Origin of the sequence: Methanolobus psychrotolerans (genome assembly GCF_002243045.1) — an archaeon.
Classification (GTDB): domain Archaea; phylum Halobacteriota; class Methanosarcinia; order Methanosarcinales; family Methanosarcinaceae; genus Methanolobus; species Methanolobus psychrotolerans.
Genome location: NZ_MBKP01000012.1, coordinates 1 through 57,671, shown reverse-complemented (window position 1 = coordinate 57,671; position 57,671 = coordinate 1). Strand labels below are relative to the sequence as shown.

Below are 57,671 nucleotides of genomic sequence, written 5' to 3'. Positions count from 1 at the left end.
TTCCCGTGATGAACTTGTAGAGAAAGGCAATTCTATCCTGCATGAAAATGAGCTTGCAGATTCCCGTAAAAGATCGAAGGAATTCAAAAGTGAAATCTTAAAAGGTGGCTTAGCTGTACAGGGTGTGGAAGATGTAAAGTCTGCTCTGGAACAAGCAAGAGTGAACGTCCTTTTGATATTGAAAGGCTCCTCGGTCCCCGGATGGATATGCGAGGGATGCCAGAACCTTCAGGCAAATGCTCAACCTCCAAAGGAATGTGACAAATGCGGAGGATCCACATCGGTTGTAGACGTGGTGGAAGAACTATATGAGCTTGCCAGGCGCACAGGTGCGGAAGTGGAATTCATAGAAAAAGAGGATTTCCTGGATTCCGATGATGTGGTGGGTGCACTGCTGAGATATTAGATATCTTCATCATCCCTGAACATACCCGAATCCGTTTCTCATTGCTATCTCGGCTCTTGTAAGTTCCTGGCCGAGGTATGCGGCATGGTTGAGTGTGCTTGCCCACTCGTGTTTTATAATGGTCCGGTAGATGGATTTTGCATCTCTGCCTTCAATGATCCTTAGCAACTCCTTATCATAGGAATAGTGTTTTGCGAGGATGGTCATTTTCTCTGGTTGGGGCGCTATTACAAAGTATCCGGCCTCATCCAGTTCAAGTTTCCCGGGCTCTTCGGCCAGAATAACAGGAACATCTGCGATCTCAGTATTCTCATTATTTCTGTCTGCCTCTTTTGTCTCATTTTCCACTTTACCACCTTTTTCATTATTTGTCCGGGTGCCAGCATTAGAAGTACCACTCAAAAGACCCACGCGTTCGAAAAAAAGCTATGGTCGCTTATTTTTTTCCAGAAAGATGCTATTTGATATCTTTTTCCCGCTCCCATTAAAATTTGGATTACATGGAATTTAAGATTTCTGGGAAAAAAGAATGTAATTATTTGATGCAATAAAAACCAGCCTGCATGTAAGAGTACCAGAACAATTCTACGGTCCCGAATCCTGTCTCTCTCAGCAGTTTCAGGTGTTCTTCAACGGTTATCGGGAAATATTCAGTGTCAAAACGCTGAAGATGCATTTCTATTTCTTCCTCATTCCTGCCATGGGTAGACTGGAACTCACTCCAATATTTTTTTCCAACATCAACACCTTTTTCTGTAAGTGGTCTGATGTTCTCGAAAGTAATGAAGAGACCATCTTTTTTCAGTAGTTCATGACATATCTTTACGGCTCTGGCCCTGTTCTCATGACTGAGATAATGGTGGCACTGGATGGCAGTGATAACATCCGGTCTTTCGTCGAGTTTCTGTGAGAACTCCTGGGTTGGTGAAGCTCTCAGAAATTCAATTCTTTCAGGCGTGCATGATGATAATTTTTCCCTTGCCTGTTGCAGCATTCCCTCAGATGGATCAAGCATAAGGAATTTTGTATCAGGGAACTGCTCAATGGCCTTTGTTACCAGTGAGCCTGTCCCGCATCCTGTATCCAGCCATATATTTGGGGCCGATGGCAGTGATCTGATGAGGTTGATGGTTTCCTTATGAAAAAATGAGTAGTAGGGAAGAACAGAGGATATTTTAGTATCATAATCCTCGGGGAGATGAGGCTTCTTATTTTCTGAGGCTTCTGTTGAAGACATGTAAAAACTGGACTATTTCCTTCTTTATATTTCCTTTGCAGAACCCTTAAACAATATTACTACCAATTTTCATTATTCAGAGAAAGGAGAAACAGTGATGCTATACAGAAAAATGCCCAAGAACGCAGATGGGCTTTCAATACTTGGCTTCGGTGCCATGCGCCTGCCGGTGAAAGAGGATGGAAGCATCGATGAGAAAAAAGCAACGCAGATGGTTCGACATTCCATAGACAATGGTGTGAACTATGTTGATACTGCATGGCCTTATCATATGGGAGCGAGTGAGCCTTTTCTTGCAGGTGCACTCGCAGATGGATATAGGGAGAAAGTGAAACTTGCTACAAAACAACCACAGTGGATGGTTAACAAGCCTGAGGATATGGATACGTTCCTTAATGCCCAGCTTGAGAAACTGAATACCGATCATATAGATTATTATCTCGTGCATAGTCTGGTGGGTAGCAGCTGGGAAAACATTAGGAATCTCGGAGTTGCCGAGTTCCTTAACAAAGCCAAAGCTGACGGACGCATAATCAATGCAGGTTTCTCATACCATGGAGCCCCTGAGGATTTTGAAGCGATAGTTGACGGATATGACTGGGATTTCTGCCAGATACAGTACAATTTCCTGGATGAGGATATGCAGGCAGGTACAAAGGGACTTGAGTATGCTGCATCCAAAGGCCTTGGTGTTGTGATAATGGAACCACTGCGTGGTGGAAATCTGGCAGATCCTGTTCCTTCTGAGGTAATGTCTATCTGGAACGAGGCGGATGTCAAACGTAGTCCGGTGGAATGGGCATTGCGCTGGGTCTGGAACCATCCGGAGGTGACCGTTGTGCTTTCCGGAATGACCGAGCTATCTCATGTAGAAGAGAACCTGAAGCTTGCAGAAGAAGGTCTTGCCAATTCACTGACCGAAAAAGAGCTGGAACTTGTGAACAGGGTTGCAGAGAAGTACGGTGAACTCATGAAGATCAACTGTACTGGATGTAGATACTGCATGCCATGTCCTGAAGGGGTAGATATCCCGGCCTGTTTTGAAACATATAACAACCTGCATATGTTCGGTGGTGCTGACAGACTGATGATGATGTACGCTGCAAAATTAGGCGGCATCCTCAGAGGTGTTAAGACAAACTTCGCATCACAATGTGTGCAGTGTGGACAGTGTCTTGATGCATGTCCTCAGCATATACCGATACCTGAAATGCTTGAAAAGGTTGAAGAGGAGTTTGAAGGTCCGGGTCTGGAAGAGAGAATAGCGTTTGCTAAACGGTTATTTGCTGATGACAGTTGCTGAAATGCTCTCTTTTTGAAAGTCTCTTGTAATAAACAAGGGTACCATAGTGAATTACACCATCGAAGAAAAACTCCCCTCGGCAGAGGAGTACATAATTCTCAGGGAATCAGTAAGCTGGTCATATCCCAGCAAAACAGCAATAGAGAAGAGCCTGAATAATTCCAACTACTGTGTTTGCGCTGTCAAGGGTGGCAGGGTCACAGGCATGTCCCTTGTGGTGGGAGATGACAGTTTTATCTTTTTCATTGCTGATGTTATTGTCTCCCGGAATATCAGAATCAGGGAATTTACACTGCACTTTTCCTTAGAACTCTTTTGATGCTTCAAGATTGATGACTGCAATTAAAGGGATGTGAATTTCAACTTGATCTCCTTGTATAAAAGAAGAGTAAATCTATTTATCATTTATCTCTGATAAATTTATTATAAACTTCAAAAATCACTTTTCCCCGTATTTATTCTTCAAAAATACAAGGGCTTCCTGTGTGCTATTGCAAACATGCACATGCTGTTGTTCCATGAGCTCAGTGAGCTCTTTGTCGCATTCCATCCTCTTCATGACCTCGGGCTGTATTGAAGTTAGATATACCTTTTGGTGAAACTTTTTGCTCGATTTGATAAAACTCTTCAGGCGCTCAAGACCGGTTGTATCTATGAACGGGACATAACGCATGCGAAGAATAATATGAGGCCTGCTTATGTTTATGTGCTCGTTTATCTTACTCTCAAAAACACTCATGGCTCCGAAGAAGAAGGGACCGTTGATGGTATAGACAGAAACGTTCTTCTCAAGGTAAGGATCAGCAAAGATAGTGGCGTTGATACCTTTAGTCTTGTCGTAGCTCTCCATGGTCTGAACATCGATAACGTTTGTCAGCCTTATAAAGAGCAGGATGATTGAAAGGAACATACCCATCTGGACGGCAAATACCAAGTCTGTGAACACTGTCAACAGGAATGTAGTAACTAGGACCGTAGTATCCATCTTGCTAATATTCCTGATGGTCTTAAACTCGGTTACGTTGATCATTCTCAATGAAACAAGTATCAGCACACCTGCAAGGTAGGCTTTAGGGATGAAAGCAGCAACTGGACCCAGGAAAAGCAGTATGGCAAACAATACAAGGGCATGGATAATGCCTGACATTTGTGTCTTTGCACCTTCCCTTACATTTACAGCACTTCTTGCAATGGCTGCAGTACATGGAATACCTGAGAAGAATGGTAGTGCCATGTTGGCAATTCCCTGACCTATGAGTTCCTTGTTGCTTTCATGTTTTGTGTTTGTCATACCGTCACATACAACGGCACAGAGCAGAGCTTCAATAGCTCCCAGCAGTGCGATGGTAAGAGCGGCCGGCAGGACTGCCATTAGTAATTCAAGATTAAAGTTGAGCATCTGTATCTGCGGAAGCCCTGCAGGGATACTTCCTACGAGGGGGATATTGACCTTGAAAAAAACGATAATCAGGATGGATAGTACCAAAGCAACAATAGAGGCTGGGAGGCTGTTGATGTATTTAATTTTGGACATAAGTCCTGGTAAGTATAAAAGAAGCACTATGGTTGCAGCACATATTACGATTGCAGTTGTGTCAAGTAGATCCAGATTTGAAATGATGGCGAAAAGTGTTTCCCACACATGTTCTTTAGAAGGGATGATAAGTCCCAGGGCATTTGGTATCTGCCCGATAAGGATGATTGCACCGATACCGCTCGTGAATCCTGATATGACGGGTAGGGGGATGTATTTTACAACCTTACCAAGTTTCAGGACCCCGAACAGTATCTGAAATGCACCGGCCAGGAAGCCTGCAAGGAAAAGTCCTTCAAGTCCGAAGCTGTGCAGTGTTGAAAGAATGATGACCGTCATTGCCCCGGTGGGCCCGGTAATCGAGTATCTGGAACCGCCCGTAGCTGAAACCAGCATACCTGCGATGATAGCTGTGTACAGCCCCATCTCCGGCGCAACACCTGAAGCAATGGCAAAAGCAATAGCAAGCGGCAAAGCCACAATAGCCGTGATAAATCCGGCTTTTAAGTCGCTTGTAAACGATTCTTTGAGATATTGTGAAACTCTATTTTGTTTTTCCATATAGAAGCCAGCTGACTTGCGTCAAGAATTGTTCTTATGGGTGGATAGAAGAGGGGTTAAATATATAAAATTGATTGATAATGAAAATAAATTACAAATGTTATGAGAGATTATGATAATTTATGGAATCTAATTCTTTCCTATCTCTCAAATAAATCATAATATTTCTTTTTGATTATTCGAGTTGTGTCCGCACCTTGAGATATATCCCTTATGTCTTGAAGTTCTAGTGGAATAATGATGATTCCTTCTTTCAATTTGTCTCGAATTCTTAACTTTGCATCTGAATCTGGTATCCTGTTAAGCCTTTTTTGCATAAGATGAATCCATATTTAAGCCCAAAATCTCCAATTTTTCCCTCAAAATCTCTATATCTTTTGCAGAAAAAGGACCTTCTCTATTTCTGCATTCAACAATGATGGGCGATCCTAATTTTTCAAAAAAATCCGCCCTCAAATCTATTATCTCTTTTTGATTCATCTCCTTTTGATCAATTCGTTTTATGTACATTTCATTGCTCAGATAGAAAGCATCGTAAATATTATTCCACAAATAAATAACTTTATTTACACCTAGTAGAAAATTATTGTCAAGAACAAATCTATAATTTAAATTGATTTATTTTAATATTTCCCTGCTAACTATTTGAGAGTGTAGCAAAATTTAAAGGTGCAACTTACTTTTCACTTCATCCATAAACATTATCTCCCAGTCCTCCTAATAAAATTCTAATGAACAACATAATTTCTCACATAAGAAAAAACCTTGAACAAAATGCTGATGAAGAGATAAGAGCAAGCTCAAACCGCTTCTTCAAAGAGGAAATAAAGACCTACGGCATGAAGACTCCTGTTATCAGGAAAATGGCAAAGGATTATTTCAAGATTATATCCGGCAAAAGTAAGCCTGAGATATTTGCACTCTGTGAGGAACTCCTCAGTTCTGATTACATGGAGGAAGCGTTCATTGCATTCGAATGGTCATACTACTTGAAAAAGCAGTATGAACCTGAGGATTTTCCCATTTTTGAGAGGTGGGTCGGGGATTATGTCAACAACTGGGCGAAATGCGATACTCTTTGTAATCATACCATAGGTACATTCATTGACATGTATCCTCAGTACATTGATTCACTCAAAAAGTGGACAGCTTCGGGAAATCGCTGGTACAGGCGTGCTGCCGCTGTTACACTTATCTTGCCTGCCCGCAGGGGAGATTTTCTTGATGGTGTGCTGGAAATTGCTGACCTGCTGTTAACGGATGAGGATGATCTTGTTCAGAAAGGATATGGATGGATGCTAAAGGAAGCTGGCAAACAGCATCGGCAGGAGATATTTGATTACGTCATGAGGAACAAGAATGTTATGCCTCGGACTGCGCTGAGATATGCCATCGAGAAATTCCCAGGTGAGCTTAGGAAAAAAGCTATGGAAAAATAATTTCCATACATTCATACTAAATTCATACATCACTTGAAGGACACAATTCATTCACAACACACACCCCACACTTCGGTTTCCTCGCCACACAAACGTTCCTTCCGTGCAGTATTAGCGTCATGGAAAGTATTTCAAGTTCCTCTTTTTTTGCAAGGGCCATGAGATCAAGTTCTATTTTTTTAGGGTCACTGTTTTTTGTAAAGCCAAGTTTCTGTGACAGCCGGGTCACGTGTGTATCCACTGCAATGCCTTCTATGATGCCATATCCTCTGGTAAGGACGATGTTCGCTGTTTTCCTTCCGACTCCCGGCAGTTTCAGCAGATCTTCCATTGTATCCGGAACCCGACCATTGAAATCGGTAAGGATTAGTTGTGCACTTCCTATGATATGCTTTGCTTTCTGGTGGTAGAAACCTGTGGGGTAGATATCCTTTCCAAGTTCTTTCAGGTCTGCGTTGGCAAAATCTTCTACGTTGAGGTACTTTCTGAACAGCACCTGTGTAACCTTGTTAACCTGTTTGTCGGTGCACTGGGCAGAAAGAATAGTTGCGACCAGCAGTTCCAGTGGATTATTGAAATAAAGCATGGGCTCTGCATTGGGATACTCCTCTTGCAGTAGTTCAAAAATATGGTAAAAAATCTTTTTACAGTCACATGTAGGAGATTTCGTTGTCATGGGGAAGAAATATGGTATAATACTTTTTATGTTTATTCGGAACCCCTTGGTTTCGCCTAGAAATAAAAATAATAACGACTATAATATAACAAATAAGAAACAAATAGTAAAAAATAAACGAAATGAGAAAAGGATACGGGTTCAGAGCCCGTAAACTTCAATGTTCTTGTCAGCGATCGCCTGGATCTTTGCAATCTCTCCTGCGCCGCCTTCCATCTTGAAGAGGTGACTGAAACGACGCTGCATTTTGAGGTATTCCTCAACGGGCTTAATGCTCTTTCCAAGTTTCCTAACCTTGGTGACCTCGCCGTTCTCCACTTCATACAACGGCCAGAGACCTGTATGCACGGCCATCCTGGCAACCTCTACAGTCTTGGAAGTGTCAAATCCCCAGCCTGTAGTACATGGTGCATGGCAGTGGATATAGGTCGGGCCTTCAATCTCCGTGGCCTTCTTCACCTTGGCAATCATGTCCTTTGGATATGCGAGGGATGTTGTGGCAACGTATGGTGAACCATGTGCCACCATGATAGCAGGCATGTCCTTCTTTGGCCTTTGGTTACCGTAGGAAACCTTACCAGCCGGACTTGTGGTGGTTGATGCATTGAATGGGGTTGCACCACTTCTCTGCACACCTGTATTCATGTAAGCTTCATTGTCAATACAGACGTAGGTGAAATCATGTCCTCTCTCAAAGGCTCCGGATATGGAACGCATGCCTATGTCCAGTGTGGCACCGTCTCCTCCCATGACAACAACCTTGGTGTTCCCTTTCTTGCCGAGTGCCTTAAGGGCAGCCTCAACACCAGAACCTACGGCAGATGCATTCTCAAAAAGTGAGTGTATCCATGGTACGTCCCATGCAGTCTCAGGGAACGGGGTGGTCATAACCTCAAGACACCCGGTAGGGTTGATAACTATACAGTCCTCACCGGCGCCCATAAGTGTGAACTTTGCAGCCATTGCGTCACAGCAACCTGCACATCCTCTGTGTCCCGGAGCTAATAATGATTTCATAGTAGTTCCTCCTTCACATCTGTAAACTGGCTCTCGATAGTGATACCTGTTTTTATGACTTCCTGTGCCTCGTCGATTATTTTCTCGATCAGGTCTACCTTGATGTCACGTCCACCATGGCCGATCATGTAGCCGACAATAGGCATGTTGAGCTTGGTATTATAAAGGGATGACTTTGTTTCAGTGAAAAGTGCGCCTTCGTTCAGTCCAAGTGAGATGTTCTTGTCAAGTACGACAACAACCTTTGCATCCTTTAGAGCATTCTTAATAGCTGCTGCAGGGAACGGTCTGAATGACCTAACCTTCAGAAGACCGACTTTCACATTCCTGTCCCTGAGTTTATCAATGACATCCTTAATGGTTCCGATAATGGATCCCATTGCCATGATGATGATTTCGGCATCATCTGTTCGATACTCGTCAATAAGTCCTCCGTAGTATCTTCCGTATACATCGTAGAATTCATTTGCTACATCCTCTATTTTCTTCAGTGCTCTCTGCATTGCCTGCTCTTGAAGGTATCTGAATTCAGTGTAATAGTTCGGGTCCGCAAATGCTCCGAAACTCAATGGCCTCTTAGGGTCAAGGACATATTCCGGCTCATATTTAGGCAGGAATTCATCTGTAAGGTCCTGTTCAAGAAGCACCACAGGTTCGTAAACGTGTGACAGTATAAAACCGTCCATACAGACCATTGATGGCATGAGAATATCCTTGTCCTCGGATATCTTGTAGGCCTGCGCGGTCATATCTGATATTTCCTGTGTGTTCTCAGCGTAGAGCTGTAACCATCCGGTGTCTCTCTGTGAGATCGCATCCTGATGATCATTCCATATGCTGATCGGAGCACTGACAGCTCTGTTTACAATGGTCATCACAACAGGCAGTCTCATACCGGATACATTAAACAGTACCTCATGCATGAGTTCAAGACCCTGTGATGTTGTAGCTGAGTAACACCTTGCACCAGCAGCTGAAGCACCGACCAGTGCTGAGAGTGCTGAGAACTCGGATTCTACATTAATGTATTCGCAGTTTGGTATTTCGCCATCTGCCATGAATTGTGATAGATCTTCAACTATGTGGGTCTGTGGTGTGATAGGGTACGCTGAAATTACGTTTGGTCTGCAGACCTTGGCAGCATGTGCAACAGCATATGATCCTTCGACAACGACCATCTTTTTCTTGTCCAGTTTGTTTTCAGGTGCCATTTTATTTCTCCTCCAGAACCATGTCAATTGCGCTCTTTGGACATTCATTCGCACAGATTCCGCAACCCTTGCAGAAATCATAATCGAACTCGAAGAATCCGTCATCTCTTGGGTTAATTGAACTGTCCGGGCATAGGAGTTCACATAACTTACATTTTATGCACTTGTCGTAATTGTAAACCGGCTTGAAAGTTCTCCATCCGCCAGTCTTGTTGACTCTGGTGGTGCCTGCTTCACAGACGCCCCCTGGAAGAATCTTCATTTCTTAGCCTCCTTCATCATGTTGTATGCTTCCTGGATTGCCTCAGCATTCCTTTCTCCAACCTTGCCGGGGAATCTTTCCCTTACAGCTTCTTTGATGGATTCAGCTTCTATTTCGCCTGTTGCACCTGCAAAGGCACCGAGAAGTACAGTGTTAACGATAGGTCTTCCGATAATGTCCAATGCGATCTTTGTTGCGTTCACTGTCATTATCTTTGCCTTTGTGTTGATGTCGAACGTGTCAGCATCGAAGTCACTGTTGATAATAAGTATTCCGTCATCTTTGAGGCCGCTTGCAACATCTACTACCTCAAGAAGGGTCGGATCCTGTACAATAACATAGTCAGGTTCGTAGATCTGGCTTCTAAGCCTGATGAGTTCGTTGTTGATCCTGGTGAATGCCTGGACCGGTGCCCCCCTCCTTTCCACTCCGAATGCAGGGAAGGCCTGGCTGAATTTCCCATCTGCAAAAGCAGCAACAGCCAGAAGTTCAGCGGCTGTGACAGAGCCCTGACCACCACGGCCGTGTATTCGTATTTCTTTCATCTAGAATTCTCCATAAACCATGTGTAATAGTAGTAACAATTCGTTCCAATATTCGGTTAACGTTTTTAATCGGGTAACCTTGCGCGTGTACTGTGTCGAATAATGATGCTGAAAAAGCATCAAATTTTCGTCAACTGACGTTAAATGCAATGGTTAATTGTGTAGAATCTATTAATTACTATTTAGTCTTTCGGTAATTTACAGCGTTAATTTGCTTTATTTTAATATTTTTGCAGAAAATTAAAAAAGAAAAATAACTTATAAAAAAGCATCATTTGGCATGTTTACACATTTTCTCCAGACTTTGGAGAATTTCGTCAATGTTCTTTGCAACGGCAATACTATTCCGTATATGCCTTCCATTTCTCATCCCCCGGGTGAACCACTGTGCTTGCGCCTTTATATTCACCGTATGCATCAGTTTATATTCTTCCATGAGACCATAATACTCCCGGATATCTGCAACTCTCTGGCTGCACTCATTATATTCAAGCAGTTCTCCTGTTCCAAGATAGTGTGCTATCCTTTTGAAAAGGAAAGGATTACCCATTGCAGCCCTTCCAATCATGATACCGTCACATCCGGTATATTCCAGTGTATGTTGCGCTGATGCTTCGTCCAAGATGTCACCGTTGGCAATCACAGGAATACTAAGTTCCTGTTTTATTTTCCGCACGTATTCATGGTTAGCTTTTCCTGAATACTGCTGCTGCCTTGTTCTTCCATGCACTGTTATTGCAGATGCTCCGGCACTTTCTATAAGATGGGCTATCTTCAGCGTATCGTCTATATCTTCAAGAATGCGTATCTTGGCAGTGACAGGTGTGGTGAGATTATCTGAAAGCTCTTTTACAATCTCATAAATAAGGTCCGGTGATCTGAGAAGGGCAGAGCCACAGCCATTTTTTGTCAGGAGATCTGCAGGACAGCCAAAATTCACATCAATTATTTCCGGCTGGTATATTTGTTCAATTCTAAGAGCCGCTTTTGTCATTATTTCAGGGGAATTCCCAAATATCTGTATTCCAAGAGGTCTTTCATCCTCACAGCTTATTCCGCGGTTGATAGACTTAGCACTTTCATATATGACAGCGTTTGAGCTGATCATTTCTGAATATGTGAGAGAGGCTCCGTATTTCCTGCACATCAGGCGAAACGGCAGGTTAGTCACATTGGACATGGGGGCAAGCAGGATATTACCGGGGATTTTCAGGTCTGCAATCTTCATGTTGGTATAGGTTATCGGTGGTTCAGTGCCGGATTGTTATGATAATATGTAATTATGGTAATATGTAATTATGGTAATATGTAATTATGATAATATGTAATAATAGTACAATCAAAAATGTTCTATCGAAGGGTATACTAATATATAATATAAGCAGGATGTATGGAAAAATCTATTGAAACAACACTTATTGAATAAATTTTACAAAATATAACAGGTTCATCTATGACAAAGATCTTAGCTTTTGTAGGAATGCCAGCCTCAGGCAAATCGGAGGCATCATCCGTCCTGCGCCGCAAGGGTATTACAGTCATCAACATGGGGGATGTCATCAGGGAGGAAATTGTTCGCAGGGGACTGGAACCCACAGATGCGAATACCGGCGGTGTCGGTACCGACCTGCGTGAAAAGGAAGGCAGGGATGCTGTTGCAAGACGCTGTATCCCAAAGATAAAAGATGCAAATGAGGATTTCATCGGTATTGACGGTGTGCGCAGTGTTGCCGAAGTCGAATGTTTCAAAAAAGCATTTGGAAATGATTTCACACTTGTATCCATTGAGTCCCCGCTTGATTCCAGATTCGAACGTGTCCTTTCCAGGCAGAGAAGCGATGACATGCAGGATATCAGTGCCCTGAAGACCAGGGATGAGCGTGAACTTGGCTGGGGCATGGGCGAGGCAATGGAAATAGCCGATATCGTTATTGGTAACGAGGGCACCCTTGATGAGTTCAGGGAAAAGATAACAGCGCTTCTGGAGTAGTATTATGATACAGGTTCAAGTTTGCACGGATGTAAATCCCACAGAAAGCAGAGACAAAGTACACTCTGCTCTGGTCAGCATATTCCCGGATCTTGACTTTGAGTTCGAGGAGCTGTCAGAATACAGCGGTCGTTTCTCAGGTGAAGGGGATATCCATATTCTCAAATATATGCACTATCTTATCAGGGAAGAGGAGATCATCGATACCTCTCGCACCCGTCTTAATGTGGGAATGTCAGAAGACATGCTATCCACTTCTTTCATTATCAGTAAACAGGTTGCAACAGTCGGCCGCCTGAATTATCCTGCACAGGAAGAACCTCTCGGTTCCATAAGGATCACTGTCAAGGCAGATTCCGTAGAAGAACTTGAAAGATTCTACGACTGGCTGACCCCTCCTACAGAGGATGGGGTGCCTGATTTTGAGATGGATATAAGGGATGTTTAATATGAATGTCCGCAACCTGAGCTTCTCATCACGTGCATCTGTTGAAGACCCATTCAACTGGGCTTACAGCCTTGAGGATATCGGTTACACTGGCTGGGAAATAGTTCAGGAAGGCTCACAGTGCCTTAATGATGAGAACATCCATCAGGTTCGGGATATACTTGAAACCACCAACCTTACTCTTACAATGCACCTGCCGTTCTCGGATATGAACATCGCAGGTCTCAACACCGGCATACACAACGAGGTGATGCGCCAGATGCAGTATTATCTGGAGATGGCATCCGATCTTGCGGAATTGGCAGTGCTGCACCCGGGTTATCTTTCAGCTTATGGAGGTCAGGTCCCTGATAAAGCCTGGCAGGTAAATATCGAATCTATACAGCAACTCTGCGACTTTGCAGAAGACAGGGGCATTCTCATTGCTGTTGAGAACATGCCGGAATTACCCAAGATATTCGGAAAAATCCCTGATGAGATGCTGGACATGCTAAAAGAGGTGGACAGGAAAAATGTGGGTATGACTCTTGATGTGGGACACGCCAATACCATGGGACTTGTGGATGAGTTCGTGGAGAAATGTCTCAGTAGGATAAAACACATGCATATCCATGACAACCACGGAGTCTACGATGAACACCTTCCTCTCGGACATGGTACTGTCGACTGGAAAAAGCTCATGGGAAGCCTTTCAGGTTATAATGGCAGGCTCGTTACTGAAATGGGCAGCCTTGATGAAGGCAGGCAGTGTCTTGAGTATTTGAAGAAGCTTTAGTTTTTGGACTCTGTAGGAATCCTATATATCAACGAGTTTTGAATCATAACCGCAGATAAACACAGATACACGCAGATAACAGTTATTTACATCTGTGTCTATCTGCGTGCATCTGTGGTTTATAGCAAAGTAGAGGTATTTTAAAGAGCCGGTTTTTGAATACAAAAAAGTGTGGGTAGATAGAGTTATCTCCCTATTTTCTTTTCTTATTCTTCCAGCCTGCCATGCCTGCGGTCTATATCATCCATCTGGTCCAGCAGTTTGCGGATAGCTGCCCTTATAGCATCAGCCTGTGTAATGAATTTCTTGTTGTCTCCGACATGACTGTTAAGGTCATCAAGAAGTTCCTGGGGAATGTCAACACTCACTTTTGGCATGGTTTCACCAATTTTAAAACAGATATAGGTTAATCTAATGAGATTTAACCCTTTAGAGAAAAAGAAGAATTAATGCGAGCCGGAAGGGAGTTGAACCCCTGGCCTACGGATTAAGAGTCCGTCGCTCTGCCTGGCTAAGCTACCGGCCCGCGCTGATTGAGCGAAACATCCATACGTACTAGCGTGATATATACGTTTCGGTTAAAGCTGTCTGAATGCAGGAAATCCTGAGTTTATTCGCTTCACCATGCTAGGCTTTTTTCGAGTTCATGTGCCATATTGCCACTAACAAGAGGGCGATACTCGGTTTCATTGGAACCAATGTTGGCAGATCGTTCCTTGCTATTTTTTGCCAACCATTCACCCTTTTTTACAATCGTAGTTGAAAGAGGATAGAAAGTTCCAAAACCGGTTGTTGGCCATACGCCAATTTCCATCATTTTCTCTTCTGACATACCGTACGTATTTGGAGGTGTTTCTATGATGAATCTCCATCCGTACAACTTTTCAGGTCCGGCAGTGTTACTCCATCCGTCAGCTGTCATATCAATATCAAAAACAATAGTCTGGTTAGTACCACTTCTGACTTCCCATGTATAACACCAGTCGATAGGATAGTCAGCTTTTGACGGCAAGGACATTGTAAGAGTGTTTACTTCCTTTTTTCTCTCATCTTTCCAATACTTTGATGAAATGTTAGTATTGTCAGACAGAATCTCTACATTTCTTCCGGTACTGTCATATGTCAGGTACATATTTTCAGTGTCAGTCATCTTTTTGATCTCTAGTTGATACTTCATTGCAGGTATTTTTGTAGAATCTGAAACACGATTGATGCTCTGATTGCCCTCTACCCTGAATGGGTATAACCAGCGATTACTATATGGCAAGCAAGTTCCAGACCAGACATTTGTTGTCATAGACGAGTCAAAAGATACTCCTTTCTCTTTCTTATGCACATTATTTTTAAGTCTCAGTAACCTGGAACTTTGATTAAAATAGGCGAAGTTCGCATCATCTTCATTAGTGACACTTTTATTGTCCAGATCGACGTAGAATATGTAAACTGTCCCGTTAACAATTCTGGGTTCTCTCGAGTACTTTATCTTTTGAAGATGAAACCCAATGATGTAGATATACTCTACAAGGCTCTCATTGTGGATTATTTCATAGACTCTAAAATTGGTGTTCTCATCCAGAAGATTTTGTACATTCTGATCCTGAGCGAATAGTTTCTCAGATTCCGCTTGCAGACTCTGTATGTACTCCATTTGTTCTCTGGTTTCATTTGCAATGCGTGCATTCTCTTTTGCAATGTCCTGTTCCAGAGCCTCAATTACAAAGAAAGTGCCAGATAATAGAAGCAGTATCAGTGCAAGGACAAAAAGAAATGATCTCTTTTTCATAGTTAATGATAGTCCCACTTTATTCCTTTTCCAAGTTCATAGGACATTTCATCCACAATAATTGGATAATAATCGCTATCCATATCATACAACCTGATGTGGACCTGATTGAAGTTGTTGATTTTTCCCTCGTATGTCCTTACGGTTTCATTATCCAGAGTGACCTCAAACCTGTAATCTGTCCATCGGTTAAATTTGAACCAGAATGTTTTTGGATAAGATTCCCTCCCTCTGGGTCCGATTGAATACTTTTCTTTGATTATGGATTGGTTGAATGCTCCAAATACCTCCACAACAACCTCATGTCGCGTATCGTCTTGATTAGATATATCGTAAAGGGGAAACAGAGACCCAAATAAAATATAAGGGAAGATACTGTAAATATAAAATCCAAAAATGAGCAATACTAAAGCTCCTGCAATCATACCTGATCTTTTTAGTTTCATAATTTTACTTTCCTGTAGCTAATGGAGATCATCTGGATTTGTGGAGTTCATTTTTTAACATTTAACCTTGAATATCTCCACAACTTTCTCCGAAACTGCTCTTGCTTCTTCTTCTTCTCCTCCGCCATATACTGTGATCTCTAAGAAAGCGTTCGAGATTCGGACAAGATAACCATGATGACTGCCATATTTATCAGAAATGACAGTGGCCTCATCTCCGATTCCTGATATTCTTGTTCCGTTGCTTTTCTGATCTCTGTAATCAAAGTAGGTTTTAGCACCATCGACTTCATTGAAGACAAAAACTTCAAGATTAATGAAACTCATTGTAGTTCCATTATCCATTTTTCTCAATAGTAACACATAACCATCTTTCACATCAGATTCTTTAAGCTCAGTTGCCATTTCCAGCAAACGTTCTTTGTCTTGTTCTGCTTCTTCAGGATTGTATGCTACTTCTTCAACTTGATACGCAAATTCCTCAAAAAACCCCACTGGGTCATTCATATAGTAGTAATTTTCCTCTTCCCACCCCTCACTTATTTCGCTTGCGTTTATCTTCAGTTGTCTTGAATCAGTAATTGTTGAATCTCTACTTCCATGATGCGATATATTTTTTAGAGCATTCGTTACAGCCATTTTTATGTCCTCATTTCCATCATTTTGCAGTTGCTTGAGAGGCCCTATTGCTCTTTCATCTCCAATTTTCCCAAGGGCTTCTGCTGTATTGCATGTAAGTTGAATGCGGTCTCCTTATGTCATTGCTATTTTGCCGCCAGCTCCTAATTCCAGGGTTTGCGCTTGTCTATACGCATATTCGTTCTGTAATACAATGATCAACGTTTCAACTGCTCTTTCGTCCCCTATTCTGCCAAGAGTTTTCGCAGCACCCATTCTGGCAATCGTCGCTTCATTTTCATCAGACAGGACTTCAATAAGAGGTTCTACTGCGGGCTCTCCAATTTCAACAAGGCCCTCTTCTGCGGTGGTTCTTGTATTTGCGTCCATGTCATCCAGATCCCGAATGAGGGATTCTACAGTTGGTTCCCCTATGCAGCCAGAGCAAAGGCTCAGGATTACTATAAATAAAAAAACAAACTTGAGTTTATTTGTGTTGTTGAGATTGTTACGTTTCATCATAGCCATTCCTGGTTTAAAACGTTCACAAATTTTCCAGCCATTCCCCTTTTTTGACAATCGTAGTTGAGAGAGGATAGAAACCTCCGAAGCCGTTTGTTGGCCATACTCCAAGTTCCATCATCTCCTCTTCTGACATATCATTTGTATTCGGAGGCGTCTCTATGATAAATCTCCATCCGTACAGCTCTTCAGGTCCGCCAGTGTTACTCCATCCGTCAGCTGTCATATCGATATCAAAAACAATAGTCTGGTTGTTGCCAGCTACAACAAACCATTTGTAAAGGTAGTCCAGAGGGTACTTGATCTTTGCTGGCAAAGATATTGTCAAAGACTCTGTTTCCCTCCCTCTCTCGTCTTTCCAATACCTTGATGAAATGCTAGCATTATCAGACAGAACCTCTACATTTTTTCCGGTACTGTCATACGATAGGTAGAAGCTTTCAGCACTATTCACTTTTCTAATTTTCAGTTGATACTCCATTGCAGGTCTTCGAGTGGAACTGGAAGAAGTACCAATGTTCTGATTTCCCTCTATCCTGTAATCATACACCAATCCGTCATAATGGTGAGCACCCGGCCAGACATTTATTGTCATTGACGATTCAAAAGAGGCTCCTTCCTCTTCTTTATAGACATTGTCTTTAAGTATCAGTAGATTGGAACTTTGATTAAAATAGGCGAAGTTCTCATCATCTCCATTGGTAACATTCTTATTGTCCAGATCTATGTAGAATCTGTAAACAGTCCCGTTGACAATTCTGGGTTCTCTTGCATACTTGAATTTTTGAAGATGGAATCCAACAATGTAAATGTACTCTACAATACTCTCATTGTGGATTATCTCATAAGCTCTAAAACTGGTGTTTTCACTTAGTAAGTCCTGCACATTCTGGTCTTGGACAAATATCATTTCAGACTTTGCTTGCAGGCTCTGTATGTATTCCATCTGTTGCTCTGTCTCATTTGTCATGCGTGCGTTCTCTCTTTCAATGGCCTGTTCTTGTGCTTCATTTATAACATAAATGCCTGCTAGCAGTAGAAGTATCAGAGCAAGAGCTAGAATCCAATGTTTTTGTTTCATACTAATAATATCTCAACTTCATGCATTTTCCAGCCATTCCCCTTTTTTGACAATTGTAGTTGAGAGTGGATAGAAATTCCCAAAACCGTTTGTTGGCCATACCCCAAGTTCCATCATCTCCTCTTCTGACATATCATTAGTATTCGGAGGTGTCTCTATGATGAATCTCCATCCGCACAATTCCTTAGGTTCGGCATTGTTGATCCATCCATCAACTGTCATATCGATATCAAAAACAATGGTCTGGTTAGTGCCACTTCCGACATTCCATCTATAATACCAGTCGATAGGATAGCTAACTTTTCCCGGCAAGGACATTGTCAGAGTATTTACTTCCCTTTTTCTCTCATCTTTCCAATATTTAGCTGAAAGGCTATTGTTACCAGATAGGATGCGTACATTGTCTCCGGTCGTATCAAGTGGAAGATATATACTATCCGTATCATCCATTTTTTTGATTTGTAGTTGATACTCCATTGCGGGTCTTTTAGTGGAACTGGAAGAAGTATCAATGTTCTGATGTCCTACTATCTTGTAATCATACACCAATCTGTCATAATGGTGAACACCCGGCCACACAAATGTGATCATGGACGAATCAAAAGTTATCCCATCCTTTTCTTTATGAAAATCGTTTTTAAGTATCAGTACATGAGAACTTTGGTTAAAAGAAACAAATGTCTCATCATTTTGATTGATGACATTCTTATTGTTCAGATTGATGTAGAATTTGTAAACAGTCCCGTTAACCATTCTGGGTTCTCTTGCATATTTGAATTTTTGAAGATGAAATCCAGTGATGTAAATGTATTCTATCAAACTATCATTGTGGATTATTTCATAGACTCTAAAATTGGTGTTCTCATCCAGAAGATTTTGTACATCCTGATCCTGAGTGAAGATTCTCTCTGATTCCGCTTGCAGGTTCTTTATGTACTCCATCTGTTGCTTTGTTTCATTTGCAATGCGTGCGTTCTCTCTTGCAGTTTCTTGCTCGTAGGCTTCATTTACAAAATGAATACTTGCCAGTAGAAGTAGCATCAATAAAAAAAAGTAAAGAAAATATTTCATGTTGTAAATCCCAAAATCAAACATCACCTAGTTTTTTAGTGTACCTTGCAATTTTACTTGATTCTATTTTTGCTTCAGGATTAGTTATAACATAGAGTGGTTTTCCTGACTTTTTACAGTTATTTATCACTTCAGAAGGCAAGCGGAATTCTTGAGAGCGTTTATCTATTTCATTGACAGGAACTTCTATTAATCCATATATCTCTTTTTCTTTAGCAGTCATAGTCTCACCCGGAGGAGGTGTTGGAATAGTCCATACGGTTGTATCACGAATACCAATCAGTTGTCCTGGATTTGGCGGATTAAGAAATTCATAACCTTCAAAACTATATTTCAATCTAAATCTAATATACTCATTACTCTTAGCTAGCATTGTCCAACAATACCAGCAACTACTTTCTGGAGAAAAAGCACCATTATATGGGTATTCATAGTAATAATACTCTCCCAGTTGCTCCTCTGTTCCAGCATTTAAATCATCAGGTTCTCCTCTTAATTCATTTATAATGTTAGATACAGACATTAAAAAGCCTAGATATTTATTCATTTGACCTATCCCTAATTCAATGAGGTCTTCTAGAATTTCATACACTGATGCATAACTGGGCTGACTGCCACCATATGGGAATGCTCCAAAATTATTATTAACAGGAAGTTGACCGAATTCGAATGCAGAATCACCACTTACTACTTTATCAAGCTCTATTTTACTATAGTAGGAACCCCAATTCATGACATAAGGAGGCATTCCTGATTTTAATGCTACTTTTCCTAGCGATTCAAGTCTGCAGTCATAAAGCCATTTTTGAATGCTTTCATGCCATACGCCACTATATACTTTTACTTCAAGAGCTGCATAAACATCAATACAATCTCCATATGTCGTATTTATCATTATTGTGTCATGATGCGGAGGAACATCGCTCCATTCTCCCCAATCGTTCCAGTTTCCCCAACTAATCCATCCCATATTTATACCTCCATATATCCTTCTTGAATCAGATGTTGTGGTAAAACCCATCCGTTGCAAAATATTATGTTATTGTCTGTAGTGATTGTATCCAGATTCATGAATTCATGCTTGATCCAGTATTTATTGTTGAAAGCTTCATAGCGGCAGCCATCTTTTCCCAAGTGAGTGCCAATATTTGCTGTTTTTACAAGGGAGTAAATTTCATTTTTGTCTGTCGATGCTGATGCCTTTGGGAATCTAACCAAATTGTCAATGTATACTGACGGTTTGTAACAGATAACGGGCTTGTCCGGTCTGAAAGAAAATTTCATCTCGTCGTTGTTACAATCACCGATTATTGCAAAATCATAATCTTCTTCTTTGTAGGCATTGTAGAATTCGGGATAGTCATAATCGTACCATTTCAAATTTGGATACATATTGCAGAACTCAGCAGGAATTGCTCCGACAGCTATGACCTTTTTGTCACTTTTTGGAAGCACCATCTTTGGTTCAACTCCGTCATAGACGAAATCATCAATATTGTGGATCATAAAATTGGAATCTACAGAAGCGCAGTTCATTTTCTCGGGTGATTTGGTTATGACGGGTTTTACGTTTCTGTTCCGGACGACATCTAAAAAAGGGAGATTTTTATATTTTTTAGCAAGATTCCCCTCCCAATCCTCACTCATGTCATAAGGCATTAGTTCATTTATATTATCAAACAGACTAATCCTTGCGGCTGATATCGGAAATACGTAAGCTGAACTTACTTCCAGAATGAATATATCATATCTGTATGGCAGCCACTTTTCAAGTGCTTCTTTACTTCTTGTGGCTTCAATCGGAATGCTGAAATGATCATGCGTGTACTTAAGGTATTTTCCTGTATCCTGATAGCCTTTGGTGATAGATTGCAGACATGCAACCTTCAGTCCTTGCAATTCAAAATAATTTTTCATGGATATTGCAGTAGTTGTTTTCCCGGCATTGGGGATTGATGCCAAAACATAAATCCTGCTTTTGGTGGTTCCGGTTTTTGCAAGATCCAGAGCATCTACGATTTTTGCTTTATATGTTCCCATGCATGCGGCAGCCCCTGCAGCGCCGACTGCTTTCAGGAACGTACGTCTGTTCATCTTTAAACAATCCGGATCTTCTTCACAGACCTTTACATCTTGATTTTATTCATAGACTAAACTCCTACAGCATGTTTCAAATTGGTCCCTTGGTTTTACATTTCTGATATTGTCCCAAAAAAGAACATCATTGATTTTTTGCGGGTATTTCCCGATCACTTGTTGATTCCGGGAACAGTCCCAGTAAGTGCCATCAGTCAGAACAGAAATTCCGAGTATTCCAGCACAACATCCTTTTTCGATGTAGACATTTGGAAGGTATATCCCTTCTTTCTCCGCTCTTTTTGCTGCATATTCCCTTATATCCAACCATTCTTTGAATGTGATCGGTTGTAAGAAATCGTAGTTGAGGGGCTGGTAAATGTTGCAGTTTAGAGTCGACGCCCCAGTTTCAATGCAAAGATCGATTACATGATCTATACAATCTTTGTTCAGTTGACTGATCGTAAATCCAATACTATGTCTGATTCCATGTTCATCCAGTAGTTTCAAAGCTTTTACAGCATCTTTGTAATTGTCATTGCCACGGATTGAGTTATGAATTTCTTCATTTCCGTCGATGCTCACCTGGATTCCATCGTTCTTTTTAAATGTAGTTATGTATTTTGGGACTAGAATTCCATTTGTGCTCAAACATATTGAACCATTGTGTTCTCTGACTATATTGCATACTTTCTCAAATTCAGGGTGAAGTAAAGGATCTCCACCACTAAGAATTATGTTGTTAAATGGTAATGGAAAATCGCTTTGCAAAAAATCTTTGCAGATTGATTCTATCATACTCAATGGCATGAAGTTTTCTTCTTTTTTCAAATAGCAATGTTTGCAATCTAACTGACAGAAGTCTACAATATGGATGTCTAAAAAATTATGTGGCATAATTAATTTCCTTTTTTAAAAAAAAATATTTCAATATTGTATATAAGTGTTTCTAAATAACTTAGTTATGTTATCAATAATAAGTATTTAAATAATTAATATGGTGAATGTATATGTTCTTTTTAGGAAATATATCTAAGACTTTGTTGGTTTGTGTACGATTCGTAAAAATATTAGTGTTATTTCAAAAAACAGTACTAGTGGCAAGGATATCATAATCTGACTAATAACATCAGGGGGTGTGACCAACGCTCCTGATACAAGAAATAGAATGTAAATATGTTTTCTATAATGGATAAGATCACAAAGTTTTATTAATCCACTTTTAGTTAAAAATGTTAAAACAATGGGAAGTTCAAAGATTAATCCAAAAACAATAGTTGCTAGAAATACAAAAGAAACAAAATTGAAAATTGAATAAGTAGCAATAGCTCCTGAAGAAACAGCATCTATATACAGATACTTGATAAACAACGGAAGCAAAATAAAATAGGCATAGGATGCACCCAGTAAAAACATAAAGATAGAAGTTAAAACCAAAACAACACTCCAGAATCTACTAATAGGAATATTTTTGATAATTTGTTTTTTCAAAATAATCTTCAAGGTATAATACGCAAGAATAGGAATCATAAGGATTGACGCTAATATTAATGCTATTTTTATTTTTAGCATAATCACTTCAATGGGGCTGATATATACAATTTTGGCTCCTTCAGGTAAAAGATCAATTTTGGCTCTTTTTATTGGTAAATCAGCAATTTGAAATGAAAAAATAGTAAAAGTAAAGAAACAGATTAAGAAATGAATCATTCTTTTCCTTATTTCTATTACCAGTGGGTATGCATTTTCAATAAAATTTGCCATAAAATCACTTTATTTCTATCTTCAATAACTTTATATCTCATGTGTTCTATTGGATAATAGTACTTATCTTTATCGATAATGTATATCAGTAATATCAACATTTAATTAATCTATAAAGATTATATTTATAGATGCAAAGAGCAACTTGAAAACAAAATAGAAGATGATCTCTTCAAAAAAGATAGCAAAATCACACATGTCAGATATTGCATATAATCTACTAAATGATGTTCAACGGCCTATAAATGAGCATCTAGATGAATTTAGTAAAAGAATACTATTTTTTTTGAGAGTGTTGTTTCTTTTTGTAATGCTCTTGTATCCATTTTCAGGTTCTATCATTCAGATTATATGGAAGGAGTTGGTGCCATTTGATTCTCAAATGTCAATATATTCCCCTTTAGAATGGATTTTTTTGAGATTCAAAGTATCTTTTCTTTTTGCAGGTGCTTTATATTTTCCATTATTATTGTATGAATCTTTTAAATTTATGGAAAGTGGTCTTTACTCGCATGAAAGAATATTTTTAATCAAAGTTGTTCCATGTTCTTTGATTCTTTTTGTTTGTGGGACGGCAATTGCATATTGTTTAATAATTCCACATGCCCTTCAATATTTTATATTCACTTCTGATGAATTGGCAAGTTCGCAAATCTCTTGCCAAAAAACATTTTCTGCAATAACAAACCTAATATTTGGTTTTGGTTTTACTTTTCAGCTTCCACTTTTGATTTTTTTCTCAATAAAAATGGGTTTAGTGGAGTTAGAATGGCTTAGAAAATCACGTTTTTTTATGTATACATTTCTTGGTAGTCTAACCTTTTTTATCTCTCCTGATCCAACTTTTATGTCTCAATTGATTCTATCAATGTTATTTGTTATTTTGTTTGAAGCAAGCCTGCTATTATTTAAAATATTTCAATTTTAAATCAGAAAATTTATCTACTATGCGAAATTATGGTGGTTGAGTGTTTATGTTTGGAACGATTGAATTTATACTAATTGGAGTGGCCTTAATGATTCTTTTTGGTCCAGATAAATTGCCAGATTTTGCAAAATCACTTGGTGGAGCAATAGGTGAATTCAAAAAAGCTCAAAATATTAAAATGAATGGTATAGATGATTTATCTTCAAAAAATAATTATCCAGGAGTTGATACTGAAACTAAAGTCAAAGATAAAATCTCAAGTACTGACAATAATGAATGATTGACATTTTGTTGTTATGACTTTAAACTAAAGTCAAAATGCATAATACTAGAAACAAACGATAATATTAATTTTGTAGGAGTGTTAGATTAATGATTGGTGGTTTTGGACCTACTGAACTTTTAGTTATATTTGCAGCGATATTTTTGTTATTTGGTGCAAGCAAATTACCGGAACTTGCAAACTCAATGGGGAAATCGATGGGTGAATTTAGAAAAGCTCAACGTGAATCTGAGCTTTCTCTAAAAGATTATGAAAATTCTTTAGAACACATCCGTGAAGAAGAGAAAAAGCTAAAGGATAATTTAAAGTTAGAGCCAATTGAAGTTGACACAAAAGAAAAGCATACAACGAACTAGTAGTTCAGCTTAGTCTTAGGCACTTTTTTTAGCAATAATAATTCAAAAATTATGATATAACCTTGGTAAAGGGTGCCAAGGTTAATTTATAATTTTCATTACCTTTAATCATACATGTTTAACAACACACCTTGACAGCCCCATAATCTCAACCATATCACTGTTATCAGGGCTCTGCACTATCATTTGTCCTTTCTTCAGGTATGGGATACGCTTTTCAAACTCTTTTTTGACCTTCATAGTATTGATGGCCGCATCGTTGCTCAGGTTAAGGATGATGCGTGTGTTTATCTGCTTGAAAACCGTGTCATCGATATCCTGTGGGTCCTGGGTGATAAGGAAGAGTCCCAGTCCTTCCTTTCTTCCCTGACGTGCAGCATCTGCGAACTTGGAGATGAGCCGCCTTGAATGCTCACCACCTGCCTTTGCAAGATAGCGATGTGCTTCATCAAGTCCCAGAATGATGGGTGTTTCCTTTACAGCCGCCTCGCCGGAGGTGTTCAGTTTGTTATCCACTATCAGGCTCATCAAAGTGAGGGTTATGATATCGCGTATGCGTGAGTTGGTTATATACTCCGTTGGGAACACGCTGACCTGCCCGGGCCTGAATATCTGCACCATTACCTCGGTTATTGGTCTTGCAGGCTGGTCGAAGACCCTTGCAAGAGCCCGGTTCTTCACCCTGCGTGCGATACCGTCATAGGATGCTTCATGTATCTTGCCGCTCTCCACATAATTGTCTCTTGTGGCATCATCACCAATGAAGTCTATGAAACCACTGTATGTGTGCTGACCGCCTTTCTTGAAATAATCATCAAGCAGAACGTCAACTCCTACATATTGCAGTTCTGTCATACCCACAGGTGCGATGAGCCATGAATTGTTGCGTACCATCTCAAAAGGTATGGTGAACTCTATCTGTTCAGCCCTTGACCTGCCTGTGTAGCCCTCACCCTCTACTTTTGCCACAAAGGTCTTGGTGTTCTTACATGCACCGAAATTGACCTTCTCTGCACTGAACCTGAAGTCATCGTCATCCGTGATCTCCGGATTATCCTCAAATATCTGTGAATACTCATCTTGCGGGTCCATGATCACAAGACATGGATTCCTTTTCTCTTCGGAGCCCCGAAGGTTGTAACGGTTGCTCTCATTCATGAACTGGCGCAGAATATTCTTTGTAAGGAAGGTCTTTCCCGTACCTGTGCTTCCGCAGACCAGCATATGCCTGAATATCAGGGGGTCGCCCATTGAGTAATCGTTCCTCAGGTAATATGGGACCGTAGGTGGGACTGCATGTGTTCTGACCAGCTCTCCGCCAACACTCAGGTGTCCAAGAAAAATACCTTCTTCAGGAATGTTCAGACCTGTCTGTATCTTCTTCTTCTCTGTAACAGGCAGGATGGGAGTATTAGGGCGGGGTATCCTGTCACTCATTCTCCTGGAAAGTACTCCTTTTTTGTCTTTTGGTTCGTAGAGGATACAGATCGGGTCAAGGTAAGCCAGGAACTTGTAATCCACCTCATCAGTGGTATTGGATTGCAGCATCCTGCGGGAGTGGATCTCGGTTGCGTCATCCACCGCAAACTCCTGCAGGTACTGGAGTTTCCATATCCTTGCAAACAGGTCCTCGTCCCCGTATGGCACCATGACATATGTTCCAAGTCTCACTTTCTGGCGGTGGGATGTGGTGATGTAACCGGTTATTCTTGCCCCGGATTCAGTTATCTCCAGGGGGTCTATGCCTGTGGTAATAATGCCGAAGGCTTCATCTGAAACACCGTTTGGCCGGTTCTGCGTTTTTTGCATGATAACTGTCTCAGGTTCAAAATTCTCAAATAATTCCTCTGTCGCATCACCGGTCACAGAACTCTCACTTTTAAGTCCTTCATTAACCCTGTCTTTTGCCTCGTTCCTGTCTTTCACAAAAGAAAGTATATCCTCATCTCTCATCCTTTTCATCCCACCTTGTATCGTTATATGTAGTATCAATTTTTGAATTCCTGAACCTGTCGATGATATGCCGTCTTTCAGACACTGGTATCTTTGCTATGGAATCTGCCTTTGACAGAGTCTTTGGTATGCCATCTAATGCCAGGTCGTAGAGCACTTTCCGAGTTATCCGGTTCCTTAGTTCCTCATTCTTTACCAGTCCGTAAGGTGATTCAATTTTGAAAATAGTGTTCAGTTTTGGGACATATGCCATAAAGAAACTGAGGGCATAATCCTCTGCCTCAAATTTCCCGTTGGCAAGTTCCGAAACCAGGGGAGAAGTGGACTTGAGCATTTTCTCGTAGAACTGGTTTGGCTGCACGAACCAGTTTGTGTATGTTATATACTTATCAGCCTCTCTTTTCTTAATTCCTGATCTTTCAAGGGACAATGCGTTTTTGAAGAACTGGGCATCCACAAGCCAGGGTAGATCAATTCCAGGGTCATTTTTTTTAAGCGCCAGCATTATCTGCATGTCCTCGGGGTTCTTGACAAAACCCACAATAGGTTTCATGTTACTGATATGATGATCCATTATGTCAATATAATTCTGGATTATTTTCTTGCTGCTGTCGTCTGTACTGATGTCCACATCATCTGAATTGACCACCATCCAGTACATGACCCTTTTCGGGTAGATGGGCCCATCCATTATGAAAAAGTCCTCATTTGCAATGCTGTCAAGCATCCATAGTATATGCTCTGACTCAGAAAGATAGAGGGATACATCGTGGAGGATATCTGTGACCTTCTTTTTCAGGGAACCGGGTTGGATACGGATTATTTTTTTCCTTCCCGAACCGTTGTCAAATAGTTCCCAGTCTTTACTGGTATGTATGTATACCCTGTTGCTTGCTGTGTAAGCTGCCGCCACTATGGTTCTTTTGCTGTGGATCTCAATATCAGTAGGCGTACATGCCATTGCACAGTGACAGAAATCAATGTAAAGACCGTTATCGAATGTCTTTGCGGTTGTACTGCCGCTGTCACATGAGTATGTTTTAGGGTAAGGGTTTTCAGAGCGTATCATTTTCTCGATACTTGCTTTTCCACGTCTGACAGGTCCTATGGATTGTAGCACCGTCTTCCCGTTGTATTCCAGTTTCCTGAGCCTGTCGAGAATATTCATTACTTTTTCCGCATCGTCGCATTCACCGTCATCTTTTTTGAAACAGCTGTCAATGCGATCGACTATCTCATGTATCTCTTTTATGTGAACCGGCTCAAGGGTCATGGAGTAGAATAGTATCTTAATGATAATATTATTTTGGATTGAACTCTGTTTATTTTGCATTCTGTTTTTTGTTAAAATCAATTTAATTTTGTCTTTAAAATTAAATCGAAAGTTAAATAAGGGGAAGAAGGTCATGTTTCTTATTGCAAGTTAAATAAAATTGATTAAAGCTAAACTCTATTTTCTGAAAACCCTTATATAGTAACCATAATAAGAACTATAGCAATATATAAAGGTCTTCAGTAGCCTGTATCCTGAAGTTATGTTAGTACTTATAGTTTTTATTTAAGAGGTTGTAGCTATGCAAAGTTATGAGATATTCCTGATATTAATGGCAGTTTACCTGCTTGGGCTGATAGGTATAGGATTGTATTTTACAAAACGTCAGAAATCAGTAACCGACTTCTGGCTTGGGGGCCGTAGGATCAGTGCTCTTGGTATTGGTTTCTCTGCGGCTTCATCGTGGATGACTGCGGGTGGCATATTAGCGGTTATCGGTTTTTATATGCTGCTTGGAATGGGGTCCATATGGGGCTTTGTAGCTCCCAACATCCTTGCATTGTTGCTTATCGCTTTGTTTGTTGGCAAGATCAAGCACCTGCCCGCAATCACACAGCCTGAATTGCTGGAACAGAGGTATAGCAGTGCCCTGCGAGGTCCTGTTGCGGTTATCATTGCAATTGTAATGGCTCTATTTGCAGTTGCTGACATCAAAGGTTTGTCACTTGTGCTGGAAATATTCTTCGGTCTCCCATCGATCTATGCAGCAGCCATTGTGGCCCTTGCAATCTCTGCCTATGTGACACTTGGAGGTTTCTCAGCGGTCATATGGACTGATATGATACAGTTCCTCATGCTTGCAACTTTTTCAATTGTAATTGCATTTGTTGTTGTTACCGCAGCAACGACTGGTTCTGCCGAGGTCCCAGCCATCAGTTCTTCCGAACTTTTTGGTAATGTTCCTTCTGGATGGTGGAATCCCTTCATAGTCGGTCTTCCTGCCGTGATGATAGCCATCTTTGCCATTATACCTGGGTGGATCACAGAACAGGATCCTTGGCAGAGGATATGGGCAGCAAAGGATGAAAGATCTGCAAGAAATGGTATGATCCTCGGTTCCTTTCTGATCTTTCTGATCTTTGGTGTTGTATGTACCGTTATAGCCATTGGTCTTAGTCACCTGTATCCATCCATACCGGCTTCTTTTGCAGATATCGGAATGGGTGCAATGGCCCAGGCAGAACCTGCATTGCTGGTATTTATAGTGGAGAACCTCTCACCACTTGCACTGGGTCTCTGTGCTGTGGGTCTTGCAGCAGCAGCTATGTCCTCAGCAGATACATTTGCAACATCAGGTGGTTCATGTCTATCTCGTGACATATACCAGAGATACATAAAACCTGACGCAACAATGAAGCAAATGATGACGATCAACAGGATCAGTGTGCTGATAATTGTTGCACTTGCAACGGTACTTTCGTTCTATATCAATAGCATCATCGATGTCATCCACATTGCAACATTCATTGCCAGTGCCTCCTACTTCTTCCCTCTGATGGGTGGTCTGTACTGGAAACGTGCAACCAAAGAAGGTGCTCTTGCAGGACTTGTTGTAGGTGCCATCACACAGATAGGGCTGACAATTGTTGATCTTGCAAACACTCCGGCATTTGCACCTGCTTACCTGGATACTATTCATCCAGTGCTTTCAAACCACGGCGTTATTGTAGGAATGCTTCTTAGCGGAATAGCCTTTTTTGGTGTATCCCTCGCAACAAAACCATCTGGTACTGTAAACCTGGCTCCTTTCTTTGCGGATGAAGCAGAGAAGCTCGAAAAAGAAGTCATGGTAGTTAGTGAGTCTGATCCAGATTACAAGAAACTTCTTACAACTCTTGAAAAGGAGGTTACAGGAGACCGTGCAATCGTGAAACTGAATTTGGAGGCATCTGCAACTATTAACTGGGGCAGGTTCGTAAATGAGCTGAAATCAATTCACCCTTCATGGGTAACACCAACAGGCAGGGATTCTGTCTACAGGCTGACAAAGGCTGATATGCTTGCCTGTGTTTCACTTACCCGTGGACATAATGAAAAGGAGATATGGTTTGCATCAGAGCCACTAGCAGCTGATCTGGACCTAAGCACAAAGGAGTTCCTGGTTGCTTTCAAGCAGGTTGCAGAAGCACTTAGCAACATTGGTTTGTTGTTAACCCTGCCATCTGAACAATAATTGAGTAAATATAATTCCATGCTCCGGCTTAATCTCCGGAGCACTTTTTTGACTATTCCTGTATTGTGTTTTAAAAGAACAGGTATAAGGTATTTATTCACTTCAGATATATTATATACATATAATTTTCAAAAACTATATGTATTGTATGTCGCATATATACTTTTGTGGTAGATATGGAATTGAAAAACCCTATTTTAGATATTGAAATGACTGAAAATAACAGAGAAAAACTTCAATCCTTAAAAGATGGGTTTGAAAAGCTTACTCCGGAGGAAAGGTTTGATGTTGTGGAGCTTCAGAACATAATGCTTCAAAAAGTTTCCAGCCACCGTGAGATGTACGGGATGCCAAAAAGCAACCAGAAAACCGAAAGAGATGCAAATGAAATTATTTCTCATATGTCATCAAGGTCCTTGGATTATTCACAGGCATGCATCAATTATTATGTTTCAAAGATTTCTTCTGCTGTGAAGAAGTAAAACTTGTACTTGTCCCGGTTATTTTTATTATTTCCTTTTTCTGTATTTTTACATTGTTTTTTATGATTAGAGAATACGGAATTTCTCCATCACTCAAAACTTATAAGTGAAATACAGGACAATTATAATGGCATGGCAGAGATTATCTTTGATGATATTGGCAGTTTTCCCCTTCCATCAGGTACGTCCAAAGAATGGATGGCGGGGAAGTTCTCCGGAATGAAAAGCGATGAGGACCTCTTCAGGATCATAAACGAAGCTTTCATGAAAAAGGTCGGGGCCGGTGTAGAGGTACCTACATATCCCCAGTACCAGGATATGAACGAGCAGTTCCTTTCCATCATCAGGGATGTAAATCTGACAGAAGAACCATTCAAAGTAAAACTCTCTGATGCCCGTATCATTGAACTCGAATCCATAGAAAGTGTTGCCAAAACCTACAGGGAAGAGAACGGGGAAAAGCTTGATGTGCGTGTCTGTGTTACCGGTCCCTTAGAGCTTTATCTCAAGGAATTTGGCGGTACCGAATATGTTGATATACTGAACCTGCTTGCAGAAAGTATTGACCGTTTTGTAAAGAACTCACTTTCCAATGCAAAGAACTTCAACATAAGAACAGTTTCTATTGACGAACCCAGTATTGGTATCAATCCTCAGGTCATGTTCTCTGACAGTGACCTTATTAAAGCCATGGACATTGCATGCAGCTCTGCAAACAAAGGTGGCTGTGATGTGGAGATCCATCTTCATTCACCATTGCATTACAAACTTGCCTGCCAGACTGAGAATATCAGTGTCATTGGTGTTGAGTCAGCAGCAACTCCATCCTATCTTGATCTTATTGATAAAAAAATCCTTGAAGATGCTGATTCCTACCTGAGGGTGGGAATCGCAAGGACAGATGTCTTCAACCTTGTCTCTGAGATAAACGACAAATACAATACCAATGTCTGGAAAGAAACCAAGTATTTCCCCGAAATTATCAACGAGATGGAAACACCGTCAGTTATCTCGAAGAGGCTTTCAAATGCATACTCTATGTTTGATGAAAGTATAAAATATGCAGGTCCGGATTGCGGCTTGGGTTCATGGCCATCCCAGGAGATAGCATCACAGTTACTGAGTAATGTGGCAAAGGGTATGGCTGATTTTAAGAAGGGCCTGTGAATCCATTATTTTTATTTTATTCTGGATCTATTAGTGATGCCAGGCCATTATCAATCATTTCCATCGTTTTGTCAACAATTCCCAGTGTCACATATGTTTCAATATATGCTGCAATAAGCAGCAGCAGAACGACAAGGGCAAGCATTTTCCAGATATATCCTGACAGGATGTAATTCTTTGTTGTATCAAGAGCATATGATACATCTTCCTTCAGGCTCTTGATATCATTTCCATTGAACAGTTCTTTGTCAATTACATCGTGTGCCTGGATGTATGCGAACCTGTATCCAAGAGATGCTGCCACCAAAAGTGTTGGAATCTCTATTATACCATGGGGGAGTATGGAAATGAAAAAGTAGATTACATTATAGAAAAGCCCGAGTGCGATGCCTTTTGTGCCTAAAATCTCAAATCCTGTCATGGCTCCATTAAAAGTAAAGAACGCCAGAAGGATTCCCATTAGGAAACCATTTACCATCAATATTATGAGTGGTACAGTATATGGAAGTATATAAGAAAACATCCTGTATTCATCTTTTCCATAACCGCAATATTGCCAGACAGTATCTTTCATTTCAGGCTCGTTCTTCCCTATGGAAGAGAAATCCTTGTCTGATATAGTTGTTATTTTGATCAGTATCTCATATACCGGCATTATCATTTTTTCAAAAAGAATAGAACAACGGGTGTATATATGATGTCTTGACCGGATGTGAATGTCGCTTATCAGCGCTGATTGCACCAGCATGAAAAGTCCTGTACCAATGATGGCACAGGAAGCGGCTATGCTATTAAAGAAGAATATAGCCCACATCAGGTTTATGTAATTCGAAGTTACAGTTACTTTGGCTGTTGCTGCAGAAGCAGTACTCACGATTGCTTTACTTACAGGTTCCGGTTCAGCAAATATTAACATCAGGATATACGCAGCGATCCCGATAATAAATGCTAAAGCTACTGACCGCATGAATACCTTGACAGACCAGCTCACATCTTTAGCACTGATCTTGAACTGGTCTTTAGTATATTTGTTAGTTTTTGTCATATGAGGCACGTATCTATTTAGTTATTATATATCGATGCATTGAAATAGTTTAGGTATAATATAATTTCATTACTATATTACTGGCTATGTATGGGATGTATTATAAATGCGGATACCTACAGGGATAGAGGGATTTGATGATCTGGTTCAGGGTGGTTTGTTAACAGATAGGGTCTACGTATTAAGCGGTCCTCCAGGAAGCGGAAAAACAACATTCGGAGTTCAGTTTCTGGCTCATGGGGCAGCCACAGGTGAAGTGGGACTATATGTGACCTTACTGGAATGTCCACAGAACATCATCAATGATATGTCAAATTATGCCATGAATGTTCCGACATTGATTAAAATGAAGAAACTCCTGTTTGCAGATCTTGGTCCTCGTATGGAATATGGCTATATGGATGAACTGAGTGAGTTTATTACTACAGATTATAACGTTGGCAAAACTGCTACTGAAAGTGAGGCTCCTTCACCTTCTGTTGTTTTCAAGGAGATTGCAGCTTATGTTTCAGAATATGATGTAAAGCGCTTGGTCATAGATTCAGTATCTGCAATCAGGTTTACTACAAAAGATCTGTCCCTGCAGGAAAAAGAGATGAGCAGGTTCATACGTAATCTTAAGAAACTGGGCTGCACTACATTGCTATTATCTGAAATGACTGATCCGACTGCTTATTCGACAGAGCAGTTTGCCGCTCATGGAGTCATTTTCATGCATAATTTCCTTTATGACAAGACAATGACCCGCGCTATTCAGGTTATTAAGATGCGTGGTACAAGGCATGATTGTAACATGCGCAACGTGTCTTTTACTGAAAAGGGGCTGAAAATAGAAGGCTATCTTGAATGATGGTTGTTTCTTATGGCGAAAATATTCAAGAAGTCAGGCGAGAAAAAAATTCTTCCTGAGGAAGGCAGGGTCCAACTTGCAGACGCCTCCCGCAGGCTGGGGTTTGAAGTAGGTTACCATCGTCACTCGGAGATAGGATGGGTTCAGGAAAAATTATCACAGATATACAGGTTTGCAGAAGAGTATAACCTCAAGGATTTTGTGAAGGAAAATTACAATTATGGTAAAGAGGAAGGTTCTAAATTAAAGGACAGGGATACAAAATCAGGACTTTCCAGGGGAACCACACTAGCTGAACCTGAAAGGTATTCAAACATCTCAATTGAGAAAACAAAAAACGATTCTACAGTTTCAAATACTGGTTCTGGATACAAAAATCATAATATTATATTTTCCGGTTCATCAGATATGATCCGCCAGCCAGGTCTGGTTGATCTGCCTGATAATATTGAAAGAACAAAAGCTATAGAGAGACCCTCTTTTCTGGACGGAGCCAGGCATCTGACTCCAAAAAAGAAATAACCATTCATCACAAAAACATCATAGTTCATAGCCAAAAGCAATGAACCTTTGTTTTCCATCAAGATTTGCCAGAACAAACCTGTCGTCTTTGCTGTAGGCTACTTCTTTTGAGCCGGATAGCTTCAAAATATACTCTTTTCCTGGTTTTGCTCTCTCCATTTTTGCTTCAACCTCTATTATTTCCGTAACCTTTACAGGTGAGGACTGAAGCCCGACATAAAGATGCAACATGTCGGCGACATTGAATTCTTTTGCCAGTGGGGAAAGAGTGCATTTCAGTATGAAATTAGTAGCAACTGTTTCTTCCTGAGAAACCACAAAACCCCTATCTATGTCTTTTGATTGGATGCCCTTGAGTGCAAGTCCTACCCTGGCACCGGCCGGAGCAGATTTGACATCCACGTCATGCATCTGTATGGATCGGATCTCAAGTTCCTTTTTGGCAGGATATGCTATCATTTTATCTTTTGCATTAATGGTTCCCTGTGTTACCACTCCAAGTACTACACACCCGATACCAGTCACATTGAATGACTGGTCTATGACTACACGTGGACGCAGGCCGTCAAGCTTTCTCAGATCTTCATCAGCCTTGTCACCTACTGTGAATATGAGCTCCTTTAACTCTTCCATGCCTTCAAAAGAACTGGTTGATACGGAGATGTAATCCCAGTTCTCAAGTGCAGTGCCTGTTGTTATTTTTCGCAGTTTGGCCTGGAGTTCTTCCTGTGCAAGAGGATATGATGTATCGGATTTTGTGAGAACAACAATTCCGTGCTTGTATTTCATAAGGTCTAGTGCAATGATGCACTCAGCAGATTGTGGGTCAAGTCCTGCGGGAGGAATACATAAAAGTGCAATATCGGAAAGGTTAAGTGCTGTTACCAGTGCTTTAACAGATACCGGATAGCCAGTAGCATCGATGGTTGTGAGTATCCTGTCGTTCTTGGCATAATCGTACATTGTTATGTCTGTAACGTTGCTTCTCTTTCCAAGTTTCCCGGCAAGCGTGGTCTTACCGCTTTTCTCACTTCCGATGATAGTAATCTTTGTCATATGGGCACCCTTTTGTGGTTTACAAATTAATGTATTCAGATATATGTCTTTTTCATGACCACAACTGTCCTTCTAACATTGCAAGTGTCTTATCATTTGTGCTCTTATTTATCTTCCTGATCTTGATGACATACTCGTTCCCCTGTCTTTCAGGCATTTCGAACATAACATAAAGCCCAAGCCTTTCAAGGTACGATTTGAATTTGTAGATAACTTTCTTATCTCTAACCCTTATCTGGAAACTATCAGATATGCGTTCACCGTTTTGGACAGTTTTAATGGTTTCTTTCATCGGGCGAAGTATGCTTTCTCCAAGTCTCTGGCATCTTTTCTGGAATTCATCTTCACTTTCTGCCCATTCATAAGACTGGAATCCTTCGCGTACCACTCTGGAGAAGAGGTAATCTCTTCCCGTTTCATTATAGAATCTGAATGCCTGGTTCAGGTCAGCACAATTACTTTCAGAACATGTGTATTTGATTGGTTGCAATACCATCTCTGGATCTTTGATAACGACACCTTCATGTCCCTTTTTTCCAAGTTCCCTGATAATCTCCGTTATTTTTTCAGGTGCTTCTCCTATGCCTAATTCTCCAAACAGCCTAACCTGGTTAAAACCGTATTGCTCTGCAAGTTCTCTTCTCCTGTTAACCGACAAAGCTTCTCCTGTAGTCTTATATCGCATATCGAAAACAAAGAAGTCCAGGGACTCGATGTCGTAGACGTATTTTTGCACATATGGATTTTCAGGCCCTGCCATCTCTCCATATACAATTATATCTGCGTGTTCTTTGAAAAAATCCCTTTCAAGGAAATTCTGTACTCTTTCTGTAGAATAAGGACAGATGTGGCCGCTGCGGGTAAAAGCAATGAGTTTCCGGTTGTAATCAATAACGCGGACATTATATCCATTCATCTTTTCTTCAACGGCAACAGAACCTATTTCACTGAAGCTCTTCTTTAGTGCCGGTCCAAGAAGCATTGCCCTTTTTATTTTCGGAAAACCTCGTATGAGTTCAAAGGAGCCATGATGATCGATTAGTACAGTCCCATCTTCAAGATGTGGTGCATGCCCTTCAAATCTGTAGATATTATCAAAATCATCCCAGTTATGCTGCAGTTTCCTCTTCTCAATGAGTTCTGCAATTCTGGAAGGCGGGAGTTCCAGAAACTCAGCCGCCTTCTCAATATCAAGTTTTATCTCCGGGTAGTATTTCATCACCGGACACCTGTTTCTTTACTGGACCATTCCTCTGATAATACTCCTTCTTGTAATCAATCCTACCATATGTCCATCAAGGTTCATAACAGGCAGTGCTCCAAGGTTTTGTTCAAGCATTATCTTTGCTGCATCGGTTGTCAGGGTATTCGTGTAAACGGTCTTAACTCCCATTTTCATGATATCCTCAACAATGAGGTTCTTTATGCGCGATTCCTGTTTACCGCCTTCTACCAGGTCACGGAAGGCGCGCATGGCATTTGCAATGTCTTTTTCAGTTACCATTCCAACAAGTTTGTCATCTTCAACGATGGGAATTCTCCCTATATTGTTATCAAGCATCAGTCTCCGGACGTGGCTGACACGGTCTGCCGGGCCTGCAACGATAGGATTCTTTTGCATAATTTCCCCGGCATATCCTTTGAAATTATTGTTCTTGAGTATCTCATTTGGAGTCACCACTCCAAGTATCCGGTCGTTTTCCATGACAACAACCACACCCCCATTCTTCACCATGAGTGTGATAGCGTCGGTCACCTTGGTATCCGGCAACACCTTCACGTAATTATCGGATATTGCTGTTGCCACATGCAGGGAAGAAGCTGGCTTGCTTCCCTTTTTACGTGTCCCGAGTTCCTTTGTAAGGTTTCGCATCGTAAGTATGCCAAGCAGCTTATCATCGTGTTTTACCAGAAGACGCCTTATTCCCTTCTTTTCCATAACATCAAGTGCATGGGAAATGGTGTCTGATTTGTCTATTACCAGTGGTTCTGCCATTATATCCTTTACTTCCATTTTCATTCCTCTGATTTTATTTGATTCTCTGGTTTTCGATGCTCACTGTACTACTTTAAGTATGTCTGTCCTGCTGATAAGTCCAATGATCTTCTCTCCATTAACAACAGGCAGAGCAATCGTATGTTCTGATATCATCATCTTCGCTGCATAGGCTGCTCTATTGTGTATATCTATGGAGGGTGGAAGTTCTGACATGATATCTTCAGCTACAAGGGGGACTTCTTTTATGTAGCGATATTCTTTCTGACCGGCCGGGCTTGAACGCCTGGTCATCTTTATGCTCTTTGATGGAAGGTTTCCTTCGTTGTCTGCCATAAGATTGAATGCTACATTACTTGTTGTGATTATTCCGACAGCTTCATCAGAATCATCGCTGACGATAACACGGTTTGTCTGATTTTCTTCCATCTCATGGATAACATGGTTGATGGTGTGGTGCCTGTGGACAAACACGATCTCCTCTGTCATCACCTCTGAAACTTTCGTGTTCACTTCCTGCTCTGAGAAATACTTCATGATGTCAGTTCCTGTTACTATGCCTACTATTTCCCTGTTCACAACAGCCAGTGCATTTATGCCATTCTCTATCATCAGATTGCTTGCCTGGGCTACAGAAGCCCCCGGGTATATTGTGATAGGGTTTTCATGCATCACCATGCTTACCGGAATCTTGTCAATAGGTCTCCTTCTCCACATGGGTTCAGCCTGTGCAAGTCTTTTTCCAATATCTGTCTTTGTGACAATACCAACCATTTCTTCATTCTTTGCAACTACGAGGGTGCTGATTTTATGCTTTAGCATCAGGTTTCTTGCATATGCTACGGTTTCTTCCGGTGCTATGGTAAAGACCGGTGAACTCATAATGTCTTTAACATTCATGTTGTTCCTCCTTTTGGAAGCTTGAACCTTTATTTGGACCAAGCCTGCAGGATATTTTTTCCTATGTTTATCCATCAAAGAGCCGATCATCGATCAATTAACGAATCGATGTGCTCCTTCTGTTTTTGCTATACTTGTCTATGGACAATGTTTACGTGCTTTCGGAAAACAAAGCCCTCTATAATTTTTTCATTAAAGCCACATATGTGGCGGTCCCCGTCTGTAGTCGGGTTTTCGTTTCCACCTCCTGACAAACTTCTAACATCAACTGATGTGACTATATCTTCAAGTTGCATGTTTACTGCATTTTCAACAGTTAGTCTTCTAAGGCTCATATCTGCCATAATTTTGATGAAATCGTAATTTGTGGCTGCAATATGTTTTGCAGAGTTGTTGAATCTGATCAAAGTTGTCACTGCAACACTCAACAATTCGGGGTCTTTTCTCCGGAATTCCATAGTCCTGTTTTCCAGTTCACTGACCTTATTTCTTATTTTCAACTAAACCACTGCACCCACAACATCACAATATTACATAGGATATCTTCTTAGAATATCCAAATGTTTTGAGAACGACATCCCAGCCTCATGGTAAATTATATCCTTGCCTGTATGCGTAAAATCGCACTTTCAAAACGCAGATAATATACAATGCCTGTCTGCAGTAACAGTGGATCCAGCAAACACAGAACGCCAGGTTTTAATCACCTTTCCCGGTTGTAATTCAGGTGTTGCTTTGAAAGTCGATACATTTCTTCTTTTAAGATATATCGGGACAGACATTTATTTCACCAACTTGAAGTGTCCTTTATCAGGTGACCAGTCAAAAAACTAGTCATAGTAACCTTCTTCCTCTTTACAGTCCTCACACAGCATCAATCCGTTCATAATCATCAGGTTGTCAACAAAAGCTCCACAACGCTGGCATATACCACGTTCAAGCTCCTGTTCCTGGTGAATATTATTCTCATGATGAAGTTCGATCAGGCCTTCCAGAATAGTATTCAGACCCGGAGCAATAGCTAGTAGATCCCTGTCTGTTACCATTCCCACAATTTCTTCCCCTTCCATTACAGCAAGTCTGCGGATGTTGGATTTGACCATCATTTCAGCAGCTTCTATTATATTTGTCGAAGGTTTTATTGCTATAATAGGAGACGACATAATCTCTCTGGCTATCATCTCCGCAGGAAGTACATTCCTGACTACGGTCTTGGTAATAATATCGTGTTCAGTTATGATGCCAACACTATCGCTATCTTCAGTAACGATGATGCTACTTCTATCATTTTCTGCCATCTTTCTTGCAACTTCAAGAACACTGGCAGTGACATCAATGTCAAAAGTATCCTTTGACATTATTTCCTTGACAGACATCTCATTCTGTATCTCCATAATGGAGATGTCGGTTTCCATGCCATCATGAACATTCAAGACCATAAAATGTACCCCAGAAGCCTGGATTAAAGGAAGCGATTATCTATAGTCTACTAACTAAAATGTTAGTTTTATTGTATAAATAGGTGTTCGTGGATTTTTTAATGTGGGTTGCCCATTGCAATTATTAGGCACAAGGTCACTAACGGTGGTAAAAAAACTTGTATCCGGGACAATTTTGAGCGATTACCCGGATACCTTATTGAGCATTAGCTATTTAACGAATCATTATCCTGGTTCGGTTACCTGCACTGAGTTCCACTTCATCATTGAAACCGGATTTGGAAAATGCATCTATAATTTCCACTGCCATATCAATGTCAAGCTGGTCTACTAGAAGAGCATGGTCGCCCCATAATGCAACTCTTATCCTTCCGGTATCATCTGACACATATATATTGGAAACCATGTTCACAGTTCCATCATCACGATTGAACTCCCTTATCTCTCCAAGACCCGATACCTGTCCTGCGACTGAGTATGATTCCCCTGGCACGATATCAGAAATAGGTGTGAAATTCTCCTTATATACAACTTCATCTTCTATCTTCCGGATCGTACTGCGGTTTCCGACCTGCATTTCTACCTGCTGGTTGAAATTATTCTCTCTTGCATATCCGTTGATTATTTCCACAGTATTGTCTATCTGGAGCTCTTTTGTAAGGTCTGCAGTCTCGTCCCAGAGTGTCACTCTTATTTTGCCTGTTTCATCACCAATCAGAACATTTGCAACTTTTCCAGCTCCTCCATCTTTTTTGTTGAATGTCTTGATGTCGGATATATCGAGGATCCTGCCACGGATGTTAAGGTCACCCATTCCACTTTTAATATCTTTGATCTTTTTTGAATCGATGTGGGCTTCAACTTTTTCATCGGTCTCACAGAAAACTCCATTGTTACCGATATTGATTTCAATGCCAGAATACCCTTCCTTCACGTAACCGGCTATCTGGTAATTCTGGCCAATTTCAATATCTCCTGTCTTGGCAAGATCTGCCCTGTCATCCCATAGGGTCAGACGTATAGATCCGGTTTCATCCGCAACGACAACATTTGCAACCCTGCCAATTGTACCATCATTACGGTTGAATTCCTTTGCAGGAAAAACAGACATGATTTTTGCAATGAACTTAACATTGCCACTATTTGGGGTTATGCCTGATATTTTCTGTAACTGGTTTTCTCCGGTGTCACTGACCCCAAGGTCATGAGCCACAAGCATGGCAGCGGTCCTGGTGTCGCAAAGTCCGCTCATTTGCTCCACTTTCTCTTCGACCTTACTTGTAAAATCTTCTTTGCTGATGACGCCGCCGAGTTTTTCATATATGTCGTTGATCTCATCCATAATAATACCCTGAAAACTGAATTGAATCTATTAAATAATCATTCTTCTACATTTCAACTAGTCTAGTATTCTCCTAGATAATTAATCTAACGAAGATGTTTATAAAATCCTGTCATTTTGATATTTTTATAGATTATACCTTGTTTATTGCGTTATTTTAATAAGATATATTAATTATAAGATGTATTTGCAAGATATCATGATCCGTAAATGTAAAGAGCATGGCTATTTCAGGGGAGAAAGCTGCCCTGACTGTGGAGATGAAGGACGTTATGTGCTGGATGATGATCGGGAAGAGAGACTTGGAAGGTTTGTTTCCGGTGCATTAAGACACTTCCCTGAAGATGTGGGCATTGAAATGGACCCCCAGGGATGGGTAGAGGTAGATCAACTCTGCGATGTCATGAAAAAACGCTATAAGTGGGGAACCATGGAGCGTCTGGTATCCCTTGTTGAATCTGACAGAAAGGGACGCTACGAGATAGACAGTGGTTACATAAGGGCAAGATATGGTCACTCAGTAGATGTAGACCTCATATCGGATTACCTTGAAAATGACTTGCCTGACCTATACTACGGTGTTAGTCAGGAAGAAGCAGACATGTTGCTTGACAATGGTATCTTCCCTATCAGGCAGACTTATGTGCATCTTAGCACGTCTTTTGAAAAAGCAAAGGAAGCGGCTTCAATTCATACAGATAACCCTGTTATTATTGAGATAGATGCAAGTGCAGCCCAGCAGGACGGGGTCGATATTGTAACCGTGAATGATTATATTGTCCTTGCAAGAGGTATTCCTCCTGAATATCTCTCAGTTGTAGAATCCGGGGTGTAATCCTTATCTTACGGATATCTCAAACAGCCCATCAATTTTATTGATGGTGAAATGTACATCAAGTAGTTGTTCGGTTATGTGGATGTTTGTCAGGCAATGCTGTGTAAGCTCTCTGGTCGTGAATGATCCACATCCTGTAAGTCCCATGTAAGGTATCAGCTGGTCAGCCAGGTGGATGTCAACGGATACCTTTGATCGAAGTTCTCCAAGCAGCGTCTGTGCAGCCTGCCGGCCTACTTTCTCTGCAGTTACTCCTTTTGTTCCAATGTTCACAGATCCAATGAGTCCGGACCACAATGTGATTCCACTTCCTGTTGAGGAGGATTTTCTTGTCTCAATATGTATGTGGGCCTCTGTTCCAGCTTCTTCTAACAGTGCCCTTGCAGAATCAGCCTGTCTTTTTGCTACATGTTCGGGTAAATTTGAACAATGGGATACTCCGTGTATCTCATTTATTCCGGATTTAAAATTGAATCCTTTTAATCCGGATGGCAATATTTCGATTTCAACAACTCCTCTACCTTTAGGATAATATCCTCGTTCAACAAGTCGTATACTTGCTTTGTATCCTATTTTTGAGAGGGCATTTAATGTAACTTCTTTCATGTAGTCTATGGACGGTGACCATGCAACATCAGTCCCGCCTGTGATTCTCATTTTTGTCTTTCCAGGGGAGTAAGCTGCAATCGGCATGATGGATTGTATTAGCAATGGAATGCTTCCTGCAGTTCCTATTTCTATATTTGTTTCAATCCCCCTTATTTCCGATGGAGAAAAGTATATTCCTGTGGAACCAGGGAAAAGACCCTCAACATCCGCATCGCACACCATAGCAACAGTTTCTATGGATTTGAGATGCTGGGGATTCAGTCCTTCTTTTGGGCGGTTACGGCGTATATTTGTTATCGTAACATCTTCTTTGATTATTGCAGAAAGAGCAACAGCTGTCCTTAATATTTGTCCTCCTCCTTCTCCATAAGAACCATCTATTTCGATCATTTCTTTGCGTTACGACGAATCTTTTTCAATGCACCCCTTGCAGCAAAATTCACGGGGTCTATAAGCATTGAAACTGGTGGTGCATAGCAGGTTTCAATGTCTGCAAGTTCATCAATTGTTGTTCTTTTTTTGATGGCAAGTGTGAGTGCATCTATACGCTCTTTCACTCCTTCGCCTCCGACGACCTGTGCTCCCACGAGATACCTGTCGCTGAATATTAGCTTGATGAAAAGTTTACTGCCTCCCGGATAGTATTCTGCTCGTGTGGAACCAGTAGCTATGCCAGTTACGATTTTAATATAATTTTCCATTGCTTTTTTTGATGTGATTCCCGTAGTTCCGACCTGCAATTCTCCTATGACTGCTACCCAGGGATTCAGGATCGGGCCAAATTCAGTGAGAGTGGATGTCAGGTTGTTCGTTATGACTCCTGCCATTCTTCTCGCTGTGCTTGCAACTTGGCTTAACATTGCGTTTCCGGTTATCAGTTCATGGACTTCTACACATTCTCCGCCACAGTATATGTCTTCTAGATATTTGCCGGCTGCTAAGGGGTGTAAATATTCGTTTATAATAATCCCTCCAGTTTCCCCAATCTCAATTCCTGCATTGGAGGCCAACTCATTCTCAGGCTCGACTCCTACGGACATAATTACAAGGTCTGCCGGGAATTCTGTAGAAGCAACTGTGACAGATTTTACGCGTTCTTCTCCGTTAATTGACTCTGGTACGTATCCTGTTATGACTTTAACCCCGAGGGACTCAAGATGTTCCTGGACTGATTCTGCCATATCAGGATCGATATTGTGTGAGAGGATGGATGAATTTCTGTTGAGAAGTATGGTATTTATGTTCCTTTTGGCGGTGGCGGCTGCAAGTTCTGCACCTATAGAGCCTGCTCCAATTATGACTATATTTGATGCATCGCTAAGAGCACTTTCTATTTTCATGGCGTCAGAAAGTGTTCTCAGGGTAAATACATTTTTAAGGTAGCATCCGTTTATGTTTGCAGGTATCTTTGGTTTGCTTCCGGTTGCTATTACAAGTTTATCGAAATGATAGCTTTGACCTCCAGAACTGATGCTACTCTCTTTAAGGTTAATAGAATCCACTCTGCTTTCAAGTCGAAGGTCTATTCTCATTTCTTTGAAAAATCTATTGTCCCTGAGGATCAATGAATCAAAGTCTTTTATCTGGCCCCCAATGACAAATGGCATGCCACATTGGCTGTATGCGGTATGTCTGTCTGCAGAGAATACTTTCACAGAGTGGTCACTGTGGCGCATCAGACTTGTAGCGACAGCCATACCTACCGCTCCTCCGCCGATTATTATCACTTCTCTATTTTTCTTGGTATTTTTTTCTTGCATATTCTTTTAAAAGTATGTCTGAATATTAATCCGATTCCCCCGGAAAGTTACCACTAACTAAGTCAAAATAAATTGTGTTTTATATTTCAAATATCCAACACAATGTCAACCCATAAGTTTATAAAACTTTGAATTCTATTACCTAATGTAATCATCATTATATGATTACTATTAATGCTCGAAATCAAGATAATACAGATACTATGGACAAGGGTATCTTTCAATAATACAAATATAGTTTAGTCATTCGTAATCACTATAGGTTCAAATAAGAATCATCTACCAATAAGGTATTCATATAGTCATAAAACAGATGCTTAACAGGTCAAAAGCTAAAGTATTCAATGAGGGATTGGAAATACTGCTTATTGACCACAGCCGGAAAACAGCTTAAGTAGCTTATTTGCATCATATGTAGAGTGCAACGTTACTTCTGTTCTTAGCTTGGCGTTGGTTTGGATTAAGTGAAAATCTTCATGTTTATTCATTGAAGTTTAAGTTTCACATTACATGCCTTTCAGTAAGATGATGATGTCTGGTAGTTATTACTGATTTTCTATTTTTGTATTCCGAATTGTTCTGGTATTATTACTAACTTCGGAGATTTTCATATGCAAAATGCAGATACTACTAAATATATTATACACTCAAAGATTGGTGCAGATGGAATAATTGAACGTCCAGATATAGTTGGGGCGATCTTTGGCCAGACGGAGGGTTTGCTTGGCTCTGATCTTGACCTTCGCGACCTTCAGAAGACAGGAAGGATAGGACGAATAGAGGTTGTCGTAAATGCGAAAGGAGGTAAGACCAAGGGTACTATCCTTATTCCATCAAGCCTTGACAAAGTTGAGACATCAATCCTGGCTGCATCCCTGGAGACCATAGACAGGGTTGGACCATGCAGTGCAAAGATAGAGATTACTCATGTAGAGGATGTAAGGGCAACAAAGCGTCTTCAGATCATTGAAAGGGCAAAGTTCATTTTCAAAGGGATGTTCGATGAAAACCTTCCTGAATCTCAGGAGATAGCTGATGAGGTACGACAGTCCGTAAGAGTTGAAGAGATGCAGTACTTTGGTAAGAACAAGATCCCATGCGGTCCTGCAATATTTGAGTCTGATGCAATTGTTGTTGTTGAAGGCCGTGCAGATGTTCTGAATCTTTTGAAATACGGTATCAAGAATACTATTTGCGTAGGTGGTACCAATGTTCCTCCTGAGGTTGCCGAGCTAACCAAGAAAAAGGATACTGTAACTGCTTTTACTGACGGTGACCGTGGAGGGGAGTTAATAATAAAGGAACTCGTCCAGGTTGCAAATATTGATTACATTGCAAGAGCGCCTGATGGTAAGAGTGTTGAAGATCTCGTGCAAAAAGAAATTGTAAGGGCTCTCAGGCAAAAAGTTCCTGTTGAACAGGTTATCGATAAATATTTGGTCAGGGATCAGGCAGTGCAGACTGATGACAGTGTTGCTTCACGTCTTCCAAAACGTAAGGAAAGAAGACCTGCTTCTGAGATTAAACGTGTTGGTACTTCCCAGGTAGGGCGTCCATCCAGAGAACCCCGGGAAAGGGACTCCCGAGATACAAGGGACTCCCGAGATACAAGGGACTCCCGAGATACAAGGGATTCCAGAGGTACAAGGGATACCAGAGACACAAGAACTAAAGAACCAAGAGAAGAGGCAACTGAAGAAGCAAGCGAAGAACAAGTTGCTGTTCCGAAAGCAAAGGTTCCAGTATCTCCTGAGAACAAGAGGTTCAAGTCTCATGCGGATGATCTTTTGGGCACATTCAGTGCACGTTTCCTAGACAGCGGGGATAATGTCGTCAATGAAACTGCAGTTCGTGACCTTGTCAGTACTCTTAAAGATTACAAGGAAGAAGTAAAGACGGTTATTTTTGATGGGGTTGTCACACAAAGGATCCTTGATATCGCAGCTGACAAAGGTATAGAGCGGTTGATTGGTGCTAAAGTGGGTAGTGTCACCAAGAGACCCGTTTCTGTTAAAGTGCTTACAGCAGCCTCTTTATAATTCCATATACTGTGCTTGCGCACAGTATATATATTCTATGTTTTTTATTGTAACTCTTTTTGTGTGTTCTTACTTTATTTTTGCAATAATTATATCATTTATCATGTTTAATCATTTGAATTAAACCGTAATATTTATATAGTATCTCTGAGGAATTGATTTCCGTGGGAAATGCCTTTATTTTGAAATTAACCAACTATATGTGATGCATTATTTTTAAAAGTGCACAAAATAGCAAAAAAGATTCAATTTTAGGTATAGGTTGGTTGGTATGCACAAAGATGAATTGATACAGCTGCACACATTGATGGCGCAGATTAAAAGACATTTCGAACATATAGGAATAGATACTTCTTTGAATGAATATGATTCGTTATCTATAAGTCCCTTACATGTTCACAGGAGTAAAGCCGAACACAAACATGCTATATTCGTCCTTGGAAATGATATTGCTTCAGCATTATCATCGGATGATGTTTCCGGCATTGGACGAACTTCTGCAAGAATGCAGGAACTTGCTGTACGTGCAAGCGGAAATCTGGCGAATACGAATTAGATATAGTCCGGAAGTCTGAACATATGCTTCTTTCCTGATGACACAGGTTTACTTGTGTTTTTCAGGAAAGCGGCTGCAAATGGTGTAAGACGCTTTTTCATTATTATTCCGTCTTCTCCGTCAGAGTAGTATCCGTGTTCTACCCAGCAGGGAATGAATTCCATACGTTTATAAAATTCCTGGGCTCTGATATTGGTTACCCTGACCTCAAGGCTTGCATATTGCAGGAATTTGTTTATGAATACCGAAAGAATGGCATCCATAAGCCTGACCCCAATACCCATACTTCTGAATCCATCTCTTACTGCAAGTGAGAATATTCTTCCCTCATTAGTAGATAGTTCGTATCCTACAACAAAACCTACTATGTAGTCGTTGTACCCGGCAACAAAGAATCCTTCACTATTCATTTCATAGAAATTCATATACAGGAAAGGATTGTGTTCCGAAAAAGCCTCTGCCTCTATTTCAAGAACCTCTTCAAAATCCGATGGTTCAAAGTTCCTGATCGTTATCATCTGCAAACCACAATACTTCTAATCTATTCTATCTTCTTGACATGACGCAAATCTACTGCTACTCCGCGACTGGCTTTCTTCATCTCTTCCCCGCTCATAACCGCTCTTCCAACCCCAATTGCATTTTTCCCATTGATAAACACTTCATCGTTTGGTCGAATGGATGGGTCAGCGTCAATTACGCCGGGTGCCAGAAGCGAGCCACGAGGAACGAAGTCATCTATCTTAACGGTGTATTTACTCTGATCCGACATAGCATTTACTCCATCGATGGTTACTGCCAGGGTGCCGTATTGAGGTATCAATGTAACAAGTTGCTTCTTTCCCACAAAGACCTGGTGTTTAGGGAAAGGTCCTTTGATAATTGATCCATCCGGCACAAGTATCTGTCCGCAACCTTTTCCAAACTGGTAATCTGCAACAGCTTTCATAAGGTCTTTTTGTGTTTCCTCATGTCCTCGTTTTCTTCCGGTGCAGAGTCCGGACATCGTTTCACTTAGATTCCTTAGAGATTCAGGTGAAGTTACACTGCCAAGACTTGTATAAATGATATCTATGCCAAGTTTTTCTGCCACCATGTTACATATGAGCCGATATGCATCCTCAACATGCGCAACAATGGATGTGTACTGGTGCTGTGACAGGTATTTTTCAAGGCAGGATGCTACCCATTCTTTTTCTTCTGCATCCCAGTACCCGGTCACAGTTGTATCATAATGCGCTGCAGGGTATGTCAGTTCAAGTTCCCTTGGCACAATTCCAAGAGGTGATGTGATTATGACCTCGTGAACATATTTGCGGCTCTTTCCAAGTGCATTGATGAATTTCCAGTGAGAGTTTGACAGTGAGTATGGTTTCTTTGCAGAACATGGTAAAAGCAGAAGTATGTCCTTTTCAGGTGGAGTGTATCTTTCATGTATCCTCCTTGCAAATCTGACGATCTCAACCCTGTTCTGTGATTCTCCGCAGGTTGCAATAAGTCCGTTATTCCTTGCAATGGGGCTTTTACTTTCCATATAATTGTACTGGGCATCTGCAAGTCGCATCAGGGCAGTAAGCCATGGTTTGACCCTGCATTGTCCTTCTATGTATTCACGCAGCATTCCGGCCCGTATCTTTTCCCTAACAAGGGCCGCTTCAGCTTCCATTGCGTTGATGTTGTGTCGCTCTAAAATTGCTGCACGGCTCTTTTTGTCCATTTCCATAAGCTTTGATGTATCAGTTGATGAGCAGGCACTGCATCTGCATGGCAGCTCTGCCAGTGCATCAAGGTAGAACTGTCCTGCCGCGGTGAGATATATATCGTTATGTCCTGCGACTATGGCTTTTGTATTGTCGAGGACATCGATACCAAGATAAACCAGCATTGCAAGGTTCTCAGGAGTGCATATGTTGGGTGCATAGACTGCCGTGTCAGGTGATATCTCGTTTTTCATCTCAATAAGCGTGTTGAGGAAGTGTCTTGCATTGTTATCAAAACAACCGGCACCCTCCATCACATAAAGATCATGTTCCTTTACCGTCTGCCCGGGTATGTATATTATGCCTGTAGCTCCGTTTGTTTCTATTTCTGATCTTTCTGCAAGTTTTATTGCAAGTTCGTGCGGTGCTTCAGGTGTAAGATCCTGGTGAGGAAGTATAATAAGGACATCTTCGCCTGCAATTTGCCTCATTTCCCGGAAATGGTTCTCTCCTTTTTCCGGATCCCTGTATTTCCAGAGTGAGCCTCCGTCTATTATAAGGCTTTCAGGAGAGCCTAAGCTTCTTGTATCTATTATGAAAGGTGTTTGGATAGTCTCCTTCAGGAGAAGTTTCCCTATCCTTGCCGCACCATCCCGTTGATGTACCTCAAAGTATCGTGTCATTGCTGCTTAATGGATGTAGTCAGATGTAAATGTTTGCCTTCACCAACAAGTATAAATCGTACTATCTCACTTAAAAAACGATTCCATGCAAAAATCCGATTTACTCAAAAATTTGCAGGAAATTGTGGGAAATGAAAGAATTTCCACGTCTACTGCAGAGCTTTATTGTTATTCATGTGATGCTTCCCAGATCAGGGGAATGCCTGATTTTGTACTCAGGCCCGCGAGTACTGAACAGGTTTCAAAGATTGTCAGGCTTGCAAATGAGAATGAAATTCCTGTGACTCCCCGGGGTGCAGGTACAGGACTGGCCGGAGGAGCAGTTCCAGTTGAAGGTGGTATTGTCCTTGACATGTCTTCTATGAACCGGATAATGGAAATGGACCTCGATAACCTTCAGGTTACGATTGAACCAGGTATTGTCCAGGAAAAACTGAATGAAGCACTTGAACCGTATGGTTTCTTCTTTCCGCCCGATCCGGGAAGTTCTGCGATGTGTACACTGGGCGGTCTTATAGCCAATAACGGAAGTGGAATGCGGTCGGTGAAATACGGTACAACCCGGAACTATGTTCTTGGGCTTGAGATAGTACTTGCAGACGGCACTGTGATAAATACTGGTTCCAAGACCTCAAAATCCGTTGCAGGTTATTCTTTGACGGATCTGTTTGTCGGTTCTGAAGGAACTCTTGGGGTCATAACAAAAGCAACATTAAAAGTAAGGGCTCTTCCAAAGGAGCGTTCAGTATTGCTTGCATCTTTTGATAATCCTGAACTCGCCGGCAAGGCAGTTGTCAAGGTCCTATCCTCCGGAATAGTGCCTTCTGCATGTGAGATTCTGGACAGGAATATAATAGAGGCCATAAACACCTACGATCCCCATGTAGGACTTCCAAAAGCTGGTGCTATTATCATGTTCGAGGTGGACGGAACTGAAAATAGCGTTCGTGAAGGTATCGAGATGATAAAGGACGTATGCAGTTCTCTTGCAACCAGCATCAGGGCAGCTTCAGACAAAACGGAAAGAGATGAGATATGGGCGGCAAGAAGGCTTGTAGGAGCTGCTGTTTCCAGGCTGGACCCACTTCGTACCCGCGTCTATGTGGGTGAGGACATCGGTGTTCCTCTAAAGGAGCTTCCAGGAATGCTGCACAAGGTTGGTGAGATATCAAAAGAATTCAACCTGCCGATCATGACCTATGGGCATATAGGTGACGGGAATCTCCATACTGGCATGTGTATTGATGTGCTTGATGAAACGGACTGGGACAAGCTGAATAAGGCTGCAGACAAGATTCACCGTACTGCCATCAGTATTGGTGGAACTGTTACTGCTGAGCATGGAGTTGGCAGTGCCAGGGCAGAGTACATGGGACTTGAGCTTGGTAAGGGTCTTGATGTAATGATATTGATAAAGAATGCTCTTGACCCTAAAGGTATACTCAATCCTGGGAAAATGGGGGTTTGAGAATGAACGACTCGGATATGCGTTCAATACTGAAATGTGTCCGCTGCGGTACATGCCGTTCGGTATGTCCGGTCTTTGATGTTGTAGGCTGGGAATCTGCCAGTTCTCGTGGCCGCATGCTTGTAGCCCATGGCATTTCCCAAGGCATGGAGGTCGATGCGGGGGTTTTTGACAGTTTAAACACCTGTACTACATGTGGGCTTTGTGAACAGATGTGTCCTTCCGGAGCATCACCTGTTAAAGTTGTAGAGAATATCAGGCACCAGCTTGTAATGCAAGGTAAGATGACCGATGCGCAGAAGGCATTGCGTACTGAAGCTCTTGAAAAGGGAAATACTCTTGGAGAAACCAAAGAGCGGATGGCATGGCTTGGCGATTCCAGAAAGGATGTTGCAAAAAAGGCAGACTATGTCTTATTTGCAGGCTGCCTGGGTTCATACAGGTATCCTGAACTTACGAAAAGAACCTTTGACATACTGAAAAAGTTCGGTGTTACCGCGCTTCAGGAAGAAGTATGCTGCGGTTCCCCGCTCCTGAGGACCGGCTCTGACCCGTCTGACCTGATGTTAAAGAACCTTGAGCAGATAAATAAGACAGGTGCACACACGGTGATCACGGGTTGTGCAGGCTGTTACACTGCACTGAAGAATGATTATCCTGAGGACCTGAAAGTTGTCCATGTCACTGAGTTCCTGGCAGACCGTCTTGCTGAGCTGGACCTGAAGAAGCTTGACCTGAACGTTACTTATCACGACCCATGCCACCTCGGAAGGTGCAACGGAGTATTCGATGCTCCGCGGCAGCTAATTAAGTCAGTCTGCTCCCTTGAGGAAATGAAAAGCAACCGGGAAAAGTCCAAGTGTTGCGGGGCAGGAGGTGGAGTGCTTAAAGGTTACCCTGAATTATCCCTTGAGATCTCAAAGAGGAGGGTTGAGGAGATTCCCAAAGACGTGGACTATCTTGTAACCGCATGTCCGCTGTGCCGCACAAATCTGATACGGGGCGGTCCGAGGGTTGAGGTTCTGGATATCATCGATCTGTTAGAAATGGCTATGGAATAGCCATTTTAGTTTTCTTTTTTAAAATACATTTTTTAGTTAGGTTGCTTAATTTGAAATTTAAAGAGCATGTAGCTCATGCTCTCTTCATTTTCCTTCCAAATGCCAAAGCAAATACTGATCCAATAATTCCAAATCCTGGGATAGGCAGACTGTTTTCAGAATCAGCATTTGTCTCTTCGACTTCTTTCTGCACAGATTCCAGTTCTGTATCCTCATATCCATTCATTTTTCTGAGTTCGGCATAGTCCAGATTGAGCCTTTTACTCACAAGATATGCAGGATATTGTCCCGCCTCGGTATTTCCTCCCAGAACTTCGTATACTATGCAGGAACCATCATCTGACCAGTAGACTTCATACATGGCTGATTTTTCCCATTCCATAGGAGTATCTTTAGTACTTTCTATGTAGAAAGGTGTCAATTCTCTGTGCAGCAGGGTATTGTTGTGAACAGAGATGATATCTATGGCATATTGTCCATTCTTGCAATCCTCAGAGTAAACTACCCTGGGTGCTGCATACATTTTGCTGTCAGGAGAGAACGCAACGGCGTAATACCCCATAGTAACTATATTCTTTATGTTAGTGTGGCTTCCTATGGCTGTATCATTTATGTAATAATCTTCTTTATTCCCTCCTATCCACCTATAGATGAAGCTATAATTTCCATCTGGACTGGTAGTGGTTCTTGGAGTAAATCTATAGTGTAAGTGTATCTGTGAGTGTTCCCCATCCTCACTGTACACACCTATCTGATGTGCCTCTATACTATCAGGATTTGTGTATGATTTAGAATAGAACATATTCTCAGTCACAGTTTCATCAATATTTATGACAGGACTTGCCAGAACAGCACATGTCTGGATAATACTCAATAACAATATTAGTACCAACAATTTATACTTCATAGTATAACTTCCATTTTTCTTTGAGATATATACGTATGAATTACAGTAAACTAATATATATTAAAAAGATAACGGTTTTATTCTTGTATACACATATATATTAGTTTTATCGCCATATTTACCATCCATTCTTCCCGCCTTTCTTACGGCTTATCAGGCAATTCCATGAATTACCCACAAGATCCAGCCTGTTGGCACGCTTCAATCCTTCGTACACCAGATTATAGTTCCCTGGCTCCCGGTAATGTAACATTGCTCTTTGAATACTTTTCTCTTTTTGAGAAGTAGCTACATATATCCGCTTACTTGTGAATGGGTCTATTCCTGTGTGAAACATGCATGTTGCTGCTGTCATGGGGGTAGGCGTGAAATCCTGAACTTGTCTGGTGTAGCGTCCGGTGTCTCTTATGTATTCTGCAGTTTCGATCATATCATCAAGAGTGCACCCGGGATGACTTGACATAAGGAACGCTACAAGGTACTGGTCCTTGCCGATTTTTTTATTAATTTCTTTGTACTTTTGCTCGAATCTCTCAAAAACCTCCCTTCCAGGTTTCTTCATGGCATTGGTCACATTGTCGCAATAATGCTCAGGTGCAACCTTTAGCTGTCCACTAACGTGATGGGCGCACAGCTCTCCCAGGTATTCTTCATCAAGCAAAGCAAGGTCATAACGCACTCCGTAACCCACAAAGACCTTTGAGATGCCGGGCAGTTCACGAAGTCTTCGCATAAGTTCGATGAGTTTTTTGTGGCTGGTATCAAGGGAAGGGCAAGCTTTGGGGTAAATGCATAGCTTGTCCTTGCAAACTCCTTTTTCATTCCAGTTCCTGCAGTCCATTCCGTACATATTGGCAGACGGTCCGCCAAGCCCGTTGATGATGCCTTTGAATCCCTGGATATCCATGAAGCCTTCAGCTTCCCTTAGTATGGAATCGATACTTCTACTGCGTATCATTCTACCTTGATGAAGGGCGATAGCACAGAAAGAGCAGGCTCCAAAACAACCTCTATGGGTGTTGATGGAGAATTTAACCATATCAAGGGCAGGAATGACTTCCTCGTATGATGGATGTGTTTCCCGGGTGAAAGGAAGTTCGTAAACATGGTCAAGTTCTTCGGTTGTCAGGGGGCGCATTGGTTTGTTCTGGACTATTACGGTCTTCGGATGGATCTGTATAATTCCGTGGCCTCGTATGTGATCCTGTTCTTCATAGACTGTCTTGAATGTCTTCGCGTAAAGTTCCTTGTTCTTTGAAACTTCAATGTATGGTTCAATCTCTATGCGACCTTTAAGCAGTTCCTCACGTTTCTCTTTCCAGGTTTTGATGTCCATCTTCCAGACAGTCCCGTCAACATCAGTGATGTCTGAAACAGTTATCCCTTTGTTGAGCATGTCTGCTATTTCTAATATCTGGAGTTCACCCATGCCGTAAACAAGAAGGTCAGCAGGTGCGTCTGCGAGAATAGACTGGCGCACTTTCTCAGACCAGTAGTCGTATTGGGCAAAGCGGCGAAGAGATGCTTCAATGCCGCCAATTACTTGGGGAACATCAGGGTACGCTTCTTTGAGGCGGTTGGAATAGACAATCGCTGCTCTGTTTGGCCGAAGTCCTGGTCGATTTCCCGGGGAATAAGTGTCATCATGACGCAGTCGTTTTGATGGTGTGTAGTTGCTGACCATTGAGTCAGTATTTCCTGCACTGATGGCAAAGAAGAGGCGTGGCTTTCCAAGTTTCTTGAAGTCCTCTGCATCGTCCCACTTTGGCTGTGCAATAACTCCCACTTTGTAACCTGCATCTTCAAGCACCCTGCCTATTATGCTTGTTCCAAAACCGGGGTGATCAACGTAGGCATCCCCCGTGACTATGATTATATCAAGTTCTTCCCAGCCTTTCTCTTTAGCTTCTGCAAGGTTCATCGGGAGGAATTTAGGGGAATCAGTTTTTTTGTTATTCTTATTTTGTTTCATGATTTATCCTTAAAGTATGCTTCTGGACATGCGAAGAGAAAATTCGATTTGTTTGTTCACATCATTTGAGGTTACTTCCCCATGCCCCGGGTAAAGTGTCTCAACATCAAGTTTAACAAGCTTGCTGATCGATCCGGTTAGTTGTGAACGGTTGCCGCCTTCAAAATCTGTGCGTCCTATGCTTCCATTGGGAAATACAGTGTCTCCTGAAAACAGGCTCTTTGAATTTGCTTCATACAGGCAGATACCTCCCGGAGTATGTCCGGGTGTGTGAATGACTTCGAGCTCTTCATCGTTGCCTATGGTTATTCTGTCATCCTCGTTGAGCAGTATATCGGGTTCAATGGAAGGGGCTCTGTGCCCAAACATTAAAGCAGCACTCACATGGTCATTTTTCAGCAGAGGAGCATCATTTTTGTGAATCGCTATTTTTGCACCACTCATTTGGGCTATCTCCCGTGCCGATGCTGTGTGGTCATAGTGGCAGTGAGTGAGTATTATCAGATCCAGGTCCTTTATGTCGATGTTATTCTCTATTTCTGCGATAAGTCCTTTTGTGTTCATTCCTGTGTCTACCAGGATTTTTCCATTAATGAGGTATGAGTTGGCATCGTAAAGGCCGGTGTTGAAAATTTTGACCTGCATGTGTATTCTCCTTGAAGAAAATATTCAGAGCTCAAATGCCCTGCGGGTATTTTCTATTGTCGCCAAGGCTACTTCAGCTTCATCGATCCCTTTGAGTTTTGCGATTACAGAAACAGAATCTAGAACAAATGCTGGTTCATTGCGGCCTTTTCTTGGTGAGAGGTATGGGCTGTCTGTTTCTATGAGCATGTTCTCAAGAGGTATATTCTGAGCTATTGATTTGTGGTGTTCTGAAAAGCAGACAAGGGTTGGTATGGATACGTAATGTCCTACATCTACGATTTTCTGCATGGTTCCAAGTGAGCCGCCATAGCAATGAAACACAACTCTGTCAAGATCTTTACTCATTTCAAGTGCAAGGTCTTCGCCATCCCTGCCGTGTATTACCAGGGTCTTGTTGTACCTGTCTGCAATTTCGATGACCTGGCTGAATACTTTTTTTTGCCGTTCCCTTCCGGCATCAGATGTGCAATAATAAAAATCAAGCCCAGCTTCTCCAATTCCTATGGCTTTATCGATGTTGCGTTCCATTTGTGACAGTATCTGTTCTATCTTTTCATTATTCGCATCAGGCACCATCTGGGGACTGAGTCCGAGTGTGGCATGGATGAAGTCATACTTTCTGGCAAGTTCAAGAGAATCTGCATTTGTTTTGTAGTCTATGCCCGAGTTGATCATTTCAACTACTCCGCTGCTCCTTGCCCTGAGAATAGTCTCATGCATGTCCTTGTTGAATTTAGGGAAATTAAGATGGCAGTGAGAGTCTATTACTTCATAAATCATGTTTGTTCAGTTATGGTCTATACTATATAGATATAAACCTGTAATATGGATCTGCTCAAAGAAAGATGTTTCGAAAATGTAACTTGAAAACAAAGAAAAATGAAGGATCGTGAATCCACGGTCCTGATATTAGTTTATTGCATACTCCAGAGCTTCTTCTTTTCAAGAAGTATGTTGATAGCTGTGATGAGTGCGTCTACGGATGCTGTGGCAATATCTGCACTTGCAGATTGTGCACTGACGACACGTCCGTCTTCATCCTCTACGGAGATTGTAACTACTGCAAGAGCATCGCTTCCTCCGGTTATTGCCTCTAGGCTGAAATCACGCACTTTGACTTTAGTGTATCCACCAATCATCAGTTCAACTGCTTTCAGGGCAGCGTCTATTGGCCCCACTCCGTAGTTTGAGGCAACAGCTTCTTCGTTACCTATCATTGCCCTGACTACAGCTGTTGGTGTTGTAAGGTTACCAGTCATGACTGAGAATTCTTTTAGGATTATGGTCTCGTTTCCGAGGTTTCTTCCAAGGACGGCAGATGCGACGGCGTGAAGATCTGCATCACATATGCGCTTGCCTTTGTTTGCTATGTCCTTGATCCTGACAAGTATTTCATCCAGCTGTTCTTCAGTAGTCTCGATACCCATATCTTCAAGTGATTTCTTGACTGCATGCCTTCCAGCATGTTTTCCTATAACTATACGACGCTTGTGACCTACCATTTCAGGGGTCATAATACCGGGTTCGAAAGTATCGGATTTTTCAAGTACTCCGTGTGTGTGGATGCCGGACTCATGGGCAAATGCGTTGTCTCCGACAATAGGGGTGTTAGGGGGCATGTGTATGCCTGTGAAATTTTCAACCATCTTGGCGGTTTCAAGCAGGTATTCTGTCTTGATATTGGTCTTTGCACCATATATGGACTGCAGGCACATCACTACTTCTGCGAGGTTTGCATTACCTGCACGTTCTCCAATGCCATTGACCGTTACCTGCACCTGGCTTGCACCGGCTTCTACTGCCATGAGGCTGTTTGCGACAGCAATCCCAAAGTCGTTGTGACAATGGACGTCAATTGGTATGTTCACTTTGTTGTTAATGCTTTTCACTAGTTGGTACATCGAGGAAGGTGCCATTACACCGACGGTATCAGGAACGTTTATTATGTCGCAACCGGCTGCTTCAACAGCTTTGTATACTTCTATAAGGTAGTCAAGGTCGGTTCTGGTAGCATCCATTGCTGAGAACATGCATTTTGCTCCATGTTCCTTGATGTATTCCACAGCATCCACTGCCATGGTGATGACCTCTTCTCTTGTTTTCTTGATAGTGTGTATCCTCTGAATATCGGAAGTTGATACAAAGGTATGTATCATATCAACATTACAATCTATACATACGTCCAGATCTTTTGTAAGGACGCGGGCAAGGCCGCATACATCAAGACTGAGTCCTTCGTTGGCTATGGCTTTTACGTTCTGCTTTTCGCCTTCCGAAGAGACCGGGAAACCAGCTTCAAGGACATCAACGCCAAGTTTGTCAAGTTGCCGGGCAATCTTGATTTTTTGCTCGTTTGTGAGCGATACGCCTGGTGTTTGTTCACCATCGCGAAGTGTCGTGTCAAAAATAGTCTTGTGTGTGTTTATAAGTGGTTTATCGCTGTAAAAAGCGATCCCTCAGTTCTACAGTTGGATTCATGTTAATCATTCCCGATTGGAGTTTATGTTATAAAAAACCTCCGTAGACTTCGTGATTTTTATTATGACTTAATGACGTGTCATGGCTCTTCCTCCGCAACCCTTTTATACAAGTGTTGACTTGTAAGGGTGCTCACGTTGAGCCCACTGGTGCGTTACTGCATCATGATAATCGACTCTACGTGAAGCACATGATGAAGTACTAATTTCATTTCATCAGGCTGGTGTTTAAAGGTTCATTCTATGCCTTCGGATCATTTGGTTCGGAAGGTATATATACGATGATGTCCTTTGTAGGAGTCCGCGCAAATCGCGGCAAAAACGCTTACAATCACCGCCTTTTATGCAAGTGGAGGCAGGAGTTAT

General features: G+C 41.4%; 60 protein-coding genes and 1 tRNA gene (1 of these 61 running past the window's edge). 20 read left to right on the top strand and 41 right to left on the bottom strand.

Going from position 1 to position 57,671, the window contains the following annotated elements; genetic code table 11:
- Positions 1-406, top strand: partial view of a baeRF10 domain-containing protein gene (locus BB781_RS06070; protein WP_094227611.1) — the end only. The gene continues 752 nt to the left of window position 1, outside the view; only the last 406 of its 1,158 coding nucleotides appear in the window; its start codon lies off the left edge, out of view; it ends in the stop codon at positions 404-406.
- 9 nt (positions 407-415) lie between these two features.
- On the opposite strand, the gene BB781_RS06065 is transcribed toward BB781_RS06070, so the two are convergent.
- A complete protein-coding gene (locus tag BB781_RS06065) occupies positions 416-808 on the bottom strand; it encodes a DUF4346 domain-containing protein (protein ID WP_094227610.1) in 393 nt (130 codons plus the stop codon).
- A 133-nt stretch (positions 809-941) separates the two neighbouring features.
- Positions 942-1,643 carry a class I SAM-dependent methyltransferase gene (locus tag BB781_RS06060; protein WP_094227609.1) on the bottom strand — a complete coding sequence of 234 codons (702 nt, stop codon included), beginning with the start codon at positions 1,641-1,643 and terminating at the stop codon, positions 942-944.
- 97 nt (positions 1,644-1,740) lie between these two features.
- Here BB781_RS06060 and BB781_RS06055 point away from each other — a divergent pair, with 97 nt between their 5' ends.
- Both BB781_RS06055 and BB781_RS06050 read left to right on the top strand, forming a co-directional pair.
- On the top strand, positions 1,741-2,946 hold the full coding sequence (locus BB781_RS06055) for an aldo/keto reductase (protein WP_094227608.1): 1,206 nt from the start codon (positions 1,741-1,743) through the stop codon (positions 2,944-2,946).
- A gap of 46 nt (positions 2,947-2,992) precedes the next feature.
- Entirely contained in the window at positions 2,993-3,265 is a 273-nt protein-coding gene (locus tag BB781_RS06050; RefSeq protein WP_094227607.1) for a hypothetical protein, read from the top strand.
- Between the two features lie 120 nt (positions 3,266-3,385).
- Here BB781_RS06050 and BB781_RS06045 read toward each other — a convergent pair whose 3' ends face one another.
- Complete coding sequence (locus BB781_RS06045; protein WP_094227606.1) at positions 3,386-5,041, bottom strand: SulP family inorganic anion transporter; 1,656 nt, start codon at positions 5,039-5,041, stop codon at positions 3,386-3,388.
- A gap of 300 nt (positions 5,042-5,341) precedes the next feature.
- Positions 5,342-5,551 (bottom strand): hypothetical protein, encoded by a 210-nt coding sequence (locus BB781_RS06040; RefSeq protein ID WP_094227605.1) that lies wholly within the window; start codon positions 5,549-5,551, stop codon positions 5,342-5,344.
- Positions 5,552-5,772: 221 nt separating this feature from the next.
- Between BB781_RS06040 and BB781_RS06035 the strand changes: the two genes are divergently transcribed.
- A complete protein-coding gene (locus tag BB781_RS06035) occupies positions 5,773-6,480 on the top strand; it encodes a DNA alkylation repair protein (protein WP_094227604.1) in 708 nt (235 codons plus the stop codon).
- 22 nt (positions 6,481-6,502) lie between these two features.
- On the opposite strand, the gene nth is transcribed toward BB781_RS06035, so the two are convergent.
- From nth to dusB, 6 genes are all read right to left on the bottom strand, one after another.
- Complete coding sequence (nth, locus tag BB781_RS06030; RefSeq protein ID WP_094227603.1) at positions 6,503-7,156, bottom strand: endonuclease III; 654 nt, start codon at positions 7,154-7,156, stop codon at positions 6,503-6,505.
- Positions 7,157-7,297: 141 nt separating this feature from the next.
- Complete coding sequence (porB, locus tag BB781_RS06025) at positions 7,298-8,173, bottom strand: pyruvate synthase subunit PorB (RefSeq protein ID WP_094227602.1); 876 nt, start codon at positions 8,171-8,173, stop codon at positions 7,298-7,300.
- Entirely contained in the window at positions 8,170-9,384 is a 1,215-nt protein-coding gene (gene porA, locus BB781_RS06020; RefSeq protein WP_094227601.1) for a pyruvate synthase subunit PorA, read from the bottom strand. The genes porB and porA overlap by 4 nt, the downstream gene beginning before the upstream one ends.
- Before the next feature lies 1 nt (position 9,385).
- Entirely contained in the window at positions 9,386-9,646 is a 261-nt protein-coding gene (gene porD, locus BB781_RS06015; RefSeq protein ID WP_094227600.1) for a pyruvate synthase subunit PorD, read from the bottom strand.
- On the bottom strand, positions 9,643-10,191 hold the full coding sequence (locus BB781_RS06010; protein ID WP_094227599.1) for a pyruvate ferredoxin oxidoreductase subunit gamma: 549 nt from the start codon (positions 10,189-10,191) through the stop codon (positions 9,643-9,645). The genes porD and BB781_RS06010 overlap by 4 nt, the downstream gene beginning before the upstream one ends.
- Before the next feature lie 271 nt (positions 10,192-10,462).
- Positions 10,463-11,419 (bottom strand): tRNA dihydrouridine synthase DusB, encoded by a 957-nt coding sequence (dusB, locus tag BB781_RS06005; protein WP_094227598.1) that lies wholly within the window; start codon positions 11,417-11,419, stop codon positions 10,463-10,465.
- A 225-nt stretch (positions 11,420-11,644) separates the two neighbouring features.
- Between dusB and BB781_RS06000 the strand changes: the two genes are divergently transcribed.
- The 3 genes from BB781_RS06000 to BB781_RS05990 are packed head-to-tail and all read left to right on the top strand — an operon-like array spanning position 11,645 to position 13,404.
- Positions 11,645-12,181 carry a dephospho-CoA kinase gene (locus BB781_RS06000; protein WP_094227597.1) on the top strand — a complete coding sequence of 179 codons (537 nt, stop codon included), beginning with the start codon at positions 11,645-11,647 and terminating at the stop codon, positions 12,179-12,181.
- A 4-nt stretch (positions 12,182-12,185) separates the two neighbouring features.
- Entirely contained in the window at positions 12,186-12,629 is a 444-nt protein-coding gene (locus tag BB781_RS05995) for an RNA-binding domain-containing protein (protein ID WP_094227596.1), read from the top strand.
- A 1-nt stretch (position 12,630) separates the two neighbouring features.
- Positions 12,631-13,404, top strand: a complete 774-nt coding sequence (locus BB781_RS05990; RefSeq protein WP_094227658.1) for a sugar phosphate isomerase/epimerase family protein — start codon at positions 12,631-12,633, stop codon at positions 13,402-13,404.
- Between the two features lie 206 nt (positions 13,405-13,610).
- Here the strand turns inward: BB781_RS05990 and BB781_RS05985 are convergent, their stop codons facing one another.
- The 12 genes from BB781_RS05985 to tatC (BB781_RS05930) form a co-directional block, all read right to left on the bottom strand.
- On the bottom strand, positions 13,611-13,781 hold the full coding sequence (locus BB781_RS05985) for a ribbon-helix-helix domain-containing protein (RefSeq protein WP_094227595.1): 171 nt from the start codon (positions 13,779-13,781) through the stop codon (positions 13,611-13,613).
- A gap of 75 nt (positions 13,782-13,856) precedes the next feature.
- Positions 13,857-13,930 (bottom strand) — tRNA-Lys (locus BB781_RS05980).
- 93 nt (positions 13,931-14,023) lie between these two features.
- A complete protein-coding gene (locus tag BB781_RS05975) occupies positions 14,024-15,187 on the bottom strand; it encodes a hypothetical protein (RefSeq protein WP_094227594.1) in 1,164 nt (387 codons plus the stop codon).
- A 2-nt stretch (positions 15,188-15,189) separates the two neighbouring features.
- Positions 15,190-15,633: a hypothetical protein gene (locus BB781_RS05970; protein ID WP_094227593.1), complete on the bottom strand. Its 444-nt coding sequence runs from the start codon at positions 15,631-15,633 to the stop codon at positions 15,190-15,192.
- 54 nt (positions 15,634-15,687) lie between these two features.
- A complete protein-coding gene (locus BB781_RS05965) occupies positions 15,688-16,272 on the bottom strand; it encodes a hypothetical protein (RefSeq protein ID WP_094227592.1) in 585 nt (194 codons plus the stop codon).
- A gap of 114 nt (positions 16,273-16,386) precedes the next feature.
- A complete protein-coding gene (locus tag BB781_RS05960) occupies positions 16,387-16,779 on the bottom strand; it encodes a HEAT repeat domain-containing protein (protein WP_207205249.1) in 393 nt (130 codons plus the stop codon).
- A 16-nt stretch (positions 16,780-16,795) separates the two neighbouring features.
- On the bottom strand, positions 16,796-17,854 hold the full coding sequence (locus BB781_RS05955) for a hypothetical protein (RefSeq protein ID WP_094227591.1): 1,059 nt from the start codon (positions 17,852-17,854) through the stop codon (positions 16,796-16,798).
- A gap of 18 nt (positions 17,855-17,872) precedes the next feature.
- On the bottom strand, positions 17,873-18,895 hold the full coding sequence (locus BB781_RS05950) for a hypothetical protein (RefSeq protein WP_129582644.1): 1,023 nt from the start codon (positions 18,893-18,895) through the stop codon (positions 17,873-17,875).
- A gap of 46 nt (positions 18,896-18,941) precedes the next feature.
- A complete protein-coding gene (locus BB781_RS05945; RefSeq protein WP_094227589.1) occupies positions 18,942-19,895 on the bottom strand; it encodes a hypothetical protein in 954 nt (317 codons plus the stop codon).
- Positions 19,896-19,897: 2 nt separating this feature from the next.
- Entirely contained in the window at positions 19,898-21,019 is a 1,122-nt protein-coding gene (locus tag BB781_RS05940) for a twin-arginine translocation signal domain-containing protein (protein WP_094227588.1), read from the bottom strand.
- 45 nt (positions 21,020-21,064) lie between these two features.
- Positions 21,065-21,898, bottom strand: a complete 834-nt coding sequence (locus tag BB781_RS05935; RefSeq protein WP_094227587.1) for a radical SAM protein — start codon at positions 21,896-21,898, stop codon at positions 21,065-21,067.
- A gap of 135 nt (positions 21,899-22,033) precedes the next feature.
- Entirely contained in the window at positions 22,034-22,765 is a 732-nt protein-coding gene (gene tatC / locus BB781_RS05930; RefSeq protein WP_094227586.1) for a twin-arginine translocase subunit TatC, read from the bottom strand.
- 196 nt (positions 22,766-22,961) lie between these two features.
- On the opposite strand from tatC (BB781_RS05930), the gene tatC (BB781_RS05925) reads away from it, so the two are divergent.
- From tatC (BB781_RS05925) to BB781_RS05915, 3 genes are all read left to right on the top strand, one after another.
- Positions 22,962-23,693, top strand: coding sequence for a twin-arginine translocase subunit TatC (gene tatC / locus BB781_RS05925; RefSeq protein ID WP_164997794.1), 732 nt, complete (start codon positions 22,962-22,964; stop codon positions 23,691-23,693).
- Positions 23,694-23,739: 46 nt separating this feature from the next.
- Complete coding sequence (locus BB781_RS05920) at positions 23,740-23,973, top strand: Sec-independent protein translocase subunit TatA/TatB (RefSeq protein ID WP_094227584.1); 234 nt, start codon at positions 23,740-23,742, stop codon at positions 23,971-23,973.
- A gap of 92 nt (positions 23,974-24,065) precedes the next feature.
- Positions 24,066-24,332: a twin-arginine translocase TatA/TatE family subunit gene (locus BB781_RS05915; RefSeq protein ID WP_094227583.1), complete on the top strand. Its 267-nt coding sequence runs from the start codon at positions 24,066-24,068 to the stop codon at positions 24,330-24,332.
- 108 nt (positions 24,333-24,440) lie between these two features.
- On the opposite strand, the gene BB781_RS05910 is transcribed toward BB781_RS05915, so the two are convergent.
- Entirely contained in the window at positions 24,441-26,294 is a 1,854-nt protein-coding gene (locus BB781_RS05910; RefSeq protein ID WP_394335326.1) for an ATP-binding protein, read from the bottom strand.
- Positions 26,275-27,618 carry a DNA double-strand break repair nuclease NurA gene (locus BB781_RS05905; protein WP_340637513.1) on the bottom strand — a complete coding sequence of 448 codons (1,344 nt, stop codon included), beginning with the start codon at positions 27,616-27,618 and terminating at the stop codon, positions 26,275-26,277. The genes BB781_RS05910 and BB781_RS05905 overlap by 20 nt, the downstream gene beginning before the upstream one ends.
- 241 nt (positions 27,619-27,859) lie before the next feature.
- Here BB781_RS05905 and BB781_RS05900 point away from each other — a divergent pair, with 241 nt between their 5' ends.
- The 3 genes from BB781_RS05900 to BB781_RS05890 all read left to right on the top strand — a co-directional run bounded on the left by BB781_RS05900 (position 27,860) and on the right by BB781_RS05890 (position 31,440).
- Positions 27,860-29,791, top strand: coding sequence for a sodium:solute symporter family protein (locus tag BB781_RS05900; RefSeq protein ID WP_094227580.1), 1,932 nt, complete (start codon positions 27,860-27,862; stop codon positions 29,789-29,791).
- Positions 29,792-29,967: 176 nt separating this feature from the next.
- Entirely contained in the window at positions 29,968-30,273 is a 306-nt protein-coding gene (locus tag BB781_RS05895) for a hypothetical protein (RefSeq protein ID WP_094227579.1), read from the top strand.
- Between the two features lie 132 nt (positions 30,274-30,405).
- Positions 30,406-31,440, top strand: coding sequence for a methionine synthase (locus tag BB781_RS05890; protein WP_094227578.1), 1,035 nt, complete (start codon positions 30,406-30,408; stop codon positions 31,438-31,440).
- Between the two features lie 16 nt (positions 31,441-31,456).
- On the opposite strand, the gene BB781_RS05885 is transcribed toward BB781_RS05890, so the two are convergent.
- Positions 31,457-32,485 (bottom strand): stage II sporulation protein M, encoded by a 1,029-nt coding sequence (locus tag BB781_RS05885; protein ID WP_094227577.1) that lies wholly within the window; start codon positions 32,483-32,485, stop codon positions 31,457-31,459.
- Between the two features lie 106 nt (positions 32,486-32,591).
- Between BB781_RS05885 and BB781_RS05880 the strand changes: the two genes are divergently transcribed.
- Both BB781_RS05880 and BB781_RS05875 read left to right on the top strand, forming a co-directional pair.
- Positions 32,592-33,335 (top strand): RAD55 family ATPase, encoded by a 744-nt coding sequence (locus BB781_RS05880; RefSeq protein WP_094227576.1) that lies wholly within the window; start codon positions 32,592-32,594, stop codon positions 33,333-33,335.
- 12 nt (positions 33,336-33,347) lie between these two features.
- On the top strand, positions 33,348-33,857 hold the full coding sequence (locus BB781_RS05875) for a hypothetical protein (protein ID WP_094227575.1): 510 nt from the start codon (positions 33,348-33,350) through the stop codon (positions 33,855-33,857).
- Between the two features lie 18 nt (positions 33,858-33,875).
- On the opposite strand, the gene BB781_RS05870 is transcribed toward BB781_RS05875, so the two are convergent.
- The 7 genes from BB781_RS05870 to BB781_RS05840 form a co-directional block, all read right to left on the bottom strand.
- Positions 33,876-34,913: an EF-Tu/IF-2/RF-3 family GTPase gene (locus tag BB781_RS05870; protein WP_094227574.1), complete on the bottom strand. Its 1,038-nt coding sequence runs from the start codon at positions 34,911-34,913 to the stop codon at positions 33,876-33,878.
- Positions 34,914-34,965: 52 nt separating this feature from the next.
- The gene (locus tag BB781_RS05865; RefSeq protein WP_094227573.1) at positions 34,966-36,132 is read right to left on the bottom strand and encodes an RNA ligase; all 1,167 of its coding nucleotides are present in this window, start codon (positions 36,130-36,132) and stop codon (positions 34,966-34,968) included.
- Positions 36,133-36,150: 18 nt separating this feature from the next.
- Positions 36,151-36,927 (bottom strand): CBS domain-containing protein, encoded by a 777-nt coding sequence (locus BB781_RS05860; protein WP_207205248.1) that lies wholly within the window; start codon positions 36,925-36,927, stop codon positions 36,151-36,153.
- A gap of 42 nt (positions 36,928-36,969) precedes the next feature.
- Positions 36,970-37,809: a CBS domain-containing protein gene (locus BB781_RS05855; protein WP_094227656.1), complete on the bottom strand. Its 840-nt coding sequence runs from the start codon at positions 37,807-37,809 to the stop codon at positions 36,970-36,972.
- Positions 37,810-37,937: 128 nt separating this feature from the next.
- Positions 37,938-38,309: a hypothetical protein gene (locus tag BB781_RS05850; RefSeq protein ID WP_094227571.1), complete on the bottom strand. Its 372-nt coding sequence runs from the start codon at positions 38,307-38,309 to the stop codon at positions 37,938-37,940.
- 330 nt (positions 38,310-38,639) lie between these two features.
- Positions 38,640-39,248, bottom strand: coding sequence for a CBS domain-containing protein (locus BB781_RS05845; RefSeq protein WP_164997793.1), 609 nt, complete (start codon positions 39,246-39,248; stop codon positions 38,640-38,642).
- 214 nt (positions 39,249-39,462) lie between these two features.
- A complete protein-coding gene (locus BB781_RS05840; RefSeq protein ID WP_094227570.1) occupies positions 39,463-40,590 on the bottom strand; it encodes an OB-fold nucleic acid binding domain-containing protein in 1,128 nt (375 codons plus the stop codon).
- Positions 40,591-40,789: 199 nt separating this feature from the next.
- Between BB781_RS05840 and BB781_RS05835 the strand changes: the two genes are divergently transcribed.
- Entirely contained in the window at positions 40,790-41,425 is a 636-nt protein-coding gene (locus BB781_RS05835) for an RNA 2'-phosphotransferase (RefSeq protein WP_094227569.1), read from the top strand.
- Between the two features lie 3 nt (positions 41,426-41,428).
- Here the strand turns inward: BB781_RS05835 and rtcA are convergent, their stop codons facing one another.
- A complete protein-coding gene (gene rtcA / locus BB781_RS05830) occupies positions 41,429-42,424 on the bottom strand; it encodes an RNA 3'-terminal phosphate cyclase (protein ID WP_094227568.1) in 996 nt (331 codons plus the stop codon).
- Positions 42,421-43,794 carry an NAD(P)/FAD-dependent oxidoreductase gene (locus BB781_RS05825; protein WP_094227567.1) on the bottom strand — a complete coding sequence of 458 codons (1,374 nt, stop codon included), beginning with the start codon at positions 43,792-43,794 and terminating at the stop codon, positions 42,421-42,423. Before BB781_RS05825 ends, rtcA begins: the two co-directional genes overlap by 4 nt.
- 611 nt (positions 43,795-44,405) lie before the next feature.
- On the opposite strand from BB781_RS05825, the gene dnaG reads away from it, so the two are divergent.
- Positions 44,406-45,833 (top strand): DNA primase DnaG, encoded by a 1,428-nt coding sequence (dnaG, locus tag BB781_RS05820; RefSeq protein WP_094227566.1) that lies wholly within the window; start codon positions 44,406-44,408, stop codon positions 45,831-45,833.
- 271 nt (positions 45,834-46,104) lie between these two features.
- Positions 46,105-46,389 carry a UPF0058 family protein gene (locus BB781_RS05815; protein ID WP_094227565.1) on the top strand — a complete coding sequence of 95 codons (285 nt, stop codon included), beginning with the start codon at positions 46,105-46,107 and terminating at the stop codon, positions 46,387-46,389.
- Here the strand turns inward: BB781_RS05815 and BB781_RS05810 are convergent.
- On the bottom strand, positions 46,386-46,907 hold the full coding sequence (locus tag BB781_RS05810; protein ID WP_242492556.1) for a GNAT family N-acetyltransferase: 522 nt from the start codon (positions 46,905-46,907) through the stop codon (positions 46,386-46,388). The genes BB781_RS05815 and BB781_RS05810 overlap by 4 nt on opposite strands.
- Before the next feature lie 23 nt (positions 46,908-46,930).
- Positions 46,931-48,772 (bottom strand): archaeosine synthase subunit alpha, encoded by a 1,842-nt coding sequence (arcS, locus tag BB781_RS05805; protein ID WP_094227564.1) that lies wholly within the window; start codon positions 48,770-48,772, stop codon positions 46,931-46,933.
- A gap of 85 nt (positions 48,773-48,857) precedes the next feature.
- Here arcS and BB781_RS05800 point away from each other — a divergent pair, with 85 nt between their 5' ends.
- A complete protein-coding gene (locus BB781_RS05800) occupies positions 48,858-50,240 on the top strand; it encodes an FAD-binding oxidoreductase (RefSeq protein ID WP_094227563.1) in 1,383 nt (460 codons plus the stop codon).
- Between the two features lie 2 nt (positions 50,241-50,242).
- The gene (locus tag BB781_RS05795; RefSeq protein WP_094227562.1) at positions 50,243-51,301 is read left to right on the top strand and encodes a (Fe-S)-binding protein; all 1,059 of its coding nucleotides are present in this window, start codon (positions 50,243-50,245) and stop codon (positions 51,299-51,301) included.
- Between the two features lie 73 nt (positions 51,302-51,374).
- Here the strand turns inward: BB781_RS05795 and BB781_RS05790 are convergent, their stop codons facing one another.
- The 5 genes from BB781_RS05790 to BB781_RS05770 form a co-directional block, all read right to left on the bottom strand.
- Complete coding sequence (locus BB781_RS05790; protein ID WP_129582642.1) at positions 51,375-52,208, bottom strand: hypothetical protein; 834 nt, start codon at positions 52,206-52,208, stop codon at positions 51,375-51,377.
- A gap of 118 nt (positions 52,209-52,326) precedes the next feature.
- Positions 52,327-54,129 carry a YgiQ family radical SAM protein gene (locus BB781_RS05785; RefSeq protein WP_242492560.1) on the bottom strand — a complete coding sequence of 601 codons (1,803 nt, stop codon included), beginning with the start codon at positions 54,127-54,129 and terminating at the stop codon, positions 52,327-52,329.
- Positions 54,130-54,189: 60 nt separating this feature from the next.
- On the bottom strand, positions 54,190-54,825 hold the full coding sequence (locus BB781_RS05780) for an MBL fold metallo-hydrolase (RefSeq protein WP_094227559.1): 636 nt from the start codon (positions 54,823-54,825) through the stop codon (positions 54,190-54,192).
- A gap of 24 nt (positions 54,826-54,849) precedes the next feature.
- Positions 54,850-55,608, bottom strand: a complete 759-nt coding sequence (locus BB781_RS05775) for a TatD family hydrolase (protein ID WP_094227558.1) — start codon at positions 55,606-55,608, stop codon at positions 54,850-54,852.
- Between the two features lie 134 nt (positions 55,609-55,742).
- Positions 55,743-57,254, bottom strand: coding sequence for a 2-isopropylmalate synthase (locus BB781_RS05770; protein ID WP_094227557.1), 1,512 nt, complete (start codon positions 57,252-57,254; stop codon positions 55,743-55,745).
- Positions 57,255-57,671: the final 417 nt, after the last annotated feature.

Bases quoted from the DNA above. Each gene is read 5' to 3' on its own strand.
- BB781_RS06035 (WP_094227604.1), top strand. From the start codon at position 5,773: ATGAACAACATAATTTCTCACATAAGAAAAAACCTTGAACAAAATGCT.
- BB781_RS05835 (WP_094227569.1), top strand. From the start codon at position 40,790: ATGATCCGTAAATGTAAAGAGCATGGCTATTTCAGGGGAGAAAGCTGC.
- arcS (WP_094227564.1), bottom strand. From the start codon at position 48,772: ATGACACGATACTTTGAGGTACATCAACGGGATGGTGCGGCAAGGATA.
- BB781_RS05795 (WP_094227562.1), top strand. From the start codon at position 50,243: ATGAACGACTCGGATATGCGTTCAATACTGAAATGTGTCCGCTGCGGT.
- BB781_RS05790 (WP_129582642.1), bottom strand. From the start codon at position 52,208: ATGAAGTATAAATTGTTGGTACTAATATTGTTATTGAGTATTATCCAG.
- BB781_RS05855 (WP_094227656.1), bottom strand. From the start codon at position 37,809: ATGAATGTTAAAGACATTATGAGTTCACCGGTCTTTACCATAGCACCG.
- BB781_RS05990 (WP_094227658.1), top strand. From the start codon at position 12,631: ATGAATGTCCGCAACCTGAGCTTCTCATCACGTGCATCTGTTGAAGAC.
- BB781_RS05935 (WP_094227587.1), bottom strand. From the start codon at position 21,898: ATGCCACATAATTTTTTAGACATCCATATTGTAGACTTCTGTCAGTTA.
- BB781_RS05825 (WP_094227567.1), bottom strand. From the start codon at position 43,794: ATGCAAGAAAAAAATACCAAGAAAAATAGAGAAGTGATAATAATCGGC.
- BB781_RS05995 (WP_094227596.1), top strand. From the start codon at position 12,186: ATGATACAGGTTCAAGTTTGCACGGATGTAAATCCCACAGAAAGCAGA.
- BB781_RS05810 (WP_242492556.1), bottom strand. From the start codon at position 46,907: ATGATAACGATCAGGAACTTTGAACCATCGGATTTTGAAGAGGTTCTT.
- tatC (WP_164997794.1), top strand. From the start codon at position 22,962: ATGTCAGATATTGCATATAATCTACTAAATGATGTTCAACGGCCTATA.
- BB781_RS05910 (WP_394335326.1), bottom strand. From the start codon at position 26,294: ATGAAAAGGATGAGAGATGAGGATATACTTTCTTTTGTGAAAGACAGG.
- BB781_RS05845 (WP_164997793.1), bottom strand. From the start codon at position 39,248: ATGGTCTTGAATGTTCATGATGGCATGGAAACCGACATCTCCATTATG.
- BB781_RS05880 (WP_094227576.1), top strand. From the start codon at position 32,592: ATGCGGATACCTACAGGGATAGAGGGATTTGATGATCTGGTTCAGGGT.
- BB781_RS05955 (WP_094227591.1), bottom strand. From the start codon at position 17,854: ATGAAACAAAAACATTGGATTCTAGCTCTTGCTCTGATACTTCTACTG.
- BB781_RS06010 (WP_094227599.1), bottom strand. From the start codon at position 10,191: ATGAAAGAAATACGAATACACGGCCGTGGTGGTCAGGGCTCTGTCACA.
- BB781_RS05940 (WP_094227588.1), bottom strand. From the start codon at position 21,019: ATGAACAGACGTACGTTCCTGAAAGCAGTCGGCGCTGCAGGGGCTGCC.
- BB781_RS06055 (WP_094227608.1), top strand. From the start codon at position 1,741: ATGCTATACAGAAAAATGCCCAAGAACGCAGATGGGCTTTCAATACTT.
- BB781_RS05975 (WP_094227594.1), bottom strand. From the start codon at position 15,187: ATGAAAAAGAGATCATTTCTTTTTGTCCTTGCACTGATACTGCTTCTA.
- nth (WP_094227603.1), bottom strand. From the start codon at position 7,156: ATGACAACGAAATCTCCTACATGTGACTGTAAAAAGATTTTTTACCAT.
- BB781_RS05885 (WP_094227577.1), bottom strand. From the start codon at position 32,485: ATGACAAAAACTAACAAATATACTAAAGACCAGTTCAAGATCAGTGCT.
- BB781_RS05965 (WP_094227592.1), bottom strand. From the start codon at position 16,272: ATGGCTGTAACGAATGCTCTAAAAAATATATCGCATCATGGAAGTAGA.
- dnaG (WP_094227566.1), top strand. From the start codon at position 44,406: ATGCAAAATGCAGATACTACTAAATATATTATACACTCAAAGATTGGT.
- BB781_RS05920 (WP_094227584.1), top strand. From the start codon at position 23,740: ATGTTTGGAACGATTGAATTTATACTAATTGGAGTGGCCTTAATGATT.
- dusB (WP_094227598.1), bottom strand. From the start codon at position 11,419: ATGAAGATTGCAGACCTGAAAATCCCCGGTAATATCCTGCTTGCCCCC.
- BB781_RS05985 (WP_094227595.1), bottom strand. From the start codon at position 13,781: ATGCCAAAAGTGAGTGTTGACATTCCCCAGGAACTTCTTGATGACCTT.
- BB781_RS05775 (WP_094227558.1), bottom strand. From the start codon at position 55,608: ATGATTTATGAAGTAATAGACTCTCACTGCCATCTTAATTTCCCTAAA.
- BB781_RS05890 (WP_094227578.1), top strand. From the start codon at position 30,406: ATGGCAGAGATTATCTTTGATGATATTGGCAGTTTTCCCCTTCCATCA.
- tatC (WP_094227586.1), bottom strand. From the start codon at position 22,765: ATGGCAAATTTTATTGAAAATGCATACCCACTGGTAATAGAAATAAGG.
- porD (WP_094227600.1), bottom strand. From the start codon at position 9,646: ATGAAGATTCTTCCAGGGGGCGTCTGTGAAGCAGGCACCACCAGAGTC.
- BB781_RS05870 (WP_094227574.1), bottom strand. From the start codon at position 34,913: ATGACAAAGATTACTATCATCGGAAGTGAGAAAAGCGGTAAGACCACG.
- BB781_RS05900 (WP_094227580.1), top strand. From the start codon at position 27,860: ATGCAAAGTTATGAGATATTCCTGATATTAATGGCAGTTTACCTGCTT.
- BB781_RS06000 (WP_094227597.1), top strand. From the start codon at position 11,645: ATGACAAAGATCTTAGCTTTTGTAGGAATGCCAGCCTCAGGCAAATCG.
- BB781_RS05915 (WP_094227583.1), top strand. From the start codon at position 24,066: ATGATTGGTGGTTTTGGACCTACTGAACTTTTAGTTATATTTGCAGCG.
- BB781_RS05840 (WP_094227570.1), bottom strand. From the start codon at position 40,590: ATGGATGAGATCAACGACATATATGAAAAACTCGGCGGCGTCATCAGC.
- BB781_RS05860 (WP_207205248.1), bottom strand. From the start codon at position 36,927: ATGGAAGTAAAGGATATAATGGCAGAACCACTGGTAATAGACAAATCA.
- porA (WP_094227601.1), bottom strand. From the start codon at position 9,384: ATGGCACCTGAAAACAAACTGGACAAGAAAAAGATGGTCGTTGTCGAA.
- BB781_RS05970 (WP_094227593.1), bottom strand. From the start codon at position 15,633: ATGAAACTAAAAAGATCAGGTATGATTGCAGGAGCTTTAGTATTGCTC.
- BB781_RS06045 (WP_094227606.1), bottom strand. From the start codon at position 5,041: ATGGAAAAACAAAATAGAGTTTCACAATATCTCAAAGAATCGTTTACA.
- BB781_RS05780 (WP_094227559.1), bottom strand. From the start codon at position 54,825: ATGCAGGTCAAAATTTTCAACACCGGCCTTTACGATGCCAACTCATAC.
- BB781_RS05945 (WP_094227589.1), bottom strand. From the start codon at position 19,895: ATGGGATGGATTAGTTGGGGAAACTGGAACGATTGGGGAGAATGGAGC.
- BB781_RS05785 (WP_242492560.1), bottom strand. From the start codon at position 54,129: ATGAACCTTGCAGAAGCTAAAGAGAAAGGCTGGGAAGAACTTGATATA.
- porB (WP_094227602.1), bottom strand. From the start codon at position 8,173: ATGAAATCATTATTAGCTCCGGGACACAGAGGATGTGCAGGTTGCTGT.
- BB781_RS05815 (WP_094227565.1), top strand. From the start codon at position 46,105: ATGCACAAAGATGAATTGATACAGCTGCACACATTGATGGCGCAGATT.
- BB781_RS05960 (WP_207205249.1), bottom strand. From the start codon at position 16,779: ATGGCTATGATGAAACGTAACAATCTCAACAACACAAATAAACTCAAG.
- BB781_RS05950 (WP_129582644.1), bottom strand. From the start codon at position 18,895: ATGCTACTTCTACTGGCAAGTATTCATTTTGTAAATGAAGCCTACGAG.
- BB781_RS05875 (WP_094227575.1), top strand. From the start codon at position 33,348: ATGGCGAAAATATTCAAGAAGTCAGGCGAGAAAAAAATTCTTCCTGAG.
- BB781_RS05895 (WP_094227579.1), top strand. From the start codon at position 29,968: ATGGAATTGAAAAACCCTATTTTAGATATTGAAATGACTGAAAATAAC.
- BB781_RS06040 (WP_094227605.1), bottom strand. From the start codon at position 5,551: ATGTACATAAAACGAATTGATCAAAAGGAGATGAATCAAAAAGAGATA.
- BB781_RS05865 (WP_094227573.1), bottom strand. From the start codon at position 36,132: ATGAAATACTACCCGGAGATAAAACTTGATATTGAGAAGGCGGCTGAG.
- BB781_RS05905 (WP_340637513.1), bottom strand. From the start codon at position 27,618: ATGCAAAATAAACAGAGTTCAATCCAAAATAATATTATCATTAAGATA.
- BB781_RS05800 (WP_094227563.1), top strand. From the start codon at position 48,858: ATGCAAAAATCCGATTTACTCAAAAATTTGCAGGAAATTGTGGGAAAT.
- rtcA (WP_094227568.1), bottom strand. From the start codon at position 42,424: ATGATCGAAATAGATGGTTCTTATGGAGAAGGAGGAGGACAAATATTA.
- BB781_RS06060 (WP_094227609.1), bottom strand. From the start codon at position 1,643: ATGTCTTCAACAGAAGCCTCAGAAAATAAGAAGCCTCATCTCCCCGAG.